Annotated in this window: 54 protein-coding genes and 3 pseudogenes (1 of these 57 cut by a window edge); 25 read left to right on the forward strand and 32 right to left on the reverse strand. The window is 72.0% G+C overall.

Annotated elements, in window-relative coordinates:
- Positions 1–73 precede the first annotated feature (73 nt).
- The gene (locus tag JKV81_RS26260) at positions 74–943 is read left to right on the forward strand and encodes an ATP-grasp domain-containing protein (RefSeq protein ID WP_202078084.1); all 870 of its coding nucleotides are present in this window, start codon (positions 74–76) and stop codon (positions 941–943) included.
- Between the two features lie 78 nt (positions 944–1,021).
- On the opposite strand, the gene JKV81_RS26265 is transcribed toward JKV81_RS26260, so the two are convergent.
- On the reverse strand, positions 1,022–1,507 hold the full coding sequence (locus JKV81_RS26265; RefSeq protein WP_202078086.1) for a rhodanese-like domain-containing protein: 486 nt from the start codon (positions 1,505–1,507) through the stop codon (positions 1,022–1,024).
- Between the two features lie 93 nt (positions 1,508–1,600).
- Between JKV81_RS26265 and JKV81_RS26270 the strand changes: the two genes are divergently transcribed.
- Positions 1,601–2,047 (forward strand): Lrp/AsnC family transcriptional regulator, encoded by a 447-nt coding sequence (locus JKV81_RS26270; protein WP_129261068.1) that lies wholly within the window; start codon positions 1,601–1,603, stop codon positions 2,045–2,047.
- Here the strand turns inward: JKV81_RS26270 and JKV81_RS26275 are convergent.
- The 3 genes from JKV81_RS26275 to JKV81_RS26285 all read right to left on the reverse strand — a co-directional run bounded on the left by JKV81_RS26275 (position 2,037) and on the right by JKV81_RS26285 (position 7,205).
- The gene (locus tag JKV81_RS26275; RefSeq protein ID WP_202078088.1) at positions 2,037–5,123 is read right to left on the reverse strand and encodes an AAA family ATPase; all 3,087 of its coding nucleotides are present in this window, start codon (positions 5,121–5,123) and stop codon (positions 2,037–2,039) included. The two genes, JKV81_RS26270 and JKV81_RS26275, sit on opposite strands and share 11 nt — an antisense overlap.
- Complete coding sequence (locus JKV81_RS26280) at positions 5,120–6,286, reverse strand: exonuclease SbcCD subunit D (RefSeq protein ID WP_202078090.1); 1,167 nt, start codon at positions 6,284–6,286, stop codon at positions 5,120–5,122. The genes JKV81_RS26275 and JKV81_RS26280 overlap by 4 nt, the downstream gene beginning before the upstream one ends.
- A 283-nt stretch (positions 6,287–6,569) precedes the next feature.
- The gene (locus JKV81_RS26285; RefSeq protein ID WP_124278276.1) at positions 6,570–7,205 is read right to left on the reverse strand and encodes a YigZ family protein; all 636 of its coding nucleotides are present in this window, start codon (positions 7,203–7,205) and stop codon (positions 6,570–6,572) included.
- An 82-nt stretch (positions 7,206–7,287) separates the two neighbouring features.
- Here JKV81_RS26285 and JKV81_RS26290 point away from each other — a divergent pair, with 82 nt between their 5' ends.
- Both JKV81_RS26290 and JKV81_RS26295 read left to right on the forward strand, forming a co-directional pair.
- Positions 7,288–7,704: a CoA-binding protein gene (locus JKV81_RS26290; RefSeq protein WP_202078092.1), complete on the forward strand. Its 417-nt coding sequence runs from the start codon at positions 7,288–7,290 to the stop codon at positions 7,702–7,704.
- Between the two features lie 150 nt (positions 7,705–7,854).
- Positions 7,855–8,664, forward strand: coding sequence for an AAC(3) family N-acetyltransferase (locus JKV81_RS26295; protein ID WP_202078094.1), 810 nt, complete (start codon positions 7,855–7,857; stop codon positions 8,662–8,664).
- Positions 8,665–8,811: 147 nt separating this feature from the next.
- Here JKV81_RS26295 and JKV81_RS26300 read toward each other — a convergent pair whose 3' ends face one another.
- Both JKV81_RS26300 and JKV81_RS26305 read right to left on the reverse strand, forming a co-directional pair.
- Positions 8,812–9,366 (reverse strand): YbaK/EbsC family protein, encoded by a 555-nt coding sequence (locus JKV81_RS26300; RefSeq protein WP_202078096.1) that lies wholly within the window; start codon positions 9,364–9,366, stop codon positions 8,812–8,814.
- A gap of 31 nt (positions 9,367–9,397) precedes the next feature.
- On the reverse strand, positions 9,398–9,982 hold the full coding sequence (locus JKV81_RS26305) for a helix-turn-helix domain-containing protein (RefSeq protein WP_129261080.1): 585 nt from the start codon (positions 9,980–9,982) through the stop codon (positions 9,398–9,400).
- A 93-nt stretch (positions 9,983–10,075) separates the two neighbouring features.
- Here JKV81_RS26305 and JKV81_RS26310 point away from each other — a divergent pair, with 93 nt between their 5' ends.
- Positions 10,076–10,942 (forward strand): EamA family transporter, encoded by an 867-nt coding sequence (locus JKV81_RS26310; RefSeq protein WP_129261082.1) that lies wholly within the window; start codon positions 10,076–10,078, stop codon positions 10,940–10,942.
- Between the two features lie 35 nt (positions 10,943–10,977).
- On the opposite strand, the gene JKV81_RS26315 is transcribed toward JKV81_RS26310, so the two are convergent.
- A complete protein-coding gene (locus tag JKV81_RS26315) occupies positions 10,978–11,730 on the reverse strand; it encodes an acyltransferase (RefSeq protein ID WP_129261084.1) in 753 nt (250 codons plus the stop codon).
- 160 nt (positions 11,731–11,890) lie between these two features.
- Here JKV81_RS26315 and JKV81_RS26320 point away from each other — a divergent pair, with 160 nt between their 5' ends.
- A complete protein-coding gene (locus tag JKV81_RS26320; protein ID WP_202078097.1) occupies positions 11,891–12,424 on the forward strand; it encodes a gamma carbonic anhydrase family protein in 534 nt (177 codons plus the stop codon).
- A gap of 120 nt (positions 12,425–12,544) precedes the next feature.
- Here JKV81_RS26320 and JKV81_RS26325 read toward each other — a convergent pair whose 3' ends face one another.
- Both JKV81_RS26325 and JKV81_RS26330 read right to left on the reverse strand, forming a co-directional pair.
- Positions 12,545–13,207: a DedA family protein gene (locus tag JKV81_RS26325; RefSeq protein ID WP_129261088.1), complete on the reverse strand. Its 663-nt coding sequence runs from the start codon at positions 13,205–13,207 to the stop codon at positions 12,545–12,547.
- Positions 13,208–13,337: 130 nt separating this feature from the next.
- Positions 13,338–13,775 carry a DUF4442 domain-containing protein gene (locus tag JKV81_RS26330; RefSeq protein ID WP_124278888.1) on the reverse strand — a complete coding sequence of 146 codons (438 nt, stop codon included), beginning with the start codon at positions 13,773–13,775 and terminating at the stop codon, positions 13,338–13,340.
- Between the two features lie 109 nt (positions 13,776–13,884).
- Here JKV81_RS26330 and JKV81_RS26335 point away from each other — a divergent pair, with 109 nt between their 5' ends.
- Both JKV81_RS26335 and JKV81_RS26340 read left to right on the forward strand, forming a co-directional pair.
- A complete protein-coding gene (locus JKV81_RS26335; protein WP_124278267.1) occupies positions 13,885–14,916 on the forward strand; it encodes a DUF8017 domain-containing protein in 1,032 nt (343 codons plus the stop codon).
- A gap of 67 nt (positions 14,917–14,983) precedes the next feature.
- Positions 14,984–16,294 (forward strand): MFS transporter, encoded by a 1,311-nt coding sequence (locus JKV81_RS26340; protein WP_129261090.1) that lies wholly within the window; start codon positions 14,984–14,986, stop codon positions 16,292–16,294.
- Here JKV81_RS26340 and JKV81_RS26345 read toward each other — a convergent pair.
- The 4 genes from JKV81_RS26345 to JKV81_RS26360 all read right to left on the reverse strand — a co-directional run bounded on the left by JKV81_RS26345 (position 16,256) and on the right by JKV81_RS26360 (position 20,266).
- Positions 16,256–17,101: a spermidine synthase gene (locus JKV81_RS26345; RefSeq protein ID WP_129261092.1), complete on the reverse strand. Its 846-nt coding sequence runs from the start codon at positions 17,099–17,101 to the stop codon at positions 16,256–16,258. The two genes, JKV81_RS26340 and JKV81_RS26345, sit on opposite strands and share 39 nt — an antisense overlap.
- 40 nt (positions 17,102–17,141) lie before the next feature.
- Positions 17,142–17,993, reverse strand: coding sequence for a patatin-like phospholipase family protein (locus JKV81_RS26350; RefSeq protein ID WP_129261094.1), 852 nt, complete (start codon positions 17,991–17,993; stop codon positions 17,142–17,144).
- A gap of 68 nt (positions 17,994–18,061) precedes the next feature.
- On the reverse strand, positions 18,062–19,231 hold the full coding sequence (gene tuf / locus JKV81_RS26355) for an elongation factor Tu (protein WP_202078099.1): 1,170 nt from the start codon (positions 19,229–19,231) through the stop codon (positions 18,062–18,064).
- Between the two features lie 315 nt (positions 19,232–19,546).
- A complete protein-coding gene (locus JKV81_RS26360) occupies positions 19,547–20,266 on the reverse strand; it encodes a DNA alkylation repair protein (protein ID WP_202078101.1) in 720 nt (239 codons plus the stop codon).
- A gap of 49 nt (positions 20,267–20,315) precedes the next feature.
- Between JKV81_RS26360 and JKV81_RS26365 the strand changes: the two genes are divergently transcribed.
- The 3 genes from JKV81_RS26365 to JKV81_RS26375 all read left to right on the forward strand — a co-directional run bounded on the left by JKV81_RS26365 (position 20,316) and on the right by JKV81_RS26375 (position 22,855).
- Positions 20,316–21,062 (forward strand): TVP38/TMEM64 family protein, encoded by a 747-nt coding sequence (locus JKV81_RS26365; RefSeq protein ID WP_129261098.1) that lies wholly within the window; start codon positions 20,316–20,318, stop codon positions 21,060–21,062.
- Positions 21,063–21,233: 171 nt separating this feature from the next.
- The gene (locus tag JKV81_RS26370) at positions 21,234–22,106 is read left to right on the forward strand and encodes an undecaprenyl-diphosphate phosphatase (RefSeq protein ID WP_129261100.1); all 873 of its coding nucleotides are present in this window, start codon (positions 21,234–21,236) and stop codon (positions 22,104–22,106) included.
- Between the two features lie 155 nt (positions 22,107–22,261).
- Positions 22,262–22,855 (forward strand): YdcF family protein, encoded by a 594-nt coding sequence (locus JKV81_RS26375; RefSeq protein ID WP_202078103.1) that lies wholly within the window; start codon positions 22,262–22,264, stop codon positions 22,853–22,855.
- A gap of 10 nt (positions 22,856–22,865) precedes the next feature.
- Here JKV81_RS26375 and JKV81_RS26380 read toward each other — a convergent pair.
- A pseudogene (locus tag JKV81_RS26380) lies at positions 22,866–23,082 on the reverse strand (aminoglycoside phosphotransferase family protein); the annotation flags it as partial.
- 184 nt (positions 23,083–23,266) lie between these two features.
- Between JKV81_RS26380 and JKV81_RS26385 the strand changes: the two are divergent.
- Both JKV81_RS26385 and JKV81_RS26390 read left to right on the forward strand, forming a co-directional pair.
- Positions 23,267–23,908, forward strand: a complete 642-nt coding sequence (locus JKV81_RS26385; RefSeq protein WP_236057786.1) for a PASTA domain-containing protein — start codon at positions 23,267–23,269, stop codon at positions 23,906–23,908.
- A 124-nt stretch (positions 23,909–24,032) separates the two neighbouring features.
- Positions 24,033–24,956 carry an LLM class F420-dependent oxidoreductase gene (locus JKV81_RS26390; protein ID WP_202078105.1) on the forward strand — a complete coding sequence of 308 codons (924 nt, stop codon included), beginning with the start codon at positions 24,033–24,035 and terminating at the stop codon, positions 24,954–24,956.
- Positions 24,957–24,983: 27 nt separating this feature from the next.
- Here JKV81_RS26390 and JKV81_RS26395 read toward each other — a convergent pair whose 3' ends face one another.
- Positions 24,984–29,162, reverse strand: a complete 4,179-nt coding sequence (locus tag JKV81_RS26395) for a bifunctional nitrate reductase/sulfite reductase flavoprotein subunit alpha (RefSeq protein WP_202078107.1) — start codon at positions 29,160–29,162, stop codon at positions 24,984–24,986.
- A 271-nt stretch (positions 29,163–29,433) separates the two neighbouring features.
- Between JKV81_RS26395 and JKV81_RS26400 the strand changes: the two genes are divergently transcribed.
- From JKV81_RS26400 to lnt, 3 genes are all read left to right on the forward strand, one after another.
- A complete protein-coding gene (locus JKV81_RS26400; RefSeq protein WP_202078109.1) occupies positions 29,434–30,297 on the forward strand; it encodes a universal stress protein in 864 nt (287 codons plus the stop codon).
- A 67-nt stretch (positions 30,298–30,364) separates the two neighbouring features.
- Positions 30,365–30,835, forward strand: coding sequence for a nuclear transport factor 2 family protein (locus tag JKV81_RS26405; protein ID WP_202078111.1), 471 nt, complete (start codon positions 30,365–30,367; stop codon positions 30,833–30,835).
- A gap of 157 nt (positions 30,836–30,992) precedes the next feature.
- Entirely contained in the window at positions 30,993–32,615 is a 1,623-nt protein-coding gene (lnt, locus tag JKV81_RS26410; RefSeq protein ID WP_236057801.1) for an apolipoprotein N-acyltransferase, read from the forward strand.
- On the opposite strand, the gene JKV81_RS26415 is transcribed toward lnt, so the two are convergent.
- Positions 32,539–33,444 carry a Gfo/Idh/MocA family protein gene (locus JKV81_RS26415; RefSeq protein WP_129261127.1) on the reverse strand — a complete coding sequence of 302 codons (906 nt, stop codon included), beginning with the start codon at positions 33,442–33,444 and terminating at the stop codon, positions 32,539–32,541. The genes lnt and JKV81_RS26415 overlap by 77 nt on opposite strands.
- A gap of 33 nt (positions 33,445–33,477) precedes the next feature.
- Positions 33,478–34,689, reverse strand: a complete 1,212-nt coding sequence (locus JKV81_RS26420) for an FAD-dependent monooxygenase (RefSeq protein ID WP_202078115.1) — start codon at positions 34,687–34,689, stop codon at positions 33,478–33,480.
- Positions 34,690–34,774: 85 nt separating this feature from the next.
- Here JKV81_RS26420 and JKV81_RS26425 point away from each other — a divergent pair, with 85 nt between their 5' ends.
- A complete protein-coding gene (locus JKV81_RS26425; protein ID WP_202078117.1) occupies positions 34,775–35,494 on the forward strand; it encodes a TetR/AcrR family transcriptional regulator in 720 nt (239 codons plus the stop codon).
- A 41-nt stretch (positions 35,495–35,535) separates the two neighbouring features.
- Positions 35,536–36,048 (forward strand): DinB family protein, encoded by a 513-nt coding sequence (locus JKV81_RS26430; protein ID WP_129261133.1) that lies wholly within the window; start codon positions 35,536–35,538, stop codon positions 36,046–36,048.
- A 103-nt stretch (positions 36,049–36,151) separates the two neighbouring features.
- Here JKV81_RS26430 and JKV81_RS26435 read toward each other — a convergent pair whose 3' ends face one another.
- From JKV81_RS26435 to JKV81_RS26495, 13 genes and pseudogenes are all read right to left on the reverse strand, one after another.
- A complete protein-coding gene (locus tag JKV81_RS26435; protein ID WP_202078119.1) occupies positions 36,152–36,646 on the reverse strand; it encodes a hypothetical protein in 495 nt (164 codons plus the stop codon).
- Between the two features lie 75 nt (positions 36,647–36,721).
- On the reverse strand, positions 36,722–37,441 hold the full coding sequence (locus JKV81_RS26440) for a uracil-DNA glycosylase (protein ID WP_099172144.1): 720 nt from the start codon (positions 37,439–37,441) through the stop codon (positions 36,722–36,724).
- Between the two features lie 90 nt (positions 37,442–37,531).
- Positions 37,532–39,112 (reverse strand): ABC transporter substrate-binding protein, encoded by a 1,581-nt coding sequence (locus JKV81_RS26445; RefSeq protein ID WP_129261138.1) that lies wholly within the window; start codon positions 39,110–39,112, stop codon positions 37,532–37,534.
- 119 nt (positions 39,113–39,231) lie between these two features.
- Positions 39,232–39,987: an SDR family oxidoreductase gene (locus tag JKV81_RS26450; RefSeq protein WP_202078121.1), complete on the reverse strand. Its 756-nt coding sequence runs from the start codon at positions 39,985–39,987 to the stop codon at positions 39,232–39,234.
- Positions 39,988–40,009: 22 nt separating this feature from the next.
- Complete coding sequence (fabG, locus tag JKV81_RS26455; RefSeq protein ID WP_014157515.1) at positions 40,010–40,771, reverse strand: 3-oxoacyl-ACP reductase FabG; 762 nt, start codon at positions 40,769–40,771, stop codon at positions 40,010–40,012.
- Between the two features lie 202 nt (positions 40,772–40,973).
- The gene (locus JKV81_RS26460; protein WP_129261142.1) at positions 40,974–41,357 is read right to left on the reverse strand and encodes a DUF3037 domain-containing protein; all 384 of its coding nucleotides are present in this window, start codon (positions 41,355–41,357) and stop codon (positions 40,974–40,976) included.
- A complete protein-coding gene (locus JKV81_RS26465; RefSeq protein WP_202078123.1) occupies positions 41,354–42,238 on the reverse strand; it encodes a HipA family kinase in 885 nt (294 codons plus the stop codon). The genes JKV81_RS26460 and JKV81_RS26465 overlap by 4 nt, the downstream gene beginning before the upstream one ends.
- Positions 42,239–42,813: 575 nt before the next feature.
- Complete coding sequence (locus tag JKV81_RS26470; RefSeq protein WP_129261146.1) at positions 42,814–43,875, reverse strand: 2-aminoethylphosphonate ABC transporter substrate-binding protein; 1,062 nt, start codon at positions 43,873–43,875, stop codon at positions 42,814–42,816.
- Between the two features lie 50 nt (positions 43,876–43,925).
- Positions 43,926–44,723 (reverse strand): ABC transporter permease, encoded by a 798-nt coding sequence (locus tag JKV81_RS26475; protein WP_202078125.1) that lies wholly within the window; start codon positions 44,721–44,723, stop codon positions 43,926–43,928.
- Positions 44,710–45,333, reverse strand: a pseudogene (locus tag JKV81_RS26480) (2-aminoethylphosphonate ABC transporter permease subunit); the annotation flags it as partial. The pseudogene JKV81_RS26480 and the gene JKV81_RS26475, both read right to left, overlap by 14 nt.
- 108 nt (positions 45,334–45,441) lie before the next feature.
- A pseudogene (locus tag JKV81_RS26485) lies at positions 45,442–46,222 on the reverse strand (GntR family transcriptional regulator).
- A gap of 286 nt (positions 46,223–46,508) precedes the next feature.
- Complete coding sequence (locus tag JKV81_RS26490; protein ID WP_236057790.1) at positions 46,509–46,877, reverse strand: hypothetical protein; 369 nt, start codon at positions 46,875–46,877, stop codon at positions 46,509–46,511.
- A complete protein-coding gene (locus JKV81_RS26495; protein ID WP_129266860.1) occupies positions 46,874–47,263 on the reverse strand; it encodes an ATP-binding protein in 390 nt (129 codons plus the stop codon). The genes JKV81_RS26490 and JKV81_RS26495 overlap by 4 nt, the downstream gene beginning before the upstream one ends.
- Positions 47,264–47,672: 409 nt before the next feature.
- On the opposite strand from JKV81_RS26495, the gene JKV81_RS26500 reads away from it, so the two are divergent.
- The 3 genes from JKV81_RS26500 (at position 47,673) to JKV81_RS26510 (ending at position 49,678) form a co-directional block, all read left to right on the forward strand.
- Positions 47,673–48,539, forward strand: coding sequence for a Sco1979 family transcriptional regulator (locus tag JKV81_RS26500; RefSeq protein ID WP_124278241.1), 867 nt, complete (start codon positions 47,673–47,675; stop codon positions 48,537–48,539).
- A complete protein-coding gene (locus tag JKV81_RS26505) occupies positions 48,536–48,787 on the forward strand; it encodes a DUF397 domain-containing protein (RefSeq protein ID WP_124278240.1) in 252 nt (83 codons plus the stop codon). Before JKV81_RS26500 ends, JKV81_RS26505 begins: the two co-directional genes overlap by 4 nt.
- Positions 48,788–48,871: 84 nt before the next feature.
- A complete protein-coding gene (locus tag JKV81_RS26510) occupies positions 48,872–49,678 on the forward strand; it encodes an SAM-dependent methyltransferase (RefSeq protein ID WP_124278239.1) in 807 nt (268 codons plus the stop codon).
- Between the two features lie 38 nt (positions 49,679–49,716).
- Here JKV81_RS26510 and JKV81_RS26515 read toward each other — a convergent pair whose 3' ends face one another.
- Positions 49,717–50,589, reverse strand: coding sequence for a LysR family transcriptional regulator (locus tag JKV81_RS26515; RefSeq protein WP_202078127.1), 873 nt, complete (start codon positions 50,587–50,589; stop codon positions 49,717–49,719).
- A 95-nt stretch (positions 50,590–50,684) separates the two neighbouring features.
- Here JKV81_RS26515 and JKV81_RS26520 point away from each other — a divergent pair, with 95 nt between their 5' ends.
- The 4 genes from JKV81_RS26520 to JKV81_RS26535 all read left to right on the forward strand — a co-directional run bounded on the left by JKV81_RS26520 (position 50,685) and on the right by JKV81_RS26535 (position 54,942).
- Entirely contained in the window at positions 50,685–51,416 is a 732-nt protein-coding gene (locus JKV81_RS26520; protein ID WP_202078129.1) for an SDR family NAD(P)-dependent oxidoreductase, read from the forward strand.
- Positions 51,417–51,659: 243 nt separating this feature from the next.
- On the forward strand, positions 51,660–52,871 hold the full coding sequence (locus JKV81_RS26525; protein WP_129261161.1) for a S8 family peptidase: 1,212 nt from the start codon (positions 51,660–51,662) through the stop codon (positions 52,869–52,871).
- Between the two features lie 268 nt (positions 52,872–53,139).
- Positions 53,140–54,345, forward strand: coding sequence for a cytochrome P450 family protein (locus JKV81_RS26530; RefSeq protein ID WP_202078142.1), 1,206 nt, complete (start codon positions 53,140–53,142; stop codon positions 54,343–54,345).
- A 144-nt stretch (positions 54,346–54,489) separates the two neighbouring features.
- Complete coding sequence (locus tag JKV81_RS26535; protein WP_129261163.1) at positions 54,490–54,942, forward strand: Rieske (2Fe-2S) protein; 453 nt, start codon at positions 54,490–54,492, stop codon at positions 54,940–54,942.
- Positions 54,943–54,966: 24 nt separating this feature from the next.
- Here JKV81_RS26535 and JKV81_RS26540 read toward each other — a convergent pair whose 3' ends face one another.
- Positions 54,967–55,546, reverse strand: the 3' portion of a protein-coding gene (locus JKV81_RS26540) for a LysR family transcriptional regulator (protein WP_202078131.1). 335 nt of this gene lie beyond the right edge of the window; 580 of the gene's 915 nt are visible here — the last part of the coding sequence; its start codon lies off the right edge, out of view — the gene reads right to left on this strand; its stop codon occupies positions 54,967–54,969.

Consider the following 55,546-nt stretch of genomic DNA (forward strand, 5'->3'; position numbering starts at 1 on the left):
GCCGGTGCCCGGCCCCCGCACGCCCCCGTCCCCCTTGTTCCGCCCCGTCGACGGTCCGAAGGACGGTCCCCGCATGACTCCGCCCGGCTTCCTGTTCTGCTCCGACCCCCTGGGGCCGCGCCGCCCGGACCCCGGGTTCGCCGAGGAGGCGGCCGCGGCACGGCGCGCGGGTGCGCGGGCCGGGCTGATCGACCACGACGCGCTCCTGGCCGGGGACACGGAGACCGCCGTCGGCCGGGTCCGGAGGGACTCCGGGCCGTACTGGTACCGGGGCTGGATGATTCCGCCCGACCGCTACGCGGATCTGGAGCGCGCCCTCCTCGCCCGTGGCTGCTCGCTGCTCACCGGTTCCTCCGCGTACCGCACCGCGCATGAACTCCCCGGCTGGTACGAGGCGTTCGCCCAGCTCACCCCGCGCAGCGTCTGGCGTGCCCTGTCCGTGGGTGAGGCGCTGCCCGATCCCTCCGTGTGGTCGGACCTCGCCGGGGACCTCGGTCCGGGCCCGGGCATCGTCAAGGACTTCGTGAAGTCCCGTAAGCACGAATGGCACGAGGCGTGCTTCGTGCCGGAGCTGAGCGAACCGGAGCGGCTCACGGGCGTCGTCGGCCGGTTCCTCGAACTTCAGGGGGAGTTCCTCGCCGGCGGGGTGGTGCTGCGCGCGTACGAGCCGTTCGTGCCGGGCGGGGAGGCACGGGTCTGGTGGGTGGACGGCGAGCCGGTGCGGGTGACAGCACATCCGGACACGCCCGGCCTGGTCCCGGCGCCCGCGCTCGACGCCGTCGGCGAAGCGGTGCGCACACTCGGCTGCCGGTGGGTGACCACGGACATGGCGCTGCGGGAGGACGGGGTGTGGCGGGTGGTGGAGGTCGGTGACGGGCAGGTCAGCGGACTGCCCGCGGGCGACGACTGCGAGAGCCTGTTCGGCGCGCTCCTCGGCGGGTGACCGATCCCCCTGCTCGGCGCGCTCCTCGGAGAGTGAACAGCCGCTGCCCTGCGCACGCCTGGACCGGGGGCCCGCCTTTCAGCAGCCGCAGTCGTCGGCGTCCACCGGCGCGGTGAGCGGATCGGCGGGGCGCCGCCGCGGCCCCTCCCCGGTCTCGAAGGCGAATCCCTCCCGCACCCAGTACTCGAATCCGCCGAGCATCTCCTTGACCTGGTACCCGAGTTCGGCGAGAGCCAGGGCGGCCCGGGTCGCTCCGTTGCAGCCCGGCCCCCAGCAGTACGTGACGACGGGAACCGCCGGGTCGAGGAGTCCGGCGGCCTGCTCCGCGACCAGGGCGGTCGGCAGGTGCACCGCACCCGGGACGTGCCCCTGGTCCCAGGACGCGGTGGACCGGGAGTCCAGTACGACGAATCCGGGGTCATCGCCGGACTCCAGGGCGGTGGCCACATCGGACACGTCCGCATGGAACGCCAGCGACGCGCCGAAGTAGGCGACTGCCGCCGCCGGGGAGGCGGGTGGGACACGCAGGACGGGGTTGCCGGTGGTGCGGGTCTGTGAGGTCATGGCCAGAAATCTACGGCCGCTCCACGACCATCGGAAGCAGTGATCCCCGGCACATCGCTTGATCCGCAGGGGATTCCCCTGTTGCCTGCTCCCATGACCGACTATTCCCCGGATGCCACGGACTGGCGCATCCTCGACGTCCTGCAACGCGACGGACGCGTGAGCTTCGCCGACCTGGCCCGCGCCGTGGCGATGTCCCCGAGCGCCGTCACAGAACGCGTGCGCCGCCTGGAGGAGCTGGGGGTGATCAGCGGATACGCCGCGGTGGTGGACCCGGAGCGGCTGGGCCTGCCGATCCTCGCCCTCGTACGGCTGCGCTACCCGAACGGCAACTACAAGCCGTTCCACGATCTGACGGACACGACGCCGGAGATCGTGGAGGCGCACCATGTGACCGGGGACGACTGCTTCGTCCTGAAGGTGACCGCGAGGTCGATGCGCCACCTGGAGGAGGTCACGGGACGGATCGGCGCGCTCGGCTCCGTGACCACCAGCGTCGTCTACTCCTCGCCCCTCCCCCGGCGGGCGATCAGCCGCTGAGCACGTCGGCCGCGCGGTGGACGACCGCCGACCCGTGCCGCTCCTTGACCACCTCCAGCTGGGCGGGGATACGGCGGCGCAGGTCGGCCACGTGGCTGACGATGCCGACGCTGCGGTCGCGTTCGCGCAGCGAGTCCAGGACGTCGAGCACCTCGTCCAGCGTCTGGTCGTCCAGGCTGCCGAAGCCCTCGTCGATGAAGAGCGTGTCCAGGCGTACGCCGCCCGCCTCGTCCGTCACCACGTCGGCGAGGCCGAGTGCCAGGGCGAGCGAGGCGAAGAAGGTCTCCCCGCCTGACAGTGTGGCCGTGTCGCGCTCCCGGCCGGTCCAGGAGTCGACGACGTGCAGCCCGAGCCCCGACCTGCGGCCCCCGCTGCGCTCGTCGGAGTGGACCAGCGTGTAACGGCCCGCCGACATCCGCTGGAGCCGGGCCGTCGCCGCAGCGGCCACCTGTTCGAGGCGCGCCGCCAGCACGTACGACTCCAGGCGCATCCTGCGCTCGTTGTCCGCGGAGGTGCCCGCGGTCAGCCCGGCGAGACGGGCCACCCTCTCGTACTCCTGGCGCAGCGGGCCCAGGGCACGCACCTCCTCCTCGGCACGGCGGGAGAGCCGGCCGAGTTCGGCGTCACGCTCCTGCGCTGCGGCATGCCCGGCGGAGCTGTCGCGCAGGGCCGTCACGGACCGGTCGTACGCCTCCTGGGCGGCCTCCGGTGTGGCGGCGGGGCGGTCGGCGGCGGCCCGGGCGTCCTCCTCGGCGAGCCGGTCGGCGACCGTCGCGGCCTCCGTCTGCCAGGCGTCGATCCGGTGCTGGAGCTCCCGCTGGGCGGTGTCGTCGAGGAGCTTCGCCGCGGCGGCCTGCGGGGTGGCGAATCCGGCCCGGAAGGCGGCGTCGGCCAGCCTGCCGTCGGCCTCCTTGAGGCGCTCGGCAGCGTCCTGCTCTGCGCGGAGCGCCTCGGCGGCCTCCGCCACCGCCCCCGCACGGCGCTCCAGCAGCCCGGCACGCTCGGCCACGGAGGCGCAGCCGCCCCGGGCCTTCGCCAACTCTGCTTCCAGGGCTGCCTGTTCACGGTCGAACGTCTCCCGCAGCGAGGTGCGGGCGGCCGCTCGCCGCTCGGCCTGCTGCCGGTCGTCGAGGCGGCCGAGGTGCTCACGCTCGGCGGCGGCCAGCGCCTCCCTCGCCGCGTGCGTTCCCGCGGCCAGGCGGTGCGCGTCCTGGTGCTCCCGGGCCAGGCGGTCGACGACCGCCCGCAGTGCGGGCACGGAGGCGGAGTCCCGGTCCGCTTCCGTCGCTTCGCGGGCGCCCGTCGCGTCCGACGGTTCCGGGGCGCCGGTCGCGTCCTGCGGGGCCGCCGCCTCCGCCCGCGCCGCGGCGAGGCGTTCGCGCAGGACTCCGAGCTCGCTCTCCGCCTCCGCACGGGCCCGGTCGGCCCGCTGGTGGGCGGCGAGCGCGGCCTCCTCGGTGGCGCGGTCCACATGGCCGGCCTCGGCGCGGGCGGGCGCGGGGTGCTCCGCCGAGCCGCACACCGTACAGGCCACGCCGTCGACGAGCCGGCCTGCGAGTTCCGCCGCGATCCCGCGCAGACGCTGCTCCCGTAGCGTCAGCCATGTCTCGCGCGCGTCCAGCGCACGCTCACGGGCGGCGGTCAGCGCTGCCGACGCCGTCTCCTCCTGCGCACCGAGGGCGTCGCGGCGGCGTGCCGCCTCCAGCCTCCTGCGCGCCGGTTCGAGCCGGCCGGCCAGCTGCTCCGCGAGGGTCGCGGCCTCCTGCGCGGTCTCGACGCGTTCTCTGAGGGCCCGGTGGGTGGCGTCCCAGCCGGCCAGCCACTCCGCCGCCTCCTGGATCAGTTCGTCGTCGGAACGGGACTGCCGCTCCAGGCCGGACCGTTCGGCGTCGATCTCACGGCTGCGCCGTTCGGCCCGGCGTGCGGCGTCGAGCGCGCCCAGCTCCGCCCGCAGGCCGCGCTCCTCGCCGGCCAGTTGCTCGTAGCCCGCTCCGGCCAGCTCGGGGGGCAGCCCGGCGTGGGACCGTTCGCGGGCCGCGACTGCCGTGCGGTGGGCCCGCTCGGCCTCGTCGCGCAGGTCGAGCGCCGGGGCGACGAGGTCCGCCTTGCGCGCGCGGGTCAGCTGCTCGTGGCAGCGGTCGCGTTCCGCGCGGCGCTCCTCCAGCCCCTCGGCGCGGCGGCGGGTCTCCTCGTAGCGCTGCTGGAGGCGGGCGAGTTCACGCTCGGCTTCGAGTGCGTGGCGTGCGGCGGTGCTCCGCTCCTCGGCGCCGGCCAGGACGCACCGGGCGATGTCGAGCCGTTCACGGGCTCCGCCGCGCGCGACGGCGGCCCACTGAAGGACCCCCTCGGCGAGGCCGGGTTCACCCGGGCGCTCCTCGGGCGGTGCCGCCTCGTCGGCGGCCGGACCGGCCGCCTGGGCGATGCGCTGGGCCAGGGCGAGGATCTGCTCGTCCCCCGCCTTGACCCGGGCCTCGGCCGACCGGCGCAGTTCGGCCAGGCGCTCCTCGACGGCCGCGAAACGGCGGGTGTCGAAGAGCCGGCCGAGCAGCTTTCCGCGCGCCTCGGCGTCGGCACGCAGGAAACGCGCGAAGTCGCCCTGCGGCAGGAGCACCACCTGGCAGAACTGGTCGCGGCTCATCCCGATGAGCCCGCCGATCTCCTCCCCGATCTCCTGATGCGAGCGGCTGAGCGCCTTCCAGCCGTGCTCGGGGTCGTACTCGCGCAGCCAGCTCTGCGCCTTCTCGGTCGTGAAGCCGCCGCCCCGCTTCTTGGGGCGGGGCTGGGCGGGCCGCCTGGTGACCTCCAGGCGCCGCCCCCCGACGGTCAGTTCCAGGCGCACCTCGGTCGGGCGGTCCACGGGGGCGTGGTCACTGCGCAGGGAGGTGCCGGGGCTCTGCCGGGCGCCGGGCACCGCCCCGTACAGGCCGTAGCAGACGGCGTCGAGCACGGAGGTCTTGCCCGCGCCGGTGGGACCGTGCAGCAGGAAGATCCCCGCCGAGGACAGGGCGTCGAAGTCGACTTCCTGCGGGGCGCCGAAGGGGCCGAAGGCGGTCAGGGTCAGCTTGTGCAGTCTCAATGGGACACCTCGTCGACTCCGTCGCTCACCCGTACGTCGTCGAAGACGGCGCGCAGCACCGTCCGCTCCTGTGCGCTGGGGCCGTTTCCGCCGCGTACATGGGCCACGAAGTCCTCCGCCACCTGGTGGTCGTCACGTCCCTCCAGCCGCTGGGCGTACGAAGCGGAGGGGTCCTGCGGGGAACGCTCCGGGTCGAAGACCAGGCTGAGGGTGTGCGGGAAGCGCTCGGTGAGGCGGGCCATCGGCTCGTCCGGCCGCGCCAGGTCGGTGAGGGTGGCCTCCACCCAGGACTCCCGGTGCCGTTCAAGCGCCGGGTCCTCCAGGAGCGTGCCGAGGTGCCCGCGGAGCCGTACGAGCGGGCGCGGCACCGGGCAGTCGACGCGCTCCGCGGCCACCTCTCCCCCGGGCCCCAGGTCGATCAGCCACATCGTCTTGCGGTGCGTGTGCTCGGAGAAGGAGTACGCCAGCGGGGAGCCCGAGTAGCGCACGCGCTCCGTCACCGTCTGGCAGCCGTGCAGATGACCGAGCGCCACGTAGTCGACGCCGGCGAAGACTCCCGCGGGGACGGCGGCGACCCCGCCGACGGTGATGTCGCGCTCGCTGTCGCTGGGTTCGCCGCCCGCCACGAAGGCGTGGGCGAGGACCACGGAGCGGGTGCCGTCCGGGCGGGCGGCGAGATCGGCCCGCACCTGGTCCATGGCCGCGGTGAGCACTGCTTCGTGGCTCGTTCGCGGGGCGCCGAGGCTGTCCCTGACGAGGGCCGGTTCCAGGTAGGGCAGCCCGTAGAACGCCACATCGCCCTGCGCGTCGTGCAGGACGACCGGCGTGGCGCACGCGCCGGGGTCGGTACGCAGATGGATCCCGGCCCCTGCGATCAGCCCGGCGCCCACGCCGAGCCTGCGGGCCGAATCGTGGTTTCCGGAGATCATGACGGTCGGTACCCCGGCGGCGGCGAGCCGGTGCAGCGCGTCGTCGAAGAGCTGGACGGCCGCCAGCGGCGGCACCGCCCGGTCGTAGACGTCACCGGCCACGACGACCACGTCGACGGCGTGTTCGCGCACGGTCCTGACGAGGTGGTCGAGGTAGGCGGCCTGGGCGTCGAGCAGGGATACGCGGTGGAACGACCGCCCCAGATGCCAGTCCGAGGTGTGCAGGATCCTCATGACGCCGCTCCGGCCGACGCCGCTCCGGCCGACGTCACTCCGGCTGACATCCCTCCGGCCGACGCCGGTCCGACCGGTATCCCCTCGGCCGACGTCACCCCCGCGGACACCACTCCGACCGGCATTGCTCGGGCTGACGTCACCCCGACCGGCATCACTGCGACGGCTCCGACCTGCATGTTCCACTTCCTCCGCCCCCGGGACCGGACCGGTCCGGCCCACCGCCCGCCGCGGAGTCCCACGGCCGGCCCGACCACGCTAATGCCGCGCGGCCCCGGATCCCTCATCCGCCCTGTACATCCCCGTACGCCTCGCCGCCCAGTTCGAGCGTCGCGGAACCCGCCGTGGCATCGGCCAGCCAGGCCCTGAAGCTCTCGACATCGGCGTCCGGCAGCCCGATCGCGATGGTGACCGCCTCCGCGTAGGTCACCTCGTGGACCGCACGACCGGTGGCCCGCAGATCGTTCTCCAGTTTGCCCGCGCGCTGGTGGTCCACGGTGACGGTCGCGAGGCGGAACCGGCGGCGGGTGGTCGTGCCGAGCGCGTCGAGCGCCTCGCCGACCGCACCTCCGTACGCCCGGATCAGTCCGCCCGCGCCGAGCTTGACGCCGCCGAAGTAGCGGGTGACGACGGCGACCGCGTACCGCACCTCCCTGCGCATGAGCATCTGGAGCATGGGGACGCCGGCCGTCCCGCCGGGCTCCCCGTCGTCACTGGCCTTCTGCACGGAGGCGTCGGCGCCGATGACGTAGGCGAAGCAGTTGTGGTTGGCGGTGGGGTGCTCCTTGCGGACACGCGCGATGAACTCCTGCGCCTCCTGCTCGGTGGCGGCGGGGGCGAGCGCGCAGAGGAAACGCGATCGGCTGATCTCGGTCTCGTGCACACCCGCGCGGGCGACTGTCCGGTACTGCTCCTGCATCGGTCCACCCTATGCGCCGGTCCGTCCCGCACTTTCACCCTCCCGTGGGGAATGGTGCGGGCGGACCGGCCGTTGTCCGGGCATGTACGCAGACGATGAGACGGTTCGCAGGATCCTCCAGGACACGGGCGACACCTGGGCGGTGGTCGGCCTGTCCATCAACCGTTCCCGCGCGGCCTACGGGGTGGCGGAGGTCCTCCAGCGCTTCGGCAAGCGCGTGGTGCCCGTCCACCCGAAGGCGGAGCCGGTCCACGGCGAACAGGGGTACGCCTCGCTGGCGGACATACCCTTCCCGGTCGACGTGGTGGACGTCTTCGTCAACAGCGATCTTGCGGGCGCTGTCGCCGACGAGGCGGTGGCGATCGGCGCGAAGGCCGTCTGGTTCCAGCTGGGCGTGATCGACGAGGAGGCCTACGGGCGCACGCGTCAGGCCGGTCTCGACATGGTCATGGACCGCTGCCCGGCGATCGAGATACCCCGCCTGGACGCCCGCCGCTGACCGTCGCCACCTGCGCCGCCACACCTCCGGGACGCCTCCGAGACACCTCCGAGCCCGCCACCGCGTCGCCTCCGCGCTGCCTTCACCGGGTCGCGCCGCGTCCCGCCGTGCCCGGAGGCGTGGTGTCGCGGACGGCCTCCGGCGGGGAGAATGCCCGCTGTGACACGGCATCTCCTCCTCCGAGACGGACGCGTCGCCACCCAGCTGTACGAGCTGGGCGTGCGGCGGGGTGGCGTTCTGCTGGTGCACGCCTCGATGCGCTCGGCGGGCGGCGACGCCGGAAGTATGGCCGACGCACTGCGCCAGGCCGTGGGCCCGGCGGGGACGCTGGTCGTGCCCGCCTTCACCCCGGAGAATTCGGACACCTCGCGCGCCTATCTGGACCGTGTCCGGGGTCTGAGTGACGAGGCCCGCGCCGAGGTGCGTGCGTCGATGCCCGCTTTCGACCCGGCGACGTCTCCCGCGCCTGCCATGGGCACGCTCGCCGAGACGGTGCGGCTGACTCCGGGCGCGCTGCGCAGCGCCCACCCCCAGACCTCGTTCGCCGCACTCGGCCCGGCGGCCGCGGAGCTGCTCTCGGGCCACCGGCAGGACTGCCACCTGGGCGAGGGCTCCCCCCTCGCCCGGCTGTACGAGGCCGACGCCCAGGTCCTGCTGCTGGGCACGGGCTTCGACAGGTGCACCGCCTTCCACCTCGGTGAGTACCGCCGCCCCGCACCGCCCCGCCGCCGCTACCGCTGTGTGGTGGCCTCGGGGGGCGGGCGCCGCTGGTGGGAGTACGAGGACATCGCCCTCGACGACAGCGACTTCGCCGCCCTCGGGGCCGACTTCGCCCGTGCGCGGGCCGGAGCGGTCGGCACCGGCCGGGTGGCGGCGGCGCCGAGCCGGCTGTTCCGCCTCCGCCAGGCCGTGGACTTCGCCACGGAGTGGCTCGGGGAGCACCGGCCCGGCGGCTGCTGAGCGTTCCGCCTCTGCGGAGCGTCCGGCCGGGCCACGGTCCCTCGGAGGCCCGTTCAGCGATGCCGGTACCGCGGGTCCCGATTCCGTGGGTACCGACTCCGCGGGTAATGGTGCCGCAGGGGCCGGGTCCCCGGCGGCCACCCGTCCTCAGACCCCGAGGCCCTCCAGCACGGTCGCTCCCGGCAGCGCCGCCAGCGCCTTGCCCGGGACGATCAGCTTGCCGCGCCGGCTGCCGCTGCCGATGAGGACCCATTCCTGGTCCACCACGGCGGGGTCGATCAGGAGGGGCCAGGACGCCGGGAGGCCGATCGGGGTGATCCCTCCGTACTCCATGCCCGTCTCGCTGACGGCCACGTCCATCGGGGCGAAGGACGCCTTACGGGTCCCGAGGTGCCTGCGCACCACCCCGTTCACGTCGACGCGGGTGCGCGACAGCACCACGCATGCCGCCAGGGTGGTCTCGCCGCCGCGCTTGCCGGCGACGACCACGCAGTTGGCCGAGGTGTCGAGGAGTTCGGGGCCGTAGTGCTCGGTGAAGACAGCCGTGTCGGCGATCTCGGGGTCGGTGTCGACGTGGACGACCGACTCGGCGGGGATGCCGCCCCAGCCGGCCTCCACCGCCTTCGCGACGGGCGGGGTGAGCAGTTCCAGCCGGCCGGCGGCAGGAGAGGCATCGCTGAAGATGTCCAGGAGAGCGCGCATACCACTCACGCTAACAGCCCCCGGGAGCCGCTCATTTGCCCTCACGGCGGACCGGCGGGATGGAGACCGCCATGGTCAGCTCCATGGGCTCGGACCCGTCGTTGCGGTAGCTGTGCGGCACATGGGCCTCGAACGTCGCGGAGGTACCGGCGGGCACGGTGTGGGCCTCGCCGTCGACGATCAGGGTCAGTTCACCCGTCGTGACGTGGAGGAGCTCGACCGTTCCTTCGGGGTGCGGATCCGAGGCGCTGCTGTCGCCGGGCATCAGATGCCAGGACCAGAGTTCGATCGGCCCCCTGGCCTCCGTGCCCACCAGCAGCGTGGTCGAGCTCCCCGCCTCCGTCGACCACATGCGCACCGCCTGGCTCTCGGGCACCAGCCGCACCTGGGAGCCCTGCTCGTAGTCGAGCAGCGTGGTGATGCTGATGCCCAGCGCGTCCGCGAGCTTCACGGTCGTGCCGACGCTCGGGTTCGTACGGGCCTGCTCGATCTGGATGATCATGCCGCGGCTGACCCCCGCTCGGGCCGCGAGAGCGTCCAGGGTGAAGCCGCGCTCGCCCCGCCAGCGCTTGAGGTTGCGGGCGAGCGACTGGGTGAGCTGATCGAGGTCAGACACATTCCGTCCAATATTCTGGATGACAGAGTCGAAAATACTGCACTACGGTGTGGTGCACCCACCCGACCACCGCACTGTACTGCGAGGCACCCGATGACAGCACTGTTCGCCCTGGCCACGAGCCTGATGTGGGGCCTGGCGGACTTCGGCGGCGGGCTGCTGACCCGGCGCATGCCCGCTCTCACGGTGGTGGTCGCGTCGCAGTGCATCGCCGCCGTGGTCCTCGGGACCGTGGTGCTCGCGACCGGTGGCTGGAGCGAGGCCGGCCCCCGCCTCTGGTTCGCGGTCGCGGCGGGAGCGGTCGGCCCGGTCGCGATGCTGAGCTTCTACAAGGCCCTGGCGCTGGGCCCGATGGGGGTCGTCTCGCCGCTGGGCTCCCTCGGCGTGGCTGTCCCGGTGGGCGTGGGACTGCTCGTCGGCGAGCGGCCCGGACTGCCGCGGTTCGCCGGGGTCGCGGTCGCCGTCGCGGGGATCGTCCTGGCCGGCGGACCGCAGCTGCGCGGCGCGCCGGTGCAGCGCCAGGCGGTCGTGCTGACCCTGCTGGCAGCCTTCGGCTTCGGCGCCGTGATGGCGCTGATCTCGGAGGCGTCCACCACGGTGACCGGACTCTTCCTCGCCCTCTTCGTCCAGCGGGTCACCAACATCGCGGTCGGTGGGACGGCCCTGTACGTCTCGGTGCGCCGGGGCGGCTCGGCGCTCCCCGAGGAGGGCGGCATCGGTGTCGTACGCGCAGCGCTGCCCGCGCTGGCCTTCGTCGGCCTCGCCGATGTCGCCGCCAACGGCACGTACGCGCTCGCCGCCCAGCACGGCCCGGTCACCGTGGCCGCCGTCCTCGCCTCGACGTATCCGGTGGTGACGGCGCTGACGGCGCGGGGCGTGCTCGGCGAGCGGCTGCGCGGCGTCCAGGCGGCGGGCGCCGGCCTGGCTCTGCTCGGAACGCTTCTGCTGGCGACGGGCTGAGGGGAGGGACCTGCGGGCGAACGGGCCGGCCGGAGTCAGGCCCCCTCGGCCGCGTCCTCCAGCAGCAGCGCCACGGCTGCGAGCTGCTCGGGCGTGACCCCCTCGGGGATCGGCACGGGCGCGGGGGTACGCAGCGGCGGCTGCCAGCCCTTCTCCGGATCCCAGCTCCGCACCACCTTGGCCGGGGCGCCGGCCACCACCGCGTGGTCGGGGACCTCGCCGCGTACGACCGCCCCCGCCGCGACCACGACGTTGCGGCCGAGCCTGGCACCCGGGAGGATCACCGCTCCGGTGCCGATCCAGCAGCCCGGCCCGATCTCGACCGGCTCCATGCGCGGCCACTGCTTGCCGACCGGCTCGTGCGGGTCGTCGTAACTGTGGTTGGTGGAGGTGATGTAGACGTACGGGCCGCAGTAGGTGTCCGAGCCGATCGACACCGTGGTGTCGGCGATGACGTGGCTGCCCCGGCCCAGCACCACCCCGTTGCCCAGGGTCAGGACGGTCTCCGAGCCCAGGTCCAGATCGGGCATCAGGCCGGCCGTGAGCGTGACCTGTTCCCCGATGATGCAGTGGTCGCCCAGCTCGATCCACGGCTCCCCGAAGACGGTGCCCTGCGGGAAGGCGAGCCGGGTGCCCGTACCGATACGGCGGAAGCGGAGCCGGCCGGGGTGCTGCGCGGTGACCGCGCCGGTCTCCTGCACCCAGGCCCAGACGCGGTGGACGACGCGGGACATGACACCGCGCCGCCGGAGGGCCAGGGAGGAGAACGAGTTGCGGTTCTTCGGCACCCGCTCACGGTAGTCGGACCGGCCGGAGCGGGTCCCCGCGACGAGCTGTGATGTTCACCCCACCTGCCCGGCACTCCGGGACCGTCCATTACGGTTCGTGCGGACGCCGAACGCGGAACAACGAGGGCCCGAGGCCACCCACCCACCGGAGGAACAGACGATGGCAGCGCAGGCATTGGTCACCGGTATCGGCGGCAAGGAGCCGGACATCGATCCGGACGCCTTCGTCGCGCCGACCTCCGTCGTCGTCGGCGAGGTCTCGATGGCCGCCGGCTCCAGCCTCTGGTACCACGCCGTGCTGCGCGCCGACTGCGGCCCGATCTCCCTCGGCCCCGACAGCAACATCCAGGACAACTGCAGCGTGCACACCGATCCGGGCTTCCCGCTGACGGTGGGCGCCCGGGTCTCGGTCGGCCACAACGCCGTGCTCCACGGCTGCGTCATCGAGGACGACGTCCTGGTCGGCATGGGCGCCACCGTGCTCAACGGCGCGCACATCGGAGCGGGCTCGCTGATCGCGGCCCAGGCCCTCGTGCCGCAGGGGATGCGCGTGCCGCCGGGGTCCCTCGTCGCCGGGGTGCCCGCCAAGGTGAAGCGGGAGCTGACCGCCGAGGAGCGTGAGGGCATCGCCTTCAACGCGGCCGGTTACGTGGAGCTGGCGAAGGCCCACCGTGAGGCACACCAGGAGGACTGACGTCCCACGGGCCGTACGGAGCGGGCTCCGGGCGGACGTCGTACGGAGCGGGCCCCGGGCGGACGTCGTACGGGGCCCTCACGATCAGCCGGGCCCGTACGGAGTCGGGGCCCCGCCGGTTCAGTCGGCCGCGGGGACCACGTCGGGCTCGGACGCCGGCACCGGGCCCTCGGCCTGTTCCGCGGCCTTCTTGGCCCGGTTCTTCAGCACCAGCATCGAGACCAGGCCGATCAGCACGGCGGCGAGCAGCCCCAGCCACGAGAAGCGCTTGAGCCACGCCTCGGCGACGACGCCCACCGAGTAGATGACGGCGGTGGTACCGCCGGCCCAGACGATCCCGCCGAGCACGTTGGCGATGAGGAACTTCCAGTACGGCATGCGCAGGACGCCGGCCAGCGGCCCCGCGAAGATCCGCAGCAGCGCGACGAAGCGGCCGAAGAAGACCGCCCACATGCCCCACTTCTCGAACGACCGCTCCGCCAGGGCGATCTGGGGTGCCCCGAAGTGCTTGGGGAACTTCCCGCCGAGCCAGGCCAGCAGGGGGCGTCCACCCTTGCGGCCGATGGCGTAGCCGATGGAGTCACCGATGATCGCTCCGGCCGACGCGCAGGCGCCGAGCACCACGGGATCGATGTCGCCGTGCTGGGAGGCGAGCAGCGCCGAACTCACGAGGATGATCTCGCCCGGCAGGGGGATACCCAGACTCTCGAGTCCGATGACGACCCCCACCAGGAGGTAAATGCTGACCGCGGGGACGGTCTCGAGCCACTCCTGGACGTGCAACGCGGGTCCTTCCCGTAAGAGATCTGGCGGCCGCGCACCACGTGAGGTGCACGGCGGGCAGCCTACCGGGCCGGACGGCCGGAGCGGCCGCCGCGGCCCCCGGAGCGGGGCGCGCGGGGCCGGGTGCGGGTCAGCGGTTCGGACGCAGCGTCCAGACGACGCTCATCTCGCTGGTGACGGCGCCGTCGGCGCGGCGGATCTCGACGGCCACGGGAAACTCCGGGCGCTTGCCCTCGTCCAGCTCGGCCACCACCTCGGCCGCCGGGCGGCCCAGCACCGCCGTCGCGGTGAGTTCGCCCATGGCAACCTTCTTGAAGGACATCTCCGTGGTGACGGGCAGCGGAACGGCGCGGGCCATCTGGTCGCCGAACGCGGCGACGACGATCGCGCCGCTCGCCGACTCGGCGAGCGTGAACATCGCTCCGGCGTGGGGTCCGCCGAGGTGGTTGTGGTACTCGGCGCGGTCGGGGAGCGAGAGGACGGCGCGCTCCGCGGTCGTCTCGAGGTACGTGATGCCGAGGGTCCGGACCATCGGGACGCTCGCGGACAGGATGTCGCCGACTGTCATCTCTTCAGTGCTCATGGCGGCGATGTTACTAGCGGGTAGCAGTCTTTGACCATCCCCTCACAGGGGCGCCCGTAGCAGCGCACGCCCCGCCCCTCTATGGTTACTGGCCATGTGGCCAGGACAGCAGCCGCCCGGGGGCGAGCAGAACCCGCAGGACCAGAACCAGAACCCGTACCAGCAGCCGGGGTACCAACAGCCGAATCCCTATCAGCAGCCGGGATATCAGCAGCAGGGTCAGCCGGGCTACCCGCAGCCCAACCCGTACCAGCAGCCCACGGTGCCGCAGTACGCCGTACCGGGCGGGCCCGGCGGTCCGCAGCCGGACGACAAGAAGAAGACGACGATCGTCGCCGTCGTCGCGGCCGCGGTGGTCGTCGTCGCGGCGGTCGTCACCGGTGTCGTGGTCATGAACAAGGACGACGACAAGGGCGGCTCGGACGTCGCCGAGGGCAAGGCGTCCTCGTCCCCGTCGGCGAAGGCCTCCGAGTCCTCGTCCGCCCCGGCGGCGAACCCGCGGGGCGGTGAGGACGCCGCGCCGACGGTTCCGGGCTGGAAGGTCGTGACCAACCCCAAGTGGGGCACGCAGTTCGACGTGCCCGGCGACTGGGAGGTCTCGGGCACCGGCGTGATCTCGGGCTTCGAGGACGTGAAGGACCCCACGGGCCCGCCGGCGGTCGGCTTCTCCGCTCCCGCGCACCTCAAGACCAAATGGTGCAGCGACGACTCGGACAAGGACGGCAAGCAGGAGGACACCAGCCTGGCCGGTGTCGGCACCAAGGGTGCGCAGGGCGCCAAGAGCACGGACCAGGCGGCGACGAACGAGGCCGCGAACTGGGTCTGGGCCGCCTACGCGCAGGAGGACCCGAAGGACAAGGTCAAGATCGGCAAGCCCAAGCCGTACACGACCGAGTCGGGCCTCTCGGGCAGCGTCGTCACGGCCACCGCGACCGGACTGGCCAACAAGAACAAGTGCGACACCGACGGCAAGTCGATCGCGTTCACCTTCAAGAACGGCAAGGGCGAGTACTCGTCCTGGATCCTCTACGCCAACGCCGGCGTCGACGACGAACTCCCGGACGCCACCATCCAGAAGATCCTCAGCACGGTGCGTCTGGCGGAGAGCGCGGACACCACGTCCTGAGCCTCCGGGGCACCCGGCCGGGACCGTCCATTTGGCGGGAGGGGGCCGGGGCGGGGATAGTCCCTGGGTGACTTCCGCCGCCTCCTCCCCCTCGCCGGACCTCCGCCCCCTGCCGGCGGGCCGCAATTTCGGTCTTCTGACCGCCGCCGCGATCATCACGAGCCTGGGCACCAACGGCGCGCTGATCGCGGCGGCGTTCGCGGTTCTGGAGTCGGGCGGCGACGCGGGCGAGGTCGGCCTGGTCGCCGCCGCGCGTACGGCGCCACTGGTGCTCTTCCTGCTGATCGGCGGCGCGGTCGCGGACCGGCTGCCGCGTCACCGGGTGATGGTGGCCGCGAACACGCTCAACTGCGTCTCCCAGGCGGTCTTCGCCTGGCTGGTGCTCACGGGCGGCGCCGAGCTGTGGCACATGATGCTGCTGACGGCGCTCTGCGGCACCGGGCAGGCCTTCTTCGGCCCGGCCTCCGAGGGCATGCTGATGTCCAGCGTCAGCGGTGAACAGGCGGCCCGCGCCTTCGCCTTCTTCCGGATGTCGATGCACGGCGCGGCCATCGGCGGCGCGGCGCTCGGCGGCGCCATGATCGCGGCCATGGACCCGGGCTGGGTGCTGGCGGTCGACGCCGCCGCGTTCGCCGTCGCGGGCGCGCTCCGGGCCTTCCTCGACGTGAGCCACATCCCCGCGCGCGCACCGGGTGGCGGGCTGCTCGCCGATCTCCGGGACGGCTGGCACGAGGTCGTCGGACGCCCCTGGCTCTGGGCCGTCGTGCTGCAGTTCTCCGTGGTCGTGGCCGTCGTCGGGGCCGCCGAGGCGGTGTACGGGCCGCTGGTGGCGCGGGACGAGCTCGGAGGCGCCCGGCCCTGGGGATTCGCCCTGGCGGCGTTCGGGGTCGGCACGCTGGGCGGGGCGCTGCTGATGATGCGGTGGAAGCCCCGGCGGCTGCTGCTGGCAGGGACGCTCTGCGTGTTCCCGCTGGCCCTGCCGTCCGCGGGGCTCGCGATTCCGCTGCCGGTGGCCGGCCTCTGCGCGGTGATGTTCGTGACGGGTGTCTCCATCGAGGTCTTCGGGGTCTCCTGGATGACGGCCCTGCACCAGGAGATCCCCGAGGAGAAGCTGTCGCGGGTGGCGGCGTACGACTGGTTCGGCTCGGTCGCGATGGTGCCGCTGGCCACGGCGGCGGCCGGCCCGGTGGAGACGCTCGTCGGGCGCGGCGCGGCCCTGTGGGGCTGTGCCGGTCTGATCGTGCTCGTGACGGCGGGTGTGCTGTTCGTCCCGGATGTACGGAATCTGACGCGCCGCAGCACGGTGGCGAAGGTCAGCGTCCCGGAGCAGGCCCGGTCGTCAGCCGATACTGAAGGCTCCGTCGGGGGGCTCGGGTGAGGCCACGGCCTCGCTGTCCCGCACGGGCTTCGCGCCACGCATGAACCGGGCCAGCCCGGCACCGTGCTCGACCCGCGCGGGGAACGCGTCGGCGGCGCAGAGCCGGGTGAGCGGTCCGATGTCGAGCGGGGCGCGGGAGGCGAGCAGCACGGCGTTGCCGAAGCGCCGGCCGCGCAGGACGGCAGGCTCGGCGATCAGGGCCAGCTCGTCGAACACCTCGGCGAAGTTGGCCAGTTGCGAGCGCAGGAAGGTGAAGGGGGCGCTGTCGGCCAGGTTGGCCGCGTAGACGCCGCCCGTCCGCAGGACGCGTCCGGCGGCCCGCGCGTACTCCACGGAGGCCAGATGGGCGGGCACCCGTGCGCCACCGAAGACATCGGCGATCAGGAGGTCGGCCGAACCCTCCGGTGCGTCTTCGAGCAGGCCCCGGGCATCGGCGCCGTGCACGGTGACACCGGCCCCGGCGGGCAGCGGCAGATGTTCATGGACCAGGTCGACGAGCCCCCGGTCCGCCTCCGCCACGTCCTGCCGCGAGCCGGGGCGGGTCGCGGCGACGTAGCGGGGCAGTGTGAGGGCGCCGCCGCCGAGATGCAGCACGTCCAGCGGTGCTCCCGGCGCGCCGGCCCGGTCCACGACATGGCCGAGCCTCCGTACGTACTCGAACTCCAGGTGCTCCGGCTCGTCGAGGTCGACGTACGACTGCGGGGCGCCGTCGACCGTGAGCAGCCAGGCCCGGTCCCGGTCGACGTCGGGCAGCAGCCTGGCGGTGCCGCGGTCGGTGTCGCGGATGACGGGTATGGGCTCGTTCACTCCCCCATTGTGACGGCAGCCGGACCCCCACCCCGCCGGATCAGCCGTTCCACACCGCGGCGACCGCCTCGGTGTGGGCGGCGGACTGCGCGAGTCCGGCCCTGGCCGCCGCGGCCCGCCGTGCGGGGTCCAGGGAGTTGCGGCCGATGGCCTTACGGGTCGCGGCGTCCGGGGTGATGACCTCGACACGGGCGCCCGCGGCCTCCAGTTCGGCGGCCTGCGCGCGGGGCGAGACGATCACCTTGTTGCCACTGGCGGTGGGGGCGATCACGACGACGCGTTCGTAGCCGGAGGCGAGCTGGGCGTTGGCCGGGGAGTGCACACCCCCGTCGATCCAGCTCCCGCCCCCCGCGCCGACCACGGGCCAGACCGCGGGGACGGCGCAGCTCGCGGTGACCGCGTCGGTGAGCGCGACCGTGCCGGTCCGGTCGAAGGTGTGCAGGGCGCCGGTCGTCGCGTCCACGGCGGTGATCAGCAGGTGCCGCTCGGGCCATTCGGGCGACGGGAGCCGGCTCGCGATCGCCTCGCGCCGTTCGGCGGCGGTCGCTCCGGGCCGGCTGTCGCGGGCCAGGGCGCCCAGCTTGCGTCCGTACTCGTCGGGCGTTCGGGAGGAGAGCACCGCTCTCGCGTACCGCAGGACGGTGACGGGGCCGAGCCGGGCCGCCGCTCCCTTCTCGCTCTCCGGTTCGGCGAGCTGCCGCTCGTAGAGGTCGCCGATCGCGACGAGTCCGGACGCGAGCTGCGCCCCGACGATGGCCCCCGCCGAACTGCCGACGATCAGGTCGGCGGTGGAGAGGTCGACGCCCGCCTTGGCGAGGCCGTGCAGGATGCCGGTTTCCCAGGCGGTGCCGGTGACGCCTCCGGCACCCAGTACGAGAGCTGTGTCTGCCATGGCCCCCAGTCTGCTGCACCGCGCGCGGCCCGCCTCCCCGGGGTGGGGTGGCGGGCCGCGCCCGGCCCTCAGAGCAGACCGGTGACCGTGCCGGCGCCGACCGTGCGGCCGCCCTCGCGGATCGCGAAGCCGAGGCCCGACTCCAGCGGCACGTCACGGCCGAGCTCCACGGTCATGGTGACCGTCTCGCCGGGCCGCGCCACCGCCGCCTCACCGAGGTCGACGTCCCCGACGACGTCCGCCGTACGGATGTAGAACTGCGGCCGGTAGCCCGTGGTGACCGGCGTGGTCCGGCCTCCCTCCCGGCCCGACAGGACGTAGACCTGCGCGGTGAAGCGCCGGCTCGGGGTGACGCTGCCGGGCGCCGCCACCACATGGCCGCGGCGGACCCGGTCACGCTCGACCCCGCGCAGCAGCAGCGCGACGTTGTCGCCGGCCTCCGCGGACTCCATCGGCTTCCCGAAGGTCTCCAGACCGGTGACGACCGTCTCGACGTCCGCCCCGAGGACCGACACGCGGTCCCCCACCCGCACCGTGCCGCGCTCCATGGCGCCGGTGACGACGGTGCCGCGGCCCGTGATGGTGAGCACGTTCTCCACGGACAGGAGGAACGGCGCGTCGGTGTAGCGCACCGGCATCGGCACGTACGTGTCGACCGCGTCCAGCAGCCCCTCGATCGACGCGGTCCAGCGCGGGTCGCCCTGGAGCGCGCCGAGGCCCGACACCCGTACGACGGGCACCGTGTCCCCGCCGTACCCGTGCGCGGTCAGCAGCTCGCGGACCTCCAGCTCGACGAGGTCGGTCAGCTCGGGGTCGCCCGCGTCGGCCTTGTTCAGGGCGACGACGATGTGGTCGACGCCGACCTGACGGGCCAGCAGGACGTGCTCCGCGGTCTGCGGCATGATCCCGTCCAGCGCGGACACGACGAGGATCGCCCCGTCGAGCTGCGCCGCGCCGGTGACCATGTTCTTGATGTAGTCGGCGTGGCCGGGCATGTCGACGTGGGCGTAGTGCCGGGTGTCGGTCTCGTACTCGACGTGCGCGATGTTGATGGTGATGCCGCGCTGCGCCTCCTCGGGGGCCCGGTCGATCCGGTCGAACGGCACGAAGGTGCCGGTGCCGCGGTCGCTGAGCACCTTGGTGATGGCGGCGGTCAGGGTGGTCTTGCCGTGGTCGACGTGGCCCATGGTGCCGATGTTGAGGTGCGGCTTGGTGCGTACGTATGCCGTCTTGGGCATGGCTCGTCCTTGGAATTCGAAGCTGAGAGAAGAAGACCCCAGGGCCCCGCCGACCCTCCCCTTACGGGGTCCGCCGGACTGTCGGGGGAGGGTCAGCTTCGGGCGCCGCCGAAGGGCGCTGCGGCAGCGGCGAACGCTGCGTCAGTTGCTGCTGCGGCTGCGACCGCAGGGCTCACGGCAGCCTTCGGCGCGTCCGCGACTGCGGACTGCGCTGCGAGGAAGGCGTACCGGAACATGTCTCCGATCATGGCGGAGCGGCGGGATGCCGTCGAATGGTTTTCCGGCGCGGACGCCACCGGCGCAGCGGGCCCCGGTTCAGCCGATGTTCTTGAGCGCCTCGCGCACGGAGAGCGGTGACAGGCGGTCCCGGGCTCCGTCGACGAAGCCGCGTACGGCCTCCGGGTCGGTCTTCGCGTACTCCCGCAGGGCCCAGCCGATCGCCTTGCGGAGGAAGAAGTCGGGGTGGTCCGCGCGGAGCAGGCAGTAGCGGAAGAGCCGTTCGGCGTCCGTCCGCTCCTTGTAGCGCAGTTGGTGGAGCAGCGCCGTACGGGCGATCCAGACGCTGTCGTCCTCGATCCACCGGTCCATCACCGTCCCGAGCCCGGGATCGGCGCTCACGAGCGGCCCGGCGACATGGGCGGCGAGCAGGTCGACGGTGTCCCACCAGGGCACGGTGCCGGCGAGATGGCGCAGGACCGGCACGAATCCGGACGAACAGCGGGCCACGTGGCGCCGCAGGTAGTCGGCCGCGAAGTACTGGTACTCGCGCTCCGGCAACTCCCAGCAGCGCAGGGCGATCGCGGTGCAGTCGCCCTCGTCCGGCCGCCCGGTACCCGCGAGGACCTCCCGGGAGACCAGCCGTCGCCGCGGCGTCGGGATTCCCAGGAAGGGGGCGACGTTCTTCATGTACGCCGCGGCTCCGGCCGCCCGTACGGGGTCCGCCACCTGCGGATACAGCGTGGTGAGCCGGGAGAGGACGGTGTCGGCGAGCGCGCTCTCGGGTGCCACGGGGGCAGGGGGTGCCGGTGGACTCATGGGGTGCACATTACGGCGATCACACACATGTTTCGGTTACGCTCCCCAGATGTTCGACCCCGTCCCCGCAACACGGCCCTCCGGTGGCCTCGCAGTGCGCTGTACGAGGGCGCTGCTCTCCCCCTGGTCCCGGTTCTCCCTGCTCGTGGCCATGCTCCTGGCCGCGGCCACCACGATGCTGCTGTTCGAACCACAGCGGTTGCTGGCCTCCGGCTGGCCACCCCAACTCACCGGCTCCGCCGCGGCGATGCTGTTCGGGCTCGCGTACGGCGTGTGCACCGTGGCCTTCGTGCCACGCCCGCTGCTCAACCTGGCCGCCGGGGCGCTCTTCGGCGCGCAGGCCGGACTCGCGGCGGCCCTCGCCGGAACGGTCCTGGGTGCCGGAGTCTCCTTCCTGCTCGGCAGAGTGCTGGGACAGGACGCGCTCCGTACGCTCCTGCGCGGCAAGTACCTGAAGGCGGCGGACGGACTGCTGAGCCGGCACGGGTTCCGGTCCATGCTGGCGCTGCGGCTCTTCCCCGGGGTGCCGTTCGCCGCGGCCAACTACTGTGCGGCGACCTCCCGTATGGGCTATCCGCCGTTCCTGCTGGCCACCGGGCTCGGCTCCATCCCGAACACGGCCGCGTACGTCATCGCGGGCAGCTCGGCCTCCTCCCCGACCTCGCCGGTGTTCCTGGCCGCGATGGGCTTCATCGTGCTGTCCGGCGCGGGTGCGGCCCTGGTGGCCTGGCGCAGGCGGCACCGGCTCGGCGGTACGGGCGGCGCGGCGGCGCCGGAGGCGGGCGGCACGGCGTAGCCAGGGGCAGGCGGGAGTCTGTTCACCTGTAGGCGATACGCTGCGCGCAACCGACAGAGGATGTCCGGGGCCGTGGCGTCCCGTCCCCTTTTCTGACCGCATCCGCACGCCGCCGACGGCCCTCGCGTCCGTCGGCCGTTGCATGAGTACCTCCGGGATGGCCTAAGCCCCATGAGCTGGTTCGAATCATTCGTCCTGGGCCTCGTTCAGGGACTGACCGAGTTCCTGCCGATCTCCTCCAGCGCGCACCTGCGGCTGACCGCGGCCTTCGCGGGCTGGCACGACCCGGGAGCCGCGTTCACCGCGATCACGCAGATCGGCACGGAGGCCGCGGTCCTCATCTACTTCCGCAAGGACATCGCCCGGATCGTCTCGGCCTGGTTCAGGTCCCTGACCAACTCCTCGATGCGCAGCGACCACGACGCCCAGATGGGGTGGCTGGTCATCATCGGCTCCATCCCCATCGGTGTGCTCGGCGTGACGTTCAAGGACCAGATCGAAGGGCCGTTCCGCGACCTGCGTCTGATCGCGACGACGCTGATCGTGCTGGGCATCATCCTCGGCATCGCGGACCGGCTCGCCGCCCGCGACGAGACCGGCGGCAAGCACCGGGCCATCAAGGAGCGCAAGTCGCTGAAGGAGCTGGGGGTCAGGGACGGCCTGATCTTCGGCTTCTGCCAAGCGATGGCGCTGGTCCCGGGCGTCTCCCGCTCGGGCGCGACGATCAGCGGCGGCCTGCTCATGGGCTACACCCGCGAGGCCGCCGCCCGCTACTCCTTCCTGCTGGCGATCCCCGCAGTGCTGGCCTCGGGCGTCTTCGAACTGAAGGACGCGGGCGAGGGGCACGTCTCCTGGGGGCCGACGATCTTCGCGACGATCATCGCCTTCGCTGTCGGCTATGCCGTCATCGCGTGGTTCATGAAGTTCATCACCACCAAGAGCTTCATGCCGTTCGTCATCTACCGCGTGCTCCTGGGCATCCTGCTGTTCGTCCTGATCGGGATGGGCGTACTGAGCCCGCACGCGGGAGAGTCAGCCGGCTGACGGGGCGTTACCCGTAGGGATACCTCCAGCGTGAGGCTGGAGGTATCCGGAGAGAGCTGGAGGCCGTTCGAGACTCCTGGAGCGGGTCGTCTCCCACTTTTCTCCCAGTTTGATCGGCCGGCCGTGCCGATGTAGCCGTGCCCTAGAGTCGTCGTATGCGACGAAGGACAGGGCTGGCGATCGCTGGGGCTGCGGCCCTGACCTGGGGCGAGTGGCTGAACTGGCGCTGGTCCCGAGCCCTCGTGGGAAGCGGCGGGGGCACGTCCGAAGCTGTCGTCGTGTTGGGCTACCGGAACCCCCAACCGACGGCGAATGTCATCAACCGCTGGCGAGTCCGCGCCGGAGTTCGCTCCGCTGACAACGCGCGAGACACTCGTGTGATCTTCAGTGGTGGTGAGACCAGCAGCTGCGCTGCGGAAGCCCAGTTGTTGGCTCACTACGCGAAGTCGGTACTGGGGTTCGACGGCACCGTTCTCCTCGAAGATCAAAGTACAACGACATGGGAGAACATCACGAACGTGATCCCATTGCTCGAGGACGTCGATCGCATCAAAATCGTCTCCCAGCCGGCTCACGCGCTCAAAGCCCGCGCCTACTTGCGGCGACAGCGCCCTGAGCTGGCCGAGAAGCTCGTGCGCGCGGATGACTACCGACCAGGCGAGTGGATGGTCGCCAAACCCCTGCTGGCTCTGTACGGACTTTGGACACTCCGCGGGCTCACGTCCGATGAACGGATAATCTCGCTGTAAGCAGCCACTGTCGCACCGAGGCGCCCGAGCGTCGCTCCTGGGACCGCGGCGATCGCGAGCACGGGCGGCTTGCGCCACAGGATCTCCGGGGTCGGGACCGGGGCGAGGGACATCGCCTCAACCTCGACGTCGACGCGCGCCTGATCGGCGTCCACCTTCAGGAACACCTCGCCGACGCGCAACGTCGCGCGCTCGGAGTGGGCGACGACCACTTCGACTTCGTCCATAGGCGACCAGTATCCCGGGAGTGATCGTTGATGTCGCCGGGTTTGTCGTGTCGTGGACGGCCGAGGGCGCCACCCTTCCCCCACGTCTTGGTCACAACTCCGTCACCACCGGAACATCCCGCTCCCCCATCGCATACCGCACCGCTACGGTCATGCCTCCACGAACCGCTCCCGGGGGGACAACTTGAAGAACCGCACCATCACCGCTGCCCTGGCCTGTGCGGCCGCCGTGTCACTGGTCAGCTGCGACCCGGCCGCCACGGATCCCAAGCCCGCAACACCGGCCGCCTCCGAGTCCAGCGCTGCGATGCCCACCGCGACACCGTACGAGGAGACGGAGCCTGCCGAGACAAAGGCGGTCCTGAACTTCGTCGGCATGGGTCTGCAGTCCGCGCAGGACAGGGCCCAGGCAGAGGGCTTCTACCTTCTGAAGTCCCACGACAGCGCCGGGCGCGACAGGCTCCAGGCCCTCGACCGGAACTGGAAGGTGTGCTCCCAGAGCGTCGAGGCAGGCAAGACCGTGCCGACCGACACCGAGTTGGACTTCGGTGCGGTGAAGCTCGAGGAGACGTGCCCGGCTGCTGACGCCAAGGCTCCGGCGCCCGCGGCCGGGAAGATGCCGGATCTGGTCGGGAAGTCGGTCAAGGCGGCCCGGGGAGCTCTGGACTCCGGCACGTCGGTCACGACGACCGATGCGGCGGAGGACCGTATGGTCCTGTTGGAGAGCAATTGGCAGGTGTGCACCCAGTCCCCGGCCCCTGGCGCCGAGCTGACGGGTCAGCCCGTGGAGTTCACCGCGGTGAAGTTCGAGGAGAGCTGCCCGTAGGCAGGCGGTGGCGATACCCGCCACGGCGGTCCCGGCCGCCGGACCGCAGCCTGTTCACACGGCTGACAGACGACTGTCACGTGGGGACGGAATGCGCGGGTGGCCCAGGTCCGTTTTCAATGACATGACTACAGGCGTAACGCTCCAGGCGAACGACGCGGACAACCAGGTCGACGCGAGCGTGCGGCTCGCGCGCGAGGCTTCGGACGCCGGGCTGCGGTCGGCCTGGTTCGGGCAGACCTTCGGGGCCGACTCACCGCAGCTCGCGGCGATCGTCGGCCGGGAGGTGCCCGGCCTCCAGGTGGGTACGTCCGCCGTCCCGGTGTTCGGCCGCCATCCCCTGGTGGTCTCCAGCCAGGCCCAGACGGCTCAGGCGGCCACGCACGGCCGCTATCACCTCGGGCTGGCCCTCGGGACGAAGCTGCTGACCGAGGGCGGGTTCGGCATTCCCTTCGAGCGGCCCATCGCCCGTCTGCGGGAGTTCCTCACCGCGTTGCGGCAGCTGACGGTGACGGGCAGCGCCGACTTCCACGGCGAACTGATCACCGCGACCACGCCGGTCCCGGCCCGCGTGCCCGGTGCGGAGGAGGGTGTCCCGCTGCTCGTCGCCGCGATGGGGCCCCAGGCCCTGCGTGTCAGTGGTGAACTGGCCGACGGGGTCCTGCCCTACCTCGCCGGCCCGCGCGCGCTGGCCGAGCACATCGTCCCGGCGGTCACCGCGGCCGCCCAGGCCGCCGGCCGGCCGGCGCCCCGCATCGTCGCCCTGGTGAACGGGGTGGTCACCGATGACGTCGATGCCGTACGCGAGAAGGTGACCGAGAAGCTCGCGTTCTACGAGCAGATCCCCTCCTACGCCCGCGTGATCGAGCTGTCGGGTGGCCGGCGGGCCGCCGACGTGGCGGTGATCGGGGACGAGCGGCGGATCGCCGAGGAGGTACGGCGCTACCGGGACGCCGGGGCGACGGAGGTGGTGTTCTCTGGCACGGAGATCGCCGGGGACGCCGACCGCCTCCGGACCTGGGACGTCCTGGGCTCGCTCGCGGGCTGAGCGGTCGCCGGGCTCCGCCGGTCCGGCTCAGTACACGTCGCGCACGTACCGTTTGTCGGCGGCGAGCTGCTTGACGTACGCGCCGGCCGCGTCCTCCTGGAGTCCTCCGTGGGCCACGGCGATGTCCCGCAGGGCCCGGTCCACGTCCTTCGCCATCCGGGAGGCGTCTCCGCAGACGTAGAAGTGGGCACCCTCCTGGAGCCATGACCACAGCTGGGCGCCGTGCTCGCGCATCCGGTCCTGGACGTAGATCTTGGCCCGCTGGTCGCGGGAGAAGGCGGTGTCCAGCCGGGTGAGGGTGCCGTCGCGGCGCAGGGTGTCGAGTTCGTCGCGGTAGTAGAAGTCGGTGGCGCGGCGCTGTTCGCCGAAGAACAGCCAGTTGGCGGCGCGGTGGCCGAGCGCGCGGCGTTCGTCGAGGAATCCGACGAAGGGCGCCACTCCGGTGCCGGGTCCGACCATCACCATCGGGGTGGCGGGGTCGGCCGGCGGGCGGAAGTGCGGGGCGCGCTGGACGAATACGGGGACGGAGCTGCCCTCCTCCGCGTCGGCGAGGAAGGTCGAGGCCACGCCCTTGCGGACGACGCCGTGCCGGTTCTCGTAGCGGACGACGGAGACGGTGAGGCTCACACGGGCGGGATCGGTGAGCGGGCTGGAGGATATGGAGTAGAGCCTCGGCCGGAGACGCGTGAGGGCACCGGTCCACTCGGCCGCGGTGGCGCGGGCGGAGTGCTCGGCGATGACGTCCACGGCCTGCCGGCCCCAGGCCCACTGGGCGAGTTCGCCCTTGTTGTCGGGGCGCAGGAGCTTCTTGAGGGTGCGGTCGTGGGTGCGTTCGGCGACCAGGCGCAGCAGTCCGGGGGTGATCCTTGCGATGTCCAGATGGCGGTGGAGCGCCTCCCCGAGGGGTACGGAACCGACGCCCGGCACATCGACCGGGGCGTCGGGGTCGAGCCCGGTGACGGCGAGCCATTCCGCCACGAGCCCGGGGCAGTTGAGCGCCTCCACACCCAGCGCGTCTCCCGCCTCGTACGTGAGCGGGACGGGGCTGTCCTGCGTGTCGAAGGTGAACCGGCGCACTTCCTTGGTGGCGCCGGGCAGGCTGAGCAGCTCGTTGCCCACGAGCCGCCCGGTCGCCGCCTTCGCCGCCCGGGCGGAGCGCGCCGGAGAGGCGGGGACGCCGGCGGCGGGCTCCGGGGCGGCCGGATCAGGGGCAGCCGGATCAGGGGCAGGTGCGGCCGGGGTGCCCAGTGCGGCGAACACGTCGTCGAGCCACTGCCCGGCCGGCTCCTCGTAGTCCGGTTCGCAGTCCGTACGGGGGACGAGCCGCACGGCGCCCAGCTCCCCGAACCGCTCGTCGAGCCGTCTGCCGTGCCCGCAGAAGTCGTCGTACGAGGAGTCGCCGAGGGCGAGTACGGCGTAGCGAACCCCGTCCAGCCGGGGCGTGTCGGGCGCGTTGAGCGACTCCCAGAAGCCGGAGCCGTTGTCCGGCGCGTCGCCGTCGCCGAACGTGCTGGTGACGACCAGCAGATCCGCTGGGCGCGGGAGGCTGTCCAGGGGACGGTCGTCCATGCCGAGGAGCGTGGCCGTCCGCCCTTCGGCGGCGAGCCGCCGGGCCGCCGCGGCGGCGACCTCCTCGGCGTTCCCGGTCTGCGACGCCCACAGGACCACGATCTGCCGGCCGGACGCGGTACCGGCCTCCCGCGCCGTCCCGGCGGGCTCCGGGTCCGTGGAGCCGCCGGGCGCCCGGGAGAACATGCCGGCCAGCACCCCGTTGACCCAGAGGGCGTGGTCCGGTGCGAACGGCGCGTGCTCCGGCAGTACGGGCGTACCGGCGGCCCCGGGCCCCAGGCCGGCGAGGAACCCGGACAGATAACGCCGCTCGTGCTCGGCCAGCACGGGCGGGGCGGTGCCGGCGATGCCGAACACCCCCGCGAGGGCCGTCACTCCGGCGTCCACGGATGCCGGGGCGGGGAGACCCGGGGCGGGCAGGTCCGCGGCGGCCGGCGCGACGGCGGCGACCTTCATCAGGGTCACGGCGCACACCTTGAACTCGGGCTGGAAGGACACCGGGTCGACGGCGTCGTGGGTGACCGCGTTGACGCTGAGGTACTCGCCGAAGAGATCGTTCCAGTGGAACGGCGCGAAGCAGTCCCCGGGCCGCACCCGGTCGGTCACGACGGCGGGCAGCACGGCCCGGCCGCGCCGCGAGGCGACCTCGACCGGGTCACCCTCCGCGATCGAGAGGGCCGCCGCGTCCTGCGGGTTGATCTCCACGAAGGGCCCGGGATTCAGCTTGTTGAGCTTGGCGACCTTGCCGGTCTTCGTGAGGGTGTGCCACTGGTGCTGCAGGCGGCCGGTGTTGAGCACGAAGGGGAAGTCGTCGTCGGGCATCTCGGCCGCCGGCAGGTGCGGGCGGGCGAAGAACACCGCACGGCCGCTCGCGGTGGGGAACTCCAGCCGTGGCACGCTCCCGTCGGGGCGTACGGCCCGGTGTCCGCCGGCTCCGTCGTTGAGGTAGCGGACCGGGTTGCGCGCCGGGCCGTCCGGAGTGGCACTGGGCCACTGGACGGGGGTCCGGCGCAGCCGTTCGTAGCTGACTCCGCGCAGGTCGTACCCGGTCCTCGGGTTGTGGGCCCGCTTGATCTCCTCGAAGATCTCCTCGGCACTGCTGTAGGAGAAGGCCTCCTCGTACCCCATCTCGCAGGCGATCCGCGCGATGATCCGCCAGTCAGGCCATGCCTCCCCCGGCGGGTCGGCGGCCTGCCGGGCGAGCGTGAGGTTCCGCTCCGAGTTGACCATGACGCCTTCGGTCTCGCCCCACAGCGCGGCGGGCAGCGCGACATCGGCGTACGCGTTGGTCTCGGTGTCGGCGAACACGTCCTGGGTGACGACGAACTCCGCCGTCTCCAGCCCCTCGATGACGGTCCGCCGGTTCGCCACCGAGGCCACCGGGTTGGTGCAGATGATCCAGCAGGCCTTGATCGCACCCTCCGCCATGCGCCGGAACATGTCGATCGTCCCGATGCCCGCGGCGTCCGTACGGAGCGTCCCCGGGGCGATCCCCCACAGCTCCTCGACGAAGGCGCGGTCCTCGTCGGACTGCAGGGCGCGCTGGCCGGGCAGGCCCGGGCCCATGTAGCCCATCTCGCGGCCGCCCATCGCGTTGGGCTGGCCGGTGAGCGAGAAGGGGCCGCTCCCGGGGCGGCAGAGCGCTCCGGTGGCCAGGTGCAGATTGATCAGGGCGTTGGTGTTCCAGGTGCCGTGGGTGCTCTGGTTGAGGCCCATGGTCCAGCAGCTCATCCACTCACCCGCCTCGCCGATCCAGCGGGCGGCGAGGCGGATGTCCGCCTCCGGGATGCCGGTGATCTCCGCCACGGCGGCGGGCGGGTAGTCCCGCAGGAAGCCGGGCATGGTCTCCCAGCCCTCGGTGTACGCGGCGATGAACTCCGGGTCGGTGTGGCCGTTCTCGACGAGGAGGTGCAGCAAACCGTTGAGCAGGGCCAGGTCCGTGCCCGGGCGTATCTGGAGGAAGAGGTCGGCCTTGTCGGCGGTGGCGTTGCGCCGGGGGTCGACGACGATGAGTTTCGCGCCCGCCTTCACCCGCTCCATGAGACGGAGGAAGAGGATGGGGTGGCAGTCCGCCATGTTGGAGCCGATGACGAGGAACGTGTCGGCGTGCTCGAAGTCCTCGTACGAGCCGGGCGGGCCGTCGGCTCCCAGTGAGAGCTTGTAGCCGCTGCCCGCACTGGCCATGCAGAGCCGGGAGTTGGACTCGATCCAGCTGGTGCGGACGAAGCCCTTGGCCAGCTTGTTGGCGAGGTACTGCGCCTCCAGCGTCATCTGCCCGGAGACATAGAGGGCCAGCGCGTCGGGCCCGTGCTCGTCGACCACCGCGCGCAGCCGCCGCGCGGTCTCCTTGACGGCGGCGTCCATGGACAGCGGCGTGGGCTCCTCGCTGCGGTCCGCCCGCACCAGGGCCGATGTCAGCCGGCCGGGGGCGGCCAGCATCTCCGCGCTCGTCGCGCCCTTGGTGCAGAGCCGCCCGCGGTTCGTGGGGTGCGCCTTGTCGCCCGTGGCCTTCAGGACGGTGCGCCGGCCGTCGGGGCCCCTGCCGATGTCGAGCACCATCCCGCATCCGACACCGCAGTACGAGCAGACCGTCCGCACCTGGGCGGGGGTGTCCGGCTGCGGGTTCGGCGCGGTCATGGACGGCCTTTCCTGGGGGACGCTGACACCGCGACCGTACGAAACGTCCGTTTCCCGGGTGTCACGCCGGGCGATCGGGCGGGGTTACGTCCGCTGCACAGTCGCCCCCGTACGCCGGTGAGGCCCGCCGTACGCGGATGGGCGCCCGCCCCCGCACGTACGCCGACGAACCCGTGCCCCGCCGGGCCCCGGGCGCACAATCGGGTCATAATCACGGTTCTGGGGCTGTCCGCCTCGGCCCGGGAGCTCTCCGACCGCCCTGGAGGCTTGCATGACCGCCGACCGCCTTCCCGTCATCGCCGCGGTGGACGGTTCCGAGCACGGCTGGGAGGCGCTGGACTGGGCTGCCGCGGAAGCGGTGCGCACGGGGCTGCCGCTGCTGATCGTGCACGTCCGGATGCCTGCCAGGCCTGCGGAGGAGGAGAGAGCGCTGCGGGAGGCCGAGGAACTGCTCGCGCAGGCCGTGCTGCGGACCTCCCGGCTCGCTCCGGAGCTGCCCACCTCGACGCTGACCCCGCTGGACTTCCCGTCGGCGGCGCTGACCTCGCTCAGCCGGGACGCCTCGATGGTGGCCGTCGGGTCCCGTGGTCTCGGCGGGTTCCGTTCGCTGATGATCGGATCCAACAGTCTGGCCACCGCCTCCATGGCCCGGTGCCCGGTCGTCGTCGCCCACACCGGCGGAAGGGACGAGGGCGAGGCGGAACCGCCCGACGCCTTCCCGGACGTCGTCGCGGGGGTCGCCGCCGACGAGAGCAGCGGCGCGGTCCTGGATTTCGCCTTCGAGGCGGCCGCCTCCAGGCCGGGCGCACGGCTGCGGCTCGTGCACGGCTGGACGATGTTCTCGTCGATGCTGTCCGGCGGCCCGGTCTTCGACGGCGAGGCGGCTGCGGCCTCGGCGGCCCGCGCGCTCGCCGAGCTCACCGCGGGGCGGCAGGAGGAGTACCCGCAGGTGGAGGTCGTACGCGAACCGGTCCGGGGATCCGCGTCCCGCACCCTGGTCACGGCATCGGCCACCGCCGCGCTCACCGTGGTCGGGCGGCGCAGGGGCGGTGAGGCCCTCGGCCTCGGCCTGTCCCCTGTCGCGCAGACGACGGTGACGCACGCCCTCGGCCCGGTGGCCGTCGTCCCCACCTGACTCCGGGCCCCCGCCGGGGCCGTACGCGCCCCTTGGCGTGCGGCTCCCGACGGCCGAGACTTGGGCGATGACACAGCGCGTGGCTCTCGCGACGGTGATGGACCGGCTCTCCATCGATGCAGTGATCACCGATTACGCCGCGGCGGTGGACGACGGCGCCTGGGAGGACTACGGCGCCCTGTTCACGCCGGACGGCCACGCCGACTACCGGGGCGCGGGAGGTTCCGAGGGCCCGGCCGCCGAGGCCGCACGGTGGCTGGCCGAGAGCCTGCGCCCGTTCCCCTCCCGCCAGCACCTGATCGTCAACAGGCGCCTGGATCTCCAGGATCTGGGCGGCTATCCCGGGGACCGGGCCCAGGTGCGGGCCGATTACCTCAGCCCGGTGGGCCCCGAGGCCTGGGACGGGGAGAGCGCTCCGGCCCTGGTCACCGGCGGCCGGTACGTCTTCGAGCTCAGGCGTACGGAACCGGGCTGGCGGATCCACACCGTCACCGCGCACCGGAAATGGCGGTACGCGCCCGGCGCGGCGGCCGGCTGATCGCTGGCCCCCGGGGCACACGTCCGCGCGGTGGCGGCGGCATGCCCCCTGTGCGCTGCTGATCTTCTGCACCACACTGGGATCAAGAACACGGATCACGGGCACGGATCAAGCGCAGGCACCGAGCGCACGACCGGCGAGGAGGGCACGCATGCCGATGCGGCGCAAGCGGCGTCCCGACGGGCCGGCCGGTGAGGACACGGTGCAGCCGCACGGGCGGCTGCTCGGTTCCCGTACGGGGCGCGGCGCGGCGGCCCTGTGCGCGGGCGCCCTTCCCGCCCTGGCGTTTCCCGCGCCCTCGCTCTGGTGGTTCGCCTACGTCGCGTTGGTCCCGTGGCTGCTGCTGATCCGGTCGGCGGGCACGGGGCGCCGTGCGGCGGTCGACGGCTGGCTGGGCGGTACGGGCTTCATGCTCGCCGTGCACCACTGGCTGATGCCGAGCCTCCATGTGTTCATCCTGGTGCTGGCGGCGCTGCTGGGGTTGCTGTGGGCTCCCTGGGGCCTGCTCGTGGCCCGGCTGCTCGGCGGCCCGCCGTCCGTCCGCCGTGCCGTGGCCGCCGTGGTCGTCGTGCCCTCCGGCTGGCTGATGATCGAGCTGGTCCGCTCCTGGGAGGGACTCGGCGGGCCTTGGGGGCTGCTGGGCGCCAGTCAGTGGGACGTCCCGCCGGCGCTGCGCGTCGCCTCGGTGGGCGGTGTGTGGCTGGTCAGTCTGGCTGTTGTCGCCGCGAACACGGCCGTCACCGTGCTGATCGCCGTCCCGGCCGCCCGTACGGCGGGGGTCGCGTGCCTGGTGGCGGGAGCGCTGGGCGTGGGCGCGACGGTGCTCTGGGCGCCACGCCCGCAGGAGACCGGCACGGTCCGGATCGCAGTGGTGCAGCCAGGCGTCGTCGAGGGCCCCGGCAGCGTCGAGCGCCGCTTCGCCCGCGGCGAGGAGCTGACCCGTGGGCTGGCGGGCCAGGACGTGGACCTGGTGGTCTGGGGCGAGAGCAGTGTGGGCGTCAATCTGAACCGGAGCCCGGAGATGACGGACCGCGTCGCGGCGCTGTCGCGGCTGACCGGGGCCGATGTGCTGGTCAACATGGACGCCCGGCGCACGGACGCCCCCGACCGTACGGGGATCTTCAAGTCCGCGGTGCTGGTGGGCCCTGACGGCCCGACCGGGGACCGCTACGACAAGATGCGCCTGGTCCCCTTCGGGGAGTACGTCCCCGCCCGCGCGCTGCTCGGCTGGGCGACCTCCGTGGGCAAGGCGGCGGGCGAGGACCGGCTGCGCGGCAGCGGCCCTGTGGTGATGGAGCTGGCGAACGGTCTGCGGGTGGGCCCCTTGGTGTGCTTCGAGTCGGCGTTCCCCGACATGAGCCGGCAGCTGGTGAAGGACGGGGCGCAGCTGCTGGTCGCCCAGTCGTCCACCTCGACGTTCCAGCACAGCTGGGCGCCCGCCCAGCACGCCTCGCTCGCGGCGCTGCGGGCGGCCGAGACGGGCCGCCCCATGGTGCACGCCACCCTCACGGGGATGAGCGCGGTGTACGGCCCACGCGGCGAGCGGGTGGGAGCGCCGCTCGGTACGGACGCGAGCGAGGCCGCTGTGTACGACGTACCGCTCGCCCGGGGCACCACGCTCTACGTCCGGCTGGGCGCCTGGCCGGTGTACGGCGCGCTGGCGGTGCTGGCCGTCTTCCTCGGAGCGGCGGGGCTGCGGTCCTTCAGGACGCCTGCTCCGCGGCGTCCAGGACCACCCGCTCGCACAGCCGGTGGGTCTCCAGGGCGTCCCGGGCGCTGAGCACCTCTCCGGCCCGTACCGCGTCCAGGAACGACAGCACGCTCTGCTCGATGCCCCGCTGACGGGCGACGGGCACCCAGTCGCCGCGCCGTCGCAGCGTCGGCTGGCCCTTGTGGTCGACGACGTCCGCGAGGTTGAGGACCTGGCGCTTGGTGTCCTGGCCCGATACCTCGAGGATCTCCTCCGTCGATCCGTTGAGCCGGTTCATCATGCCGATGGCGGTGAACCCGTCGCCGGACAGCTGGAGCACCACATGGTGCATGAGCCCGTCGACGATCCGGGCCCGCACGACGACGCCGGACACGGGGCCGGGGACCAGGAAGCGCAGGGTGTCGACGACGTGGATGAAGTCGTCGAGCACCATGGTGCGCGGGTCCTCGGGCAGTCCCACCCGGTTCTTCTGGAGGAGGATCAGCTCGCGGGGGTGTTCGGCGCACTGCGCGTACGACGGGGCAAGCCTGCGGTTGAACCCGACCGTGAGCGCGACGCCGCGCTCCTCGGCGAGGGCCACCAGCCGCTCGGACTCGGCGAGTTCGTAGGCGAGGGGCTTGTCGACGTACGTGGGGACGCCCGCTTCCAGCAGCCGGCCCACGATCTCCGCGTGCGCCGCGGTCGGCGCGTGCACGAAGGCGGCGTCCAGTCCCTGCGCGAGCAGCCCGTCGAGGTCCTCGTGGCACTGCCGGGCGGGGATGTGGTGTGTCCCGGCGACGGCCGCCAGGGTGGCCGGGGTGCGGGTCTGCAGATGCAGTTCGACGCCGGGCAGGGTCGTCAGTACCGGCAGATACGCCTTCTGCGCGATGTCGCCGAGCCCGATGCAGCCGACCTTCACGAGGTTCTCCCTGTCGCCTTGACCAGGGACGGGTCACGGTCGCGTCCTCTGTCCTCCCCTGGTCCCGGCAGCATACGTGCGCTGCGGGGGCCGCCAGTCGCAGATGCCGTCGAAGGTGCGCAGGACGAGCCCGGGGCCGAGACGGGAGACCGCGGACATGAGGCCGTCGCGGAGGGCGACGGCCGGAGCACCGGTCAGGCCGACCATCCGGGAGACCTGCGCGGCCTTGCGCACCATGGCGGTCGTACGGGGGTGCCTGGCCGCGCTGTAGGCGGCCACGCCCGCTCCCAGGTCGCCGTCCGGCGTGACGTGGTGGGCGAGCACGACGGCGTCCTCGACGGCCTGGTTCCCGCCCTGGCCGAGGAACGGCCCCATGGCGTGCGCGGCATCGCCGACGAGCACCGTGCGGCCCCGGTGGAAGGCCGGCAGCGGGTCGGTCAGGTGGTACACGTCGTGGCGCAGGATCTGGTCCGGCTCGACGGCGGCGATGACGGCGGGGATCGGGTCGTGCCAGTCGCCGTACCGGCGCACCAGCTCCGCCTTCTCGTCGTCGGCCGCCCTGGCTCCGGCCGGGGCGAGCGCCGCGGCGTAGGCGTAGATCCCGCCGTCCTTCAGCGGGTGGCTCCCCCAGAGCTCGCCGCGGCCCCAGGTCTCGTGGGAGCTGAAGGCACGGCCGACGCCGGGGGCGAGGACGCGCCAGGTGGTGAACCCGCTGTACGAGGGGCCGGGGTGGCGCGGGAACAGCGCGGTGCGTACGGCCGATCCGATGCCGTCGGCACCGATCACCAGATCGGCCTCGATGTCGCCCACGTCCGTCCTGACGAGGGCGGGGCTCCCGCCCGCGCGGCCCGGATCCACGAGCCGGGCGGGTGTGCCGGTGCGCACGGCGTCCTCGGGGAGCCGGGAGCGGAGCAGGTCGACGAGCACCGAGCGGTGCAGCAGGACGAGCGGCCCGCCGAACCGTTCGGCGGCGGCGTTGCTGTCCGTGCGGGCGAGCCAGCGCCCGGACGGGGTGCGCATGCCACCGTCACCCTGCCAGGCGGCGAGGGACCTGACCTCGTCGCCGAGCCCGATGACGTCGAGGGCGCGCTGGGAGTTGGGGGCGAGGCTGATGCCCGCGCCGACGGGTTCCAGCGAGGCGGCACGTTCGAGCACGGTGACCTGCCAGCCGCTCCGGTGAAGGGCCGCTGCCGCGGTGAGGCCGCCGATGCCGCTGCCGATGACCACCGCTCGGGACGTCGTCATGACTGACCACTCCTCCTCGGAACTACACCTGTAGTGCGCGTACTCCACGGTACTACAGGTGTAGTAGCGGCGGTAGATTGGTTCCATGCCCACACGTTCCACGCCCCCGCGTTCCGGCACCGCGCCTGTCGGCGCCGCACGTTCCGGCACTGCACCTTCCCGCGCCGCGCGTTCCGGCCCCGATCGGACCGCGCCCGCGCAGAGCGCCCCAGAGGCTCGGCCGGCCGCCCCCTCACGCGCCGAGCTGATCGCCGACGCCGCGCTCGCCCTGCTCGCCGAGCGCGGGATGAGAGGGCTCACCCATCGGGCGGTGGACGAGCGGGCCGGACTCCCCCAGGGCTCGACGTCGAACCACGCCCGCACCCGGGAGGCTCTTCTGAAGGCAGCGGTCCGCAGACTCGCCGAGCTGGAGGCGCGGGTGCTCGCGCCCGGGGAGCTGCTCACGAGCAGCGATCCGGATGGGGCCGCAGCGGGACTGGCGCGTGCCCTGCACCGCTATCTGACCGGCTCCACCGATCTCCTGGTGTGCCGCTACGAACTCGCCCTGGAGGCCACCCGGCGCCCCGCCCTCCGGACGTTCTACGACGAGGCGGGCCGGAGGTTCCGCGAACCGCTGGTCGCCCTGATGACGGCGGCGGGGTCGGCCGAGCCGGAGCGCCACGCGCTGTCCGTCGTGGCCTGGGCGGAGGGCATGATGTTCGCCTGCGCCGCGGGTTCCTACCACCGGGCCGTACCGACCGAGCAGGAGCTGCGCACGGGGTGCGCGGAACTGCTGCGGGGAATGCTCGGCACCCGGGCCGGCTGAGCGATGGCGCCGCGGAACCTCCCTGCGCGAGGATGCCGCGTATGACACCACAGGAACGGTCGCAGCCCGCACTCGACGCGGGCGAACGGCAGATGCTGGAGGGGTGGCTGGACTACCACCGGGCGACCCTGGCCATGAAGTGCGAGGGACTGACCGACTCCCAGCTGCGGGAGCGGCCCGTACCCCCGTCGGAGCTCAGTCTGCTCGGGCTCGTACGGCACCTGGCCGAGAACGAACGCGGGTGGTTCCGCGAGGTGCTGGCCGGTGAGGACCTCCCGCCGGTCTACGGGACGGAGGAGGACCCGGACGGGGAGTTCCACCTCACCGAGGCGGACACCTGGGACGAGGCCAGGTCCACCTGGCGGACGGAGATCGAGGCGGCCCGGACCAACGCCGCACGGTTCTCCCTCGACGATCCGTCCGTCGGCATGGGCAGGCGGGGCGCGCCCTTCAGCCTCCGCTGGATCTACACGCACATGATCGAGGAGTACGCCCGCCACAACGGCCACGCCGACCTCCTGCGCGAACGGATCGACGGCACGACCGGCGCCTGAACGACCACGGCGGAGCCGTGCGGTGAGCCGACCCGCGTCGCGGGAGCCTCACCGTGAGCCTCCCGCGTCGCGGGAGCGGCACCGTGAGCCGGCCCCTCCCGCCTCATTCCCCCGTCGCACTCCCCCGCATGCGCTGCTCCATGCGGCCGATGGCGGCCCGGATCCCGCCGCCGTAACCGTCGTCCTCCAGCACCCCGACGGCGTCCCACGCCCGGTCCAGGTGGATCCGGGCGGCCTCGAAGCGCTGCAGCTCCAGGTAGTCCGCCGCCAGGTTCAGGTGCAGCGAGGGGATGAGGACCCGCACGGCGGAGGCGTCCCCGCTCTCGCCGCCGGGGTCTGCGTCGGCCGCCCCGGTCAGGCCCTCCGCGGCCGTCAGCGCGCGGAGGTCCCAGGCCAGCTCGTCCCCGGGATCGTCCTGGGTGTCGGCCATGTAGTGGGCGAGGGTGCAGCGGTGCAGGGCGGCGCCGCGCTCGCCGATCTCCGACCAGATGACCCCCAGCCGGTTACGGGCTTCCTCCCTGTCCCCGGCGTGGAGCAGCATGACCGCCTGGCCGATCCTGGTCATGACGGCGTCCCCCAGCACTTCCCGCTGCTCCACTACAGAGGTCTCCCTGATCACCGCCCGGCCTGTTCCGGTGGCTCAGACGCTAGCCGCAGCCACCGGCAATCCCGCTCAGGCGCGGGCCGCGGCCGCCGGCCGGGTCGTCCCGAGGCCCAGGTCCGGGATCCGCCAGTCGATGGGCTCGTGGCCCTGCGCGGCGACGGCCTCGTTGATCTGGGTGAAGGGGCGGGAGCCGAACCACTTCTTGGCGGAAAGCGGCGAGGGGTGGGCGCCCTTGACCACCACATGGCGGTCCTGGTCGATCAGCGGGATCTTCTTCTGGGCGTAGTTGCCCCAGAGGACGAAGACGGCAGGGTCGGGCCGCTCGGCCACGGCGCGGATCACCGCGTCGGTGACCTTCTCCCAGCCCTTGCCCTTGTGGGAGTTCGCCTCGCCGCCGCGGACCGTCAGCACCGCGTTGAGCAGGAGGACGCCCTGCTCGGCCCACGGCATCAGATACCCGTTGTCCGGGACCGGCAGGCCGAGCTCCTCGTTCATCTCCTTGTAGATGTTGCGCAGCGAGGGGGGCGTCTTCACACCCGGCCGGACCGAGAAGCACAGGCCGTGCCCCTGGCCCTCGCCGTGGTACGGGTCCTGGCCGAGGACGAGCACCTTCACCCGGTCGTACGGCGTGGCCTCCAGCGCGGCGAAGACCTCGTCGCGCGGCGGATACACCGGCCCCCGGGCCCGCTCCTCCTCGACGAAGTCCATGAGCTCCTTGAAGTAGGGCTTCTGCAGCTCGTCGCCGAGGACGCCGCGCCAGGACTCGGGCAGCAGGTCGGTGTCGGTCACGTGCACAACCTCCGGTAAGCAATCGGTTCTTGACCACAGAACCTACCGGGGACCACTGACAACGGAGCTGCCGAGCCCGCCACCGCTCTCCTACCAGCTGGTCTTGCGGTACAGCTCCCACATCTGCATGACCGTCTGCGGGTCGAGCGCGCGCTCGCCGCCGCCGATGTCCTCACCGGCGGCCACGTAGAGCTTCCCCTGCCACAGGGGCAGCAGCCGGACATCCTTGACGAGGATCTCCTGGGCCCGCTTGAACTGATCGGAGACCGCACCCCGGTCGCTCTCCTTACGGGCGGAGGGCAGCAGGTCCTGGGTGATCTCGTTGGTCAGGTACGGGGTTCCGGTGACGCTGTCCTGGCCGACGAAGGGGGCGACGAAGTTGTCCGGGTCCGGGAAGTCGGGGAACCAGCCTCGTCCGAAGACCGGGTACTCGCCCTTGTTGAAGCCTTCCTGGAAGGACTTCCACGGCGCGCTCTTCAGCGTGATCCGGAACAGGCCGGACGCCTCCAGCTGGCGCTTCAGCTCGGCGAACTCGGGGGCGGTGGAGGAGCCGTAGCGGTCCGTGGTGTACCAGAGGGTCATGTCGACCGGCTCGGTGATGCCCGCCCTGGTGAGGATCTCCCGGGCCTTGGCGACGTCCGGGTCGCCGTAGGTGTCGAAGAAGCTCGTGGCGTGGCCGGCGATGCCCTTCGGGATCATGGAGTAGAGGGGTTCGGCGGTGCCGCGGTAGACCTTGGCGACGAGGGCGTCGCGGTCCACCAGCTGGGCGATGGCCCGCCGGACGGGGAGCTTGCCGGCGGCCGGGTCCTTGGGGTTGAAGACGAGGAAGCGGATGTCGGCGCCGACCGACTCGACGATCTGGAGGCCGTTGTTGTCCTCCTGGTTGTCCTCGAGAGCGATGACCTCCTCGGCGGTCAGACCGCGGTAGGTGGCGTCGATCTCCTTGGCCTTCAGCGCCTTCACCATGGGGGTGGAGTCGTCGAAGTAGCGGATGGTGACCGCGTCGTTCTTCCGGTCGGCGAACCCCTTGTAGCTGGGGTTCTTGGTCAGCTCGGCCTTCTTGCCCGGCTCGTACGAGTCCATGACGTACGGCCCCGAACCGGTGACCTTGCCGTCGTCGCGGATGCTGTCCGCGGGGTAGTCGCCGGGGGCGACGATCGACATCGCGGGTGTGGCCAGGATGAACGGGAAGGTCGCGTCCGCCTTGCTGAGGTGGAAGACGACGGTGTCGTCCCCCTTGGTCTCCACCCGGTCGAGCGATCCGAGGAGGCCGGCCGGGCCCCCCTTGACCTTGATCTTCGTGATCCGGTCGATGGAGTACTTCACGGCCTCGGCGTCGATCTTCTCACCGTTGGAGAACTTCAGACCCGAACGCAGGGTGCACCGGTAGGCCATGCTCGTGGCGTCGGTGAACCTGCACTCCTTCGCCGCGTCCGGCTCAGGGCTCGTGCTGCCGGTCGGAAAGCTGACCAGGGTCTGGAAGACGTTCCTCATCAGCTCCCAGGAACCGTCCCAGGCCGCCGCCGGATCAAGGGTCGAGGGCGAACTCGTCGTTCCGACCGATATCTTCTGGTCCGCCTCCGAACTGCTGTCGGACAGCAGACCGCAGCCGGCCAGCACAGAAAGGGAAGCAAGGGCTGCAGCGGCCTGCAGACTGGCCCGGTAGAACACGTGCACGCTCCTCGATCAGCCTTGGGGTCGGCAGACCATACCGCAGTGCCCCACCGGAACAATCTGCTGGCCCGGCGGGGCACTTGAGTCAATCAGGGCCAAAATGGCGCAGGCCTCACTCAGGCCACGCCCGCATTCAGGAAAATACCGCCGTCGACCACGAGTGTCTGCCCCGTGACCCAGTCGGACTGCTCCGACGTGAGGAATGCCGCCGCCCCGCCGATGTCCTGCGGGACTCCGAGCCGGCCCAGCGGATAGGCCGCCGCGGCCTCGGCCTCACGGCCTTCGTACAGCGCCTCGGCGAACTTGGTCTTCACCACGGCGGGGGCGATCGCGTTGACCCGCACGACCGGCGCGAACTCGTGCGCCAGCTGGAGGGTCAGGTTGACCATGGCGGCCTTGCTCATGCCGTAGGCGCCGATGAACGGGGACGCGGAGACACCCGCGACCGAGGCGATGTTGACGATCGCCCCGCCGTTCTCCCGCTGCCACGCCTTCCAGGTCTGCTGGGCGAACCCGAGCGCCGAGATCACATTGGTCTCGTAGACCTTGCGGGCGACGTTGAGGTCGAGTTCCGCCATCGGCCCGAAGACGGGGTTCGTCCCCGCGTTGTTGACCAGGTAGTCGACCCGTCCGTACACCTCCATCGCGCGCTCGACGGCCGCGGCCTGGTGCGCCTCGTCGTGCGCCTTGCCCGCAATGCCGGTCGCCCGGTCGGCGCCGAGCCGCTCGACGGCCTCCTTCAGCGCGTCCTCGCCGCGGCCGGTGATGACGACCCGGTCGCCCCGGGCGACGAGCGCCTCGGCGATGCCGTAGCCGATGCCCCGGCTCGCGCCCGTGATGAGCGCGACCTTGCCACTCTCCTGCACAGTCATGGTGTCCGTTGCCCTTCCGGGGTCAGTTGAGCGGTCCGCCGGCGACGTACATGACCTGTCCGGACACGAAGCCCGCGTCGTCGCCGGTGAAGAAGGCGATGGCGTTGGCGATGTCCTCGGGGTGCCCCACGCGCTGCACCGGGATCTGCGTGGCGGCGGCGGCCTGGAACTCCTCGAAGCCCATGCCGACCCGCGCCGCCGTCTGGGCGGTCATCTCGGTGACGATGAAGCCGGGGGCGACGGCGTTGGCGGTCACGCCGAACTTGCCGAGCTCCTTGGCGAGCGTCTTGGTGAAGCCCTGGAGACCGGCCTTGACGGCGGAGTAGTTGGCCTGCCCCCGGTTGCCGAGCGCCGAGGAGGACGAGAGCGAGACGATGCGGCCGAACTTGGCCTCCACCATGTGCGACTGGACGGCCTTCGCCATCAGGAACGCGCCCTTGAGGTGGACGTTCATCACGAGGTCCCAGTCGGACTCGCTCATCTTGAAGAGCAGGTTGTCGCGGAGCACACCCGCGTTGTTGACGAGGATCGTCGGCGCGCCCAGCTCGGCGGCCACGCGCGCGACGGCGGCTTCCACCTGGGCGCTGTCCGACACATCGCAGCCGACGGCGAGGGCCTTGCCCCCGGCGGCGGTGATCTTCTCGACGGTGTCCTTGCACGCCGCCTCGTCGAGGTCGAGTACGGCGACGGCGCGGCCCTCGGCCGCCAGGCGTACGGCGGTGGCGGCGCCGATGCCCCGTGCCGCTCCCGTCACGATGGCGACGCGCTGCTCGGTGGTGGACATGCTTGGTTCTCCTCGCCCTTGGATCGCGGCTCAGCGGACGTCAGGAAGTTCCCGATAACTGAGCAACCGCTTAGTACCTTCAGCAGACGAGACGCTAGAAGCCCCGGCACCCGGTGTCAACGGCACACGGGGGCGCAGGCGCATGTCACACCGGACGGCGCCGGCGCCCCGTACGTCGTAGGCACCGGCACCGCCCCCAAAATCAGCGCACCAGCAGGTCGAGCAGCCGCTCGACCTCGGCGGCGGGATCGGTGGTCAGACCGCTGTGCACGACGCCGGGCTGGACGACCGTGGAGCGCGGCGCGATCAGCCAGCGGAAGCGCCGCCCCGCGTCGTCACCGGAGGCCTGGCCGGCCGCCTCGCCGCCGTCGCAGACCCCCTCGACCGCACGCAGGGCGGCCCGTACGCCGACGACGTCGGCCTGTGGGTCCAGCACCTTGAGCTTGTGCTCGTCCAGGTGCGTCCGCGCGGCCACGAAGGACTTGGCCCGGCAGTAGACCAGGACGCCCGCGTTGAAGCACTCGCCGCGCTCCACGCGGGGAACGACGCGCAGAACGGCGTACTCGAAGACATCGCGCTTGCTCATCGGCCGCCGTCCTTGCTGTTCGGTCCGGCGGCCGCCGGCGCGTCCCGGTCCTTCTTGGTGGGGTGCGGCCAGGAGGTCAGGTGGTCGGTGAGCCAGCCGGGCGCCTGGGAGGGCCGGGTCCTGGTGGGCTCGTCCATCAGGATGCGCTCATGGATGCTCCCGGCACGCGCGAGCAGCGGCTCCACGTACGCCCGGCGGAGCTGGTCCGTGGTCTCGAAGCCGGGTTCACCGGCCAGCCACTCGTCCGGCACCTCTGCGGCCACCTCGGTCAGCAGCTCCTCCGTGACGAGCGGGGCGAGCTCGGCGGCGGCGGAGGCGATGTCCGGGCCGAACGGCGCGAGGACGTGGTCGGAGGCGTTGTACGGCTTCGCAGCCGAGGCCTGCGCGCCGGGCCAGTTGTGGTGCCAGATCATGGTGGCCCCGTGGTCGATCAGCCACGGCTCGCCGTGCCAGACGAGCATGTTGGGGTTCCGCCACGAGCGGTCCACGTTGTTGATCAGCGCGTCGAACCAGACGACCTTGCCGGCCTCCGACGCCCCGACCTCGTAGGCGAGCGGATCGAACCCGAGCGATCCGGGCAGGAAGTCCATCCCGAGGTTCAGCCCGGCGCTGGCCTTGAGGAGCTCCTGGACCTCCTGGTCCGGCTCGGCGAGACCGATGACGGGGTCGAGCTGGATGGTCACCAGCTCCGGCACCCGCAGCCCCAGCCGCCTGCCGAGCTCCCCGCAGATGACCTCCGCGACCAGGGTCTTGCGGCCCTGCCCTGCTCCGGTGAACTTCATGACGTACGTTCCGAGATCGTCCGCCTCGACGATGCCGGGGAGCGAGCCACCTTCACGCAAAGGCGTGACATAGCGGGTCGCTACTACCTCTTCCAACACTTTTCCAGGCCACCCATCTTTACAGCCTTACATTCCACGGACGACCTCGCCGGGGCGCGGAGGCGGGAACTCCCCGCCGACGGTGCTGGGAGGAACCCGGGGAATTTCGGCCGGCAGGTCGGCTCCCCGCCGTCCGAGCCGACGGTCGACGGCGCCGCGCCCCTCACTACCGGCTTCCGGCATGAAGTGAGCATAGTAACCGAGGGTGATCGCCGACGAGGAGTATCCGAGCCACCGCTCGGCCGAGGCGGGCTTCCAGGTGACCGTCACCAGTCGACCAACGCCCTTTCGGCTCCGTCGTGAGGTCTCCGACGCCCAGCAACTGGGCCACCTCTGTCACGCAGGTCAGGCAGGCCCGACGACCGCCGGAACGTGGGTGACCGTCAGCCGGGCATCGCGGTGGGACGCGAAGACCCCCGTGTGGCGTGTCCCCGGGCAGCTCCGCCACACCGGAGGTCTTCGCCTGTGATCAGTACTCCCGTGTCAACCACGCTCGTGATCAATACACCTGGGACGGGAGCGCTGCGCCCGTCCCGTGGATCCGGCGCGGAAGGCGAACAGCTGGTCCGTGCCGGTCAGCTGCCGGTGGCCGACTTCCAGGCGTCGATGTACTCGTCGAGGCCGGTGCTGATGCCGGACCAGTCCGGCTCGAAGATCTCCACGCCCTTCATCAGCCCGGCGAGCTGGACGGCGTTGGCGTCGGTGGCCTCGATGTCCTTGCGCGGGCTGAACCCGCCGCCGACCGCGCTGACGTCCTGCTGGGCCTGCTCGGAGAGCATGAAGTCGAGGAGCTTCTTGCCGTTGGCGCTGTGCGGTGCCTTCTGGACGAGCCCGGCGGCGTAAGGGAGGGCGAAGGTGGTGGGCTTTCCGCCGTCCTTGGCCGGGAACCAGATGCCGAGGTTCGGCATGTCCTTGGACTGGGCGAAGTTCATCTGTACGTCACCGTTGGCGACGTGCAGTTCGCCCTTGTCGACCTTGGGAGCGAGCTTGCCGGTGGAGGCGGACGGGCCGACGTTGTTGGTCTGCAGCTTCTTCAGGTAGTCCATCGCCGGCTCCTTGCCGCCGAAGTCGTGCATCGCCTTGATGAGCACGGCGGTGCCGTCACCCGCGACTCCCGGGGTGGAGTACTGGACCTTCTCCTTGTACGAGCTGTCCAGGAGCTCCTCCCAGGTCCGGGGCGGGGCCTTCAGCTCCTTCTTGTTGTAGACGAAGCCGAAGTAGTTGTTGACGACCGAGGTCCATGTGCCGTCGGTTGCCTTGTCGGCGGCGTCGACCTGGTCGGCGCCCGCCGGTTCGTAGGTCTGGAGCAGGCCCTTGGTGCCGGCCTGCTGGATGAACGGCGGCAGGGTCACGAGGACGTCGGCCTGGGTGTTGGACTTCTCGCGGACGGTGCGCTGCACCATCTCGCCGGAGCCGCCCTCGACGTACTCGACCTTGATGCCGGTCTTCTTCTCGAAGTCCTCGAAGACCTTGTCGTACCAGCCTTCGCCGTTCTCGCCCTTGAGGCCGTCGGCGCTGTACACGGTGACGACCTTCTCGTCCGACGCGGCCGAGGAGCCGCCGCAGGCGGTGAGGGCGGCCGCCAGGGCGAGGCTTCCGGCGATCGCGGTCGCCGGCTTCAGGATGTTCGTGTGCATGGGAGTCGTGTCTCCTGGAAGTACGTGGTGTGTACGGGGTTCAGAGGTGGTCAGCGGTAGGAGGCTCGGGTCCGGATGCGGGAGACGGCCAGCAGGACCAGCAGCGTGGTGCCCATCAGGACCACGGAGACGGCGGCGCCGGTGAAGAGGGATCCTCTGTCGGTGGCCGCGAAGATCTGCACCGGCAGGGGGGTCCAGTCCGGCGGGTAGAGCATCATCGTGGCGCTGAGCTCGCCCATGGACAGGGCGAAGCAGAGCCCGGCCGCCGCCGTGAGGGACGGGAGCAGGAGAGGCAGCTTGATGCGCCACAGGACATGGGCGGGACGGGCACCCAGACTGGCCGCGGCCTGCTCGTACATCGGGTCCAGGCGTCGGGTCGCGGCCGACACCGACTGATAGGCGAACGCCGTGACCAGGACGGTGTGGGCGAGGATCACGATCCATCGCGTCCCGTTGAGGAGCACCGGCGGCCGGCTGAACGCGACGAGCACGGCGAGACCGACGACGACGGACGGCACGGCGACCGGCAGTATGAACAGGGCGTCCAGCAGTCTCCTGCCGGGCTTGCGCAGTGACGCGGCGGCGAGGGCGGCCCAGGTGCCGAGGGCGAGGGCCAGCAGGCTCGCGCACACGGCGGTGACCAGGCTGGTGGTGAGGGCCTGGAGCGAGTCGCCGCTGGTGGCGGCGGCGTAGTTCTGGGCCGTGGGCCCGGAGGGGAAGGCACCGGACCAGTTCGTGGAGAAGGACGCGGCGACGATGACCAGCAGCGGCACCGCGAACAGCGGGACGAAGAGGAGGAGGAAGAGGGCCCAGGTGGCCCACTTCCCGGCTCGGCTATGCACCAACACGGCGGCTCACCGTCCGATACAGGGTGTAGAGGCCGACGGAGAGGGCGATGTTGACGACGGCGACCGCACAGGCGGCCGGGTAGTCGGACTCCAGGATCGCCTTGCCGTACACGAGCATGGGCAGGGTGGTGACGTCCTTGGCGCCGGTGAAGAGCACGATGCCGAATTCGTTGAGGCACATGACGAGGACGAGGCTGCCGCCCGCCGCGAGTGCGGGCAGGGCTTCCGGGAGGATCACCGTCCGCACGATCCGGGCGGGCCGTGCGCCGAGCGAGGAGGCCACCTCCAGCTGCGCGGTGTCGAGTTGGGAGAAGGCGGCGAGCAGGGGCCGCATCACGAACGGGGTGAAGTACGTGATCTCGGCGAGGAGGACGCCCCACGGTGTGGTGAGGAAGTGGAAGGGCCCCTCGGAGGCGCCGGTGACGTCGGTCCACATGCCGTTCGCCATGCCGACCGTGCCGTAGACGAACAGCAGCGCGAGCGTGATCAGGAACGACGGGAAGGAGAGGAAGACGTCGATGGACTTGGCCACGGCCTTCCCGCCCGGGAACGGCACGAACGCGATGACGAGCGCGAGCGCGAAGCCGAGCACGAGGCAGCCGGCGGGTGACCGGCATCGATCCGCGCAGCGACCGGAAGGTGAACGACCCCCCAAACTTGGACCAGACCCGTTATCTTTTCGTGATCCGAATGTCCGGGAGACCGTCCCGATCCGGCGTCAGACGCCCGCGCCCAGCTGCGTCGTGAAGGAGAACCGGTCGCCCCGGAACAGGGTCCGCACCCGCTCCAGCGGCTGCCCGTCGGCGCTCCGCGAGATCCGGTGGATCAGCAGCATCGGCAGAGCCGGCGGCGTGCCGATCAGCAGCGCCTCGCGCGGGGTGGCCAGCACGGTCTCGATGCGTTCGTCCGCGCCGCCGAAGGTGATCCCGAGCCGGTCGTTGAGGTAGGCGTAGAACGACGAGTCGGGGTCGAACTCCGCATCCAGGTGCGGGACTCGGGCCACGGAGACATAGGTGCTCTCCAAGCCGACCCGCTCGTCGTCGGCGAGCAGAACCCGCTCCAGGTGCCAGACGGGTTCGCCGCTCTCGATGCCGGTCTCGGCGGCAAGGGCCTCGGGGCAGGAGAAGCGGTCGAGCCCGATCAGGTGACGTCCGGGCGTGCGGCCCTGACGGCGTACGCCCTCGGTATAGCTGGCGAGGGAGAGGGGCTGTTCGAGCTTGGGGCCCGCGACGACCGTCCCGCGCCCCTGCCGGCGCAGCCGTCCCTCCAGCAGCAGTTCGCGCAGCGCCTGCCGTACGGTCTCGCGCGACACCGCGACACCGCGACACCGCGAAGCGCAGGGCGAGGTCGCGCTCCGTGGGAAGGGTGTCACCCTCGCCCAACGTGTCGATCAGAGCGGAGACACGCGCCTTCACCACGTAGTACTTGGGGATACGGCCGTGCTCCGGGATGCCGGAACGGATCGGTGCGCCAGGGGCCTGGTCGGTCGGGAAGTCCACGAGATGAATGGTGGCAGACACCCGTCGTCCCGCCCGGAAGGGGGCGAGCCGGGGCCCTTCCGGTGCAGCCACGGACCCATCGGCCGGCGGAGGTTCATGAGCGCTTCATCACAGGACCCCCGTGCATTCCCTCGGTGCTGGTACGCGCCGCCTGCCATCCGGTTCGGACCAGTTACCGCTCCCTTACGGCAACCGCACCACCGGCAGGATCTCTCGTCCTCCACGAACCGCACACCCGACGGCACCACCCCACCCACAAGAGCCGCGCGCACGCCCCGGGACGCACTCAGCCCCTCGACGACAAGGGCGCCCAGGTGTACCGGACGTGCACGCCCCGGTCGCGGAGCCAGGCGGCCTCGCGCTGCCGGAGTTCGCGCGCGGACTCCGGGGCGATGGCACTGGGCCAGCGGACGAGTACCGCCGTGAGCTGTCCCGTCTGTGCGAGCTGCCGCACACGCCGCCACCCTCTGCGCCGTGCCGGATCGGGCTCACCGTATGTGTCGGTGACGACCTCGGCGATCGTCAGTCCGCGCTCCTGGGCGAACGCACGGCCTTCTGTCCGCGCGCGCTCCGTGGCGTCCCCGGGCGCTTCCGGGGCCCGGTCGGCGCACACGTACAGCACGACGGGCGAGACGGACTCACCGTTCGGAGTCATGGGCGCCTTCCGGAGTGGGCCGTCAACTCCGCCCAGACGACCTTGCCTTCGGCCCGCACCGAGCGTGCGGAGCCCCAGCTGTCCGCGAGTTGCTGAACGAGCAGCAGTCCGCGCCCGCTCTCGTCACCGGGGCCGGCAAGGCGCTCGGGCGGCCGGATGGGGGTGCTGTCCTCGTCGTGGAGTTCGATGCGCAGGCGCCGCCCGTCGCCGGTCAGCGTGAGGCCGCACAGGACATGACCGCTGCCGGTGTGCAGCACGGCGTTCGTGGTCAGCTCGGAGACCAGCAGCACCGCGTCGCAGCATGTGTCGCCGGGCAGCTTCCAGGCACGGAGCAGGTCGCGCACGGTGTCGCGGGCGGATCTCGCGCTCGTACGCAGGGCGGGCAGGCCGAACCAGTACTCCCGGCGCGGCGCGGTCCTGACTAACGCGGGGGTCGAGGCCGGGGTCGAATGTGTGGAGGGAGTCACGGGTGTCGCCTTCCAGCGCCTTACGGGGACGGGGCGCGGTGGGGGATGCGGTGGGGGGATGCGGGGCTGCAACTCGAGCGGCGAGTGGCGTACGCCGAGGCAAGCGCCCGGCGACGGGGTGCCGACGGCGGCGCCTGTATCGCACACTCGCCCCGCGCCGGATCCTGCGTCATCACTGTGACTTGACCGCTCACGCGTCCACTATGCGCGTGACAACGCACACGCTGCAAGCGACTCCCTGATAATTTCAGAAGGCGGGTATCACTCTGGCGGCACCATCAGATCACTGTAAGAATGCAGCTATTGACGGTCCCTCAGGAGGTTGGGCGTGAGCGAAGCCCGTTCCGGCACCAGCGCGCCGACGGTCCTGCGCATGATCCTCGGCCGCCGGCTGCAGGAGATGCGGCTGGGCGCCGGTGCCTCGCTGGAGGACGCGGCAAGGGCGCTGCGCGTGAAGACCCTGACGATTCGCCGGCTGGAGAAGGCCGAGGTCGCGCTGAAGCCTCTCTACGTGGAGAAGCTCCTGGAGACCTTCGGCGCGGGCCGCCAGGAGATCGACGAGTTCGTCGACCTGGCCGAGCAGGCCAACAAGCCCGGCTGGTGGCACTCCTATCGCGATGCCGTCCCCAGCTGGTTCACGGCCTATGTCAGCCTGGAGGCCGGCGCCAGGACCCTCCGCACCTATGAACCCCAGTACGTCACCGGCCTGCTGCAGACCCCCGACTACGCGCACGCCGTGCTGCGCGGCGGGTTGCCGAACGGCACCGAGGACGAGCTGGCCCGCCGCGTGGAGCTGCGGCTGCGGCGTCAGAGCCTGCTGGAGCGGGAGGACGCCCCCACGTTGTGGGTGGTCATGGAGGAAGCCGTCCTGCACCGGGTGGTGGGCGGCCCGCACGTGATGCGGCAGCAGCTCGAACGACTCCTGGACGTCTCCGAGCTCGCGCACATCAGCCTCGACATCGTGCCCTTCACCGCGGGCGCGCATGTCGGAGCGTGTGCCCCGTTCACATACTTCCGGTTCGAGGAACCCGAATTGCCCGACATCGTCTACAGCGAGCTCCTCTCCGCCTCCGTCTACCTGGACCAGCGCGCCGACGTCGTCTCCCATCTCGAGGCACATACACGCATGTCGCTCCTGACGTCGTCCGAGGACAGCAGGGCGCTCCTGAACCGCATGCGCAAGGAGTACTCATGACGATCACCGACGAGGGCGTCTACAACGGCATGCCGGCCAGCAGCCTCGGGGAACACGGCTGGGAGCGTCCCTGGAGCGGGCCGAACGGCGGTCAGTGCGTCGAGACGAAACTGCTCGCCGACGGCCGCGTGGCCGTACGGCAGTCCACCGACCCGGCCGGGCCTGCGCTGATCTACACGCCGGAGGAGATCGCCGCCTTCGTCCGCGGGGTCAAAGAGGGCCTGGCCGACCACTTGGCCGCCGGGTGAACCGGCGGCAAGCAGCAGAAGGGCCGACGACACCGGTCCGGTACCGGCCTGCGGGCCGACAGACGCACACGTGAAGGGGAGAACATGACCACCAGGCAGGCCGGCCGGGATCTCGACACGAGCAGGGCACACTCGGCCCGGATGTACGACTACTTCCTCGGCGGCAAGGACCACTTCGAGGTCGACAAGGAGGCGGCCCTGCTCGCCGCCAAGGCGCACCCCGGCCTCCCCGTGACCGCCCGCGAGAACCGGGCGTTCATGCACCGGGCCACCCGTGTGCTGGCGCAGGAGCACGGCATCCGCCAGTGGCTCGACATCGGCACGGGCATCCCGACCGAGCCCAACCTGCACCAGGTCGCCCAGTCAGTCGCCGGCGACGCCCGCGTCGTGTACGCCGACAACGACCCTCTCGTCCTCAAGTACGCCGAACGCCTGATGCGCAGCACGACACAGGGGCGCACCGCCTACATCGAGGCCGATGTCACCGACCCCGATGCGCTGATGAGCGCCGTGGAGGACTCCGAGGTCCTGGACTTCGACCAGCCCATCGCCCTCACCCTCAACGCGCTCATGCACTTCGTCACCGACCCTCACGATCCGTACGCCATCGTCCGCCGGCTTCTCGACCCGCTCCCGGCGGGCAGCGCACTCGCCATGAACCACTGCACGCCCGACTTCGACCCCGAGACCTGGAACAACGTCGCCGAGGCCTACACCAACTCGGGCACTCCGGTGCAGTTCCGCTCGCACAGCGATGTCCGCCGCTTCTTCGACGGGCTCGACCTGATCGAGCCGGGCATCTGCTGCTGCCACCGCTGGCGCGGTGACGGCGGGGAGGAGATCCCGGACGCGGAGATCAGCCTGCTGGCAGGCGTGGGCATCAAGCGCTAGCGGGGCCCTGAGGCGTGCGGGCCGGTGGCTGAACAGCCTCAGCGACGTTCGTGGCCGACACCCCGGAGACGTGTCGCGGTCCGGACGAGGTCGGCGACGGCCACGAGCCGGCTGTGCGGCGGCCAGGCGATCACGGTGGTGACGGTCGGTGCGTCCAGCACGGGCACAGCGGCGAGGTCGTCGTGCAGCTGGGCCCGGCACGACTCCGGGGAGACCGCACAGGCACGGCCGAGCGCGACGAGCTGCAACAGCTGTGCGTGGTCGCGTACCTCCGGGCCTGGGCCGGGCGGGTAGGTGCCGTCGGGATCGGGCCAGCGCGGGAGAGGCAGGCCCGGCAGCCCGGTGATGTCGGCCATACGCACATGGGCCCGGGCGCTGAGCGGGTGTCCGGCCGGCAGCACCACGACCTGGCTCTCCGCGCCGAGTTCTTCCGTGTGGAACCCGTCCGTCGAGTCGAACGGCACGTGCAGCAGCGCCACGTCGGCCCGGCCCTCCCGCAGGTGTCGTTCCTGTTCGGACGGGCCGCACAGGATGACGTCCACGGGGACCGCGCCGGGTTCGGCGGCGTACGCGTCGAGCAGTTCCGCCAGCAGTTCGCGGGATGCGCTGGCCTTGGTGACCAGGACCAGGCCGGGAGCACCGGACGGGGAGAGGCCGGCGCGGCGGGTCCGGCGCTCGGCGGCGTCGACCGCGCCGAGGGCAGCCCGGCCCTCGGCCAGCAGCACCGCGCCGGCCCCGGTCAGCGTGACGGTGCGGCTGGTCCGGTCCAGCAGTGCTGTCCCGAGCCGGCGTTCGAGCTGCTGGATCGCCCGTGACAACGGCGGCTGGGTGATCCCGAGCCGCTGCGCGGCGCGCCCGAAGTGCAGCTCTTCGGCGACAGCGACGAAATAGCGCAGCTCCCGGGTCTCCATGGGCCCACGGTACTCCGGATCGATACCCGGACGGTATCGCTGTTCACCCGATCGGTCTTGGACCCCCGACTGGGTGCGGGGGCAGCATGATTCCCATGAGCGAACGAACCATTGCGCTGGTCACCGGCGCGAACAAGGGGATCGGCTACGAGATCGCCGCGGGGCTGGGAGCCCTCGGCTGGAGCGTCGGCGTCGGCGCCCGCGACGACCGGCGTCGCGAGGCCGCGGTGGAGAAGCTGCGCGCGGCCGGCGCCGACGCGTTCGGCGTACCGCTGGACGTGACCGACGACGCGAGCGCCACCGCCGCCGCACGGCTGATCGAGGATCAGGCCGGGCGCCTGGACGTGCTCGTCAACAATGCGGGCATCACCGGCTCCATGCCGCAGGAGCCCACCGGGGTCGATCCCGCCACCATCCGGACGGTCGTGGAGACCAACGTGATCGGCGTCATCCGGGTCACCAACGCGATGATGCCGCTGCTGCGCCGGTCCGCCTCACCCCGGATCGTGAACATGTCCAGCAGTGTCGGCTCCCTGACCCGTCAGTCGGGAACCGCTGCCGAGCAGACGACGGGGCCGGTGGCCGTGGCGTACGCGCCGTCGAAGACCTTCCTGAACGCCGTCACCCTCCAGTACGCCCGGGAGCTGGCCGGCACGAACATCCTGATCAACGCCGGCTGTCCCGGCTACGTCGCGACCGACCTCAACGGCTTCCGCGGCGTGCGCACCCCCGAGCAGGGCGCGGCGATCGCCATCAAGCTCGCGACCCTGCCCGACGGCGGCCCGACCGGTCAGTTCTTCGAGGACGCCGGCGTGGTGCCCTGGTGAGGTGCACGGCCGCCTCACCCGCCGGGCTCGCGTCCCGCACCTCGGGCACGCGAACTCCGTATTGCCTTCTGTGACCTCACATGGACGCGCCGTCAACAGTATGGCGCGGCCATGACATCATTCCCGTGATCCTTGCTCAGCCGCAGCGCACGGCGTCATCGTCGGATGCGGCGTACGAATCCCGTACGCCGCATCCATCGGCGCGCCGGACCCTGGCGCGCCGCTGTTCGAGGAGACCTCCGAATGACAGCAGTGCGTCACACCAGGCGGCGTATCACCGCGGCGCTCGCGACCGCGACGACTCTGGCGCTGGCCATCGGCGCGGGTGCGGCCTTACCCGCTCAGGCAGCCCAGCCGGAAGGCAGAGTCCTGCACGCGGGAGCGGCCGAGGCGGTGCCCGGAAGCTACATCGTCACGCTGAAGCCGACCGCGGGGTTCAAGGCGTCCGCGGCCGACGGCAAGCAACTGATAGCCGGCTACGGCGGCCGGATCAGCCGCACGTACACCGCGGCGCTGAACGGCTACGCGGCCACGCTCAGCAGCACCGAGGCCAGGCGCCTCGCCGCCGACCCGGCGGTCGCCTCGGTCGAGCAGGACCAGAAGGTCCACTCGACCGCCACCCAGTCCAACGCCCCCTGGGGCCTGGACCGGATCGACCAGACGAACATCCCGCTGAGCGACACGTACACCTACCCGGACTCCGGGGGCAGCGGCACCACCGTCTACGTCCTCGACACCGGCGTGCGTATCACCCACCAGGAGATCAGCGGGCGGGCCTCGTACGGCTACGACTTCGTCGACAACGACGCCACCGCCCAGGACGGCGCCGGCCACGGCACGCACGTCGCCACCACCGTCGCCGGAAGCACGTACGGCGTGGCGAAGAAGGCGAAGATCGTCGCCGTGCGCGTCCTCGGCAACGACGGTTCCGGCACCACGGCCGGAGTCATCGCCGGGGTCGACTGGATCACGGCCAACCATGTCGCCTCCTCCGTCGCCAACGTGTCGCTCGGCGGCGGTGCCAGCACCACGCTGGACAACGCGGTGAGCCGGTCGATCGCTTCCGGGGTCACCTACTCCATCGCGGCCGGCAACTCGGGGGCGCTCGCGTCCTCCTACTCGCCCGCCCGGGTGGCCACGGCCATCACCGTCGGCGCCACCACCGGCACGGACGCCCGCGCCACGTACTCCAACTACGGCCCCACGGTGGACCTCTTCGCTCCGGGTTCCACCATCACCGCCGGCTGGAACACCTCGGACAGCGCCACCTACACCGGTAACGGCACCTCCTTCGCGGCCCCGCACGTCTCCGGCGCCGCCGCGGTCTACCTGACCGACCACCCGGGCGCCTCCCCGGCGGCGGTGGCTTCGGCACTCGTGAACGGCGCGACCTCCAACGTCCTCACGGGCGTCGGAACCGGCTCCCCCAACAAGCTCCTCAAGCTCGTCCCGTAACCACCTGACGGCCGGGGGCGCGTACGGGGCAGGCAGCCCGTACGCGCCCTTCGTCGTGCCGCGCCCCGGCGGACCTCTCCCCGTCCCGGGCCGGTTGACCTAGGCTTCCCATGTCCGCTGTCACACAGGCGAGTTGGACGCACCCGCGCCGGGGCCCGCTTCGGTGAACGCCACAGGGCGCGGTGTGTTCCGTAACCCGTTCGCCCTTCGGTCTGGAGCCCTGTTGAACTCGTCCCCGGCCACCTCCGCACCCGGCGACCCGCACCGCATGGATCCGTCCGGCGGCTGCCCGCACGCGTCCAACGCCCGTCTGCTGGACCGGGGCGCCGTGACCGCGGTGATCCTGCCCGGCGAGGTGGAGGGCATGGCGGTCCTGGGGCATGACGCCCTCAAGGAGTTCCTGGCCCATCCCGATGTCGCCAAGGACGCGCGGCACTTCGCTGCGCTCCAGGAGGGTGCGATCGCCGACGGCTGGCCGCTGAAGACGTTCGCCACGGTGCAGGGGATGACCACCGCCGACGGGGCGGACCACCGGCGGCTGCGGTCCCTGGTGAGCAAGGCGTTCACCACGCGCCGGGTGGAGGAACTCCGGCCGCGCGTCGCGGCGTTGACGGCCTCGCTCCTGGACGGTCTGGACCGGGCCGCCGACGCGGGCGGCGGTGTCGCCGATCTGCGTACGCACTTCGCGCTGCCACTGCCCATGGGGGTCATCTGCGAACTCCTGGGCGTCGGAGCGGAGCACCACGACCGGCTGCACCACCTGTCCAACCGCATCGTCGCCACCGACATCGCCCCCGCGGAGGCCGTGGCCGCCAACCGGGAGATGGTGGAGGTGCTGAGCGCGGCCGCCGCGGCCCGCATGGAGAATCCGGGGGACGACCTCATCAGCGCGCTGATCGCCGCCAGGGAGGCGGACGGTGACCGGCTCGGTCCGCACGAGCTGATCGGCACCCTGATGCTCATGGTCATCGCCGGGCACGAGACCACGCTCAATCTGATCACCAACGCCGTACGCGCCCTGTGCACCCACCGGGATCAGCTCGACCTGGTCCTGTCGGGGCGGGCGAGCTGGGCGGACGTCGTGGAGGAGACGCTGCGCTGGGACAGCCCCGTCAGCTACTTCCCGTTCCGCTACCCCACCCGCGACCTGACGCTCGACGGCACCGTGATCCCCAAGGGCACTCCGGTGCTGGCCGGTTACTCGGCGGCGGGCCGCGACGAGAAGGCCCACGGTCCGGACGCCGGCCGCTTCGACGTCACCCGGGGCGGCGGCGCCCGGCACCTCTCCCTCGGCCATGGTGCCCACTACTGCCTGGGGGCGCCGCTGGCCCGGATGGAGAGCACGGTCGCGCTCGCCCAGCTCTTCGCGCGCCACCCCCGGCTCGATCTCGCCGTACCGGAGGCCGAACTGCCGCGGCACGCGTCGTTCGTGGGCAACAGCGTGCGAGCCCTGCCGGTGCGCCTGCACGGCTGAGCGAACCCCGGGCGAGGGCGGTCCCGCGCACGGCCCGTACGGACGGCCTCGGCCCGCTCATGAACGCACGGCCGTGCTGATCCGTACCCTCACCCGACGTCGTCCTCATCCGGCGTCTCGTACTCCGACGAAGGGACAGCGGGCATGAGCGCAGCGCAGGAGATCCAGGTCCACGTGGGGCGTCGTGCCGTGGTCGCGGCCGGTGCGACGGGTCTCGCCGTCGTCCTCACCGCGTGCGGCGGCGGGTCGAAGGACTCCGGGGGTTCGGACACGGTCGAACCGGCCGGGGAGGGAAACGGCGGGAAGGGTGGCGCGCCCCTGGCCGCGACGGCCGACATCCCGGAGGGCGGCGGAGTGGTCTTCGCGGACCAGGGGGTGGTGGTGACCCAGCCGCAGGCCGGTGAGTTCAAGGCGTTCTCGTCGGAGTGCACCCATCAGGGCTGCGCGGTGAAGGGGGTCGCCGAGGGTGTCATCACCTGCCCGTGCCACAACAGCATGTTCGACGCGGCGACCGGAGAGGTGAGGGGCGGTCCTGCGACCACACCGCTGCCGGAGAAGCAGATCCGGGTGGAGGGCGGCTCCATCACGCTGGCCTGAGGGGACGGGCCGGGCGGGGCGGGCTCAGGAGACCGGTGCGTGCAGGGCTCGGCCGGCGGCCCGCAGGGCCTGCACGGCGGCCCGGATCGACGGCCTCCGGTCCGCGTCGGCGCGCCACACCGCGTGGACGTGGCGTCGCATCGGCTGCCGTACGGGCACCAGGCTCACTCCGTCCGGCACCGGCCCCCTCCCCAGTCGTGGCGCCACGCAGACGCCGAACCCTGCCGCGATCAAGGCGAGTTGGGTATGGTGCTCACCGGCCAGGTGCGCGATGCGGGGCTCGATGCCCTTGGACCGCAGGGTGAACATCAGCCAGTCGTAACAGAATTCCCCCTCCGGCCAGGACACCCAGTCGTCGTCGGCGAAGTCCTCGATGTCCACCTCCGTCCGGCCGGCGAGCGGATGACCGGCGGGCATGGCGATGTCCGGCGCGTCGTCGAGGAGTTCCGCCTTGGCCAGACCTCCGGGGACCGGCAGCCGCTTGTTGCTCCAGTCGAGCACCACGGCGAGGTCGGCGTCGCCCCTGAGCACCGCACGGATTCCGCTCTCCGGCTCCAACTCGGTCGTACGGAGCCTGAGTTCGGGGTGGTCCGCGCGGAGCGAG

The sequence above is a fragment of the Streptomyces silvae genome (assembly GCF_016745505.1).
Classification (GTDB): Bacteria; Actinomycetota; Actinomycetes; order Streptomycetales; family Streptomycetaceae; genus Streptomyces; species Streptomyces silvae.

Coding starts and splice junctions, on each gene's coding strand:
- JKV81_RS26320 (WP_202078097.1), top strand. CDS start 11,891: ATGGCAGCGCAGGCATTGGTCACCGGTATCGGCGGCAAGGAGCCGGAC.
- JKV81_RS26515 (WP_202078127.1), bottom strand. CDS start 50,589: ATGGAGACCCGGGAGCTGCGCTATTTCGTCGCTGTCGCCGAAGAGCTG.
- JKV81_RS26525 (WP_129261161.1), top strand. CDS start 51,660: ATGACAGCAGTGCGTCACACCAGGCGGCGTATCACCGCGGCGCTCGCG.
- JKV81_RS26400 (WP_202078109.1), top strand. CDS start 29,434: ATGACCGCCGACCGCCTTCCCGTCATCGCCGCGGTGGACGGTTCCGAG.
- JKV81_RS26470 (WP_129261146.1), bottom strand. CDS start 43,875: ATGCACACGAACATCCTGAAGCCGGCGACCGCGATCGCCGGAAGCCTC.
- JKV81_RS26290 (WP_202078092.1), top strand. CDS start 7,288: ATGTACGCAGACGATGAGACGGTTCGCAGGATCCTCCAGGACACGGGC.
- JKV81_RS26270 (WP_129261068.1), top strand. CDS start 1,601: ATGACCGACTATTCCCCGGATGCCACGGACTGGCGCATCCTCGACGTC.
- JKV81_RS26280 (WP_202078090.1), bottom strand. CDS start 6,286: ATGAGGATCCTGCACACCTCGGACTGGCATCTGGGGCGGTCGTTCCAC.
- JKV81_RS26295 (WP_202078094.1), top strand. CDS start 7,855: ATGCCCGCTGTGACACGGCATCTCCTCCTCCGAGACGGACGCGTCGCC.
- fabG (WP_014157515.1), bottom strand. CDS start 40,771: ATGTCCACCACCGAGCAGCGCGTCGCCATCGTGACGGGAGCGGCACGG.
- JKV81_RS26535 (WP_129261163.1), top strand. CDS start 54,490: ATGAGCGCAGCGCAGGAGATCCAGGTCCACGTGGGGCGTCGTGCCGTG.
- JKV81_RS26405 (WP_202078111.1), top strand. CDS start 30,365: ATGACACAGCGCGTGGCTCTCGCGACGGTGATGGACCGGCTCTCCATC.
- JKV81_RS26460 (WP_129261142.1), bottom strand. CDS start 41,357: ATGAGCAAGCGCGATGTCTTCGAGTACGCCGTTCTGCGCGTCGTTCCC.
- JKV81_RS26425 (WP_202078117.1), top strand. CDS start 34,775: ATGCCCACACGTTCCACGCCCCCGCGTTCCGGCACCGCGCCTGTCGGC.
- JKV81_RS26375 (WP_202078103.1), top strand. CDS start 22,262: ATGCGACGAAGGACAGGGCTGGCGATCGCTGGGGCTGCGGCCCTGACC.
- JKV81_RS26265 (WP_202078086.1), bottom strand. CDS start 1,507: ATGACCTCACAGACCCGCACCACCGGCAACCCCGTCCTGCGTGTCCCA.
- JKV81_RS26300 (WP_202078096.1), bottom strand. CDS start 9,366: ATGCGCGCTCTCCTGGACATCTTCAGCGATGCCTCTCCTGCCGCCGGC.
- JKV81_RS26335 (WP_124278267.1), top strand. CDS start 13,885: ATGTGGCCAGGACAGCAGCCGCCCGGGGGCGAGCAGAACCCGCAGGAC.
- JKV81_RS26365 (WP_129261098.1), top strand. CDS start 20,316: ATGTTCGACCCCGTCCCCGCAACACGGCCCTCCGGTGGCCTCGCAGTG.
- JKV81_RS26420 (WP_202078115.1), bottom strand. CDS start 34,689: ATGACGACGTCCCGAGCGGTGGTCATCGGCAGCGGCATCGGCGGCCTC.
- JKV81_RS26390 (WP_202078105.1), top strand. CDS start 24,033: ATGACTACAGGCGTAACGCTCCAGGCGAACGACGCGGACAACCAGGTC.
- JKV81_RS26330 (WP_124278888.1), bottom strand. CDS start 13,775: ATGACAGTCGGCGACATCCTGTCCGCGAGCGTCCCGATGGTCCGGACC.
- tuf (WP_202078099.1), bottom strand. CDS start 19,231: ATGCCCAAGACGGCATACGTACGCACCAAGCCGCACCTCAACATCGGC.
- lnt (WP_236057801.1), top strand. CDS start 30,993: ATGCGGCGCAAGCGGCGTCCCGACGGGCCGGCCGGTGAGGACACGGTG.
- JKV81_RS26505 (WP_124278240.1), top strand. CDS start 48,536: ATGACGATCACCGACGAGGGCGTCTACAACGGCATGCCGGCCAGCAGC.
- JKV81_RS26395 (WP_202078107.1), bottom strand. CDS start 29,162: ATGACCGCGCCGAACCCGCAGCCGGACACCCCCGCCCAGGTGCGGACG.
- JKV81_RS26310 (WP_129261082.1), top strand. CDS start 10,076: ATGACAGCACTGTTCGCCCTGGCCACGAGCCTGATGTGGGGCCTGGCG.
- JKV81_RS26370 (WP_129261100.1), top strand. CDS start 21,234: ATGAGCTGGTTCGAATCATTCGTCCTGGGCCTCGTTCAGGGACTGACC.
- JKV81_RS26360 (WP_202078101.1), bottom strand. CDS start 20,266: ATGAGTCCACCGGCACCCCCTGCCCCCGTGGCACCCGAGAGCGCGCTC.
- JKV81_RS26520 (WP_202078129.1), top strand. CDS start 50,685: ATGAGCGAACGAACCATTGCGCTGGTCACCGGCGCGAACAAGGGGATC.
- JKV81_RS26260 (WP_202078084.1), top strand. CDS start 74: ATGACTCCGCCCGGCTTCCTGTTCTGCTCCGACCCCCTGGGGCCGCGC.
- JKV81_RS26350 (WP_129261094.1), bottom strand. CDS start 17,993: ATGGCAGACACAGCTCTCGTACTGGGTGCCGGAGGCGTCACCGGCACC.
- JKV81_RS26285 (WP_124278276.1), bottom strand. CDS start 7,205: ATGCAGGAGCAGTACCGGACAGTCGCCCGCGCGGGTGTGCACGAGACC.
- JKV81_RS26490 (WP_236057790.1), bottom strand. CDS start 46,877: ATGACTCCGAACGGTGAGTCCGTCTCGCCCGTCGTGCTGTACGTGTGC.
- JKV81_RS26510 (WP_124278239.1), top strand. CDS start 48,872: ATGACCACCAGGCAGGCCGGCCGGGATCTCGACACGAGCAGGGCACAC.
- JKV81_RS26450 (WP_202078121.1), bottom strand. CDS start 39,987: ATGACTGTGCAGGAGAGTGGCAAGGTCGCGCTCATCACGGGCGCGAGC.
- JKV81_RS26430 (WP_129261133.1), top strand. CDS start 35,536: ATGACACCACAGGAACGGTCGCAGCCCGCACTCGACGCGGGCGAACGG.
- JKV81_RS26530 (WP_202078142.1), top strand. CDS start 53,140: ATGGATCCGTCCGGCGGCTGCCCGCACGCGTCCAACGCCCGTCTGCTG.